The sequence below is a fragment of the Streptococcus timonensis genome (assembly GCF_047463455.1).
GTDB lineage: Bacteria > Bacillota > Bacilli > Lactobacillales > Streptococcaceae > Streptococcus > Streptococcus timonensis_B.
In genome coordinates this window covers 230,687-288,357 of the sequence record NZ_JASHDV010000002.1, presented here as the reverse complement: position 1 = coordinate 288,357, position 57,671 = coordinate 230,687, and the positions used below count along the sequence as shown (strand labels likewise).

Annotated in this window: 53 protein-coding genes, 1 other RNA gene and 1 riboswitch (2 of these 55 running past the window's edge); of the genes, 40 read left to right on the top strand and 14 right to left on the bottom strand. The window is 39.1% G+C overall.

What is annotated here, in order from left to right; translation table 11 throughout:
* Window positions 1–38, bottom strand: the 5' portion of a protein-coding gene (gatC, locus tag QM847_RS04590; protein ID WP_225750684.1) for an Asp-tRNA(Asn)/Glu-tRNA(Gln) amidotransferase subunit GatC. Its footprint begins 265 nt before the window's first position; the window shows 38 of its 303 coding nt (coding positions 1–38); it begins with the start codon at window positions 36–38; the stop codon falls past the left edge of the window.
* Between the two features lie 212 nt (window positions 39–250).
* On the opposite strand from gatC, the gene QM847_RS04585 reads away from it, so the two are divergent.
* From QM847_RS04585 to QM847_RS04575, 3 genes are all read left to right on the top strand, one after another.
* Window positions 251–937, top strand: coding sequence for a TIGR02206 family membrane protein (locus QM847_RS04585; protein WP_414354147.1), 687 nt, complete (start codon window positions 251–253; stop codon window positions 935–937).
* A gap of 24 nt (window positions 938–961) precedes the next feature.
* Complete coding sequence (locus tag QM847_RS04580; RefSeq protein WP_269797212.1) at window positions 962–1,654, top strand: TIGR02206 family membrane protein; 693 nt, start codon at window positions 962–964, stop codon at window positions 1,652–1,654.
* 209 nt (window positions 1,655–1,863) lie between these two features.
* Window positions 1,864–3,408 (top strand): peptide chain release factor 3, encoded by a 1,545-nt coding sequence (locus QM847_RS04575; protein ID WP_414354145.1) that lies wholly within the window; start codon window positions 1,864–1,866, stop codon window positions 3,406–3,408.
* A 469-nt stretch (window positions 3,409–3,877) separates the two neighbouring features.
* Here the strand turns inward: QM847_RS04575 and QM847_RS04570 are convergent, their stop codons facing one another.
* The 3 genes from QM847_RS04570 to trkA all read right to left on the bottom strand — a co-directional run bounded on the left by QM847_RS04570 (window position 3,878) and on the right by trkA (window position 7,484).
* On the bottom strand, window positions 3,878–4,570 hold the full coding sequence (locus QM847_RS04570; RefSeq protein WP_414354143.1) for a lysostaphin resistance A-like protein: 693 nt from the start codon (window positions 4,568–4,570) through the stop codon (window positions 3,878–3,880).
* Window positions 4,571–4,691: 121 nt separating this feature from the next.
* A complete protein-coding gene (locus QM847_RS04565) occupies window positions 4,692–6,131 on the bottom strand; it encodes a TrkH family potassium uptake protein (protein WP_414354141.1) in 1,440 nt (479 codons plus the stop codon).
* A gap of 3 nt (window positions 6,132–6,134) precedes the next feature.
* Window positions 6,135–7,484 carry a Trk system potassium transporter TrkA gene (trkA, locus tag QM847_RS04560; protein ID WP_414354140.1) on the bottom strand — a complete coding sequence of 450 codons (1,350 nt, stop codon included), beginning with the start codon at window positions 7,482–7,484 and terminating at the stop codon, window positions 6,135–6,137.
* Window positions 7,485–7,903: 419 nt separating this feature from the next.
* Here trkA and QM847_RS04555 point away from each other — a divergent pair, with 419 nt between their 5' ends.
* The 13 genes from QM847_RS04555 (at window position 7,904) to QM847_RS04495 (ending at window position 18,472) form a co-directional block, all read left to right on the top strand.
* Complete coding sequence (locus QM847_RS04555) at window positions 7,904–8,407, top strand: tRNA (cytidine(34)-2'-O)-methyltransferase (RefSeq protein ID WP_414354138.1); 504 nt, start codon at window positions 7,904–7,906, stop codon at window positions 8,405–8,407.
* Between the two features lie 54 nt (window positions 8,408–8,461).
* Window positions 8,462–8,696, top strand: a riboswitch (FMN riboswitch).
* 149 nt (window positions 8,697–8,845) lie between these two features.
* Window positions 8,846–9,409, top strand: a complete 564-nt coding sequence (locus QM847_RS04550; protein WP_006150358.1) for an ECF transporter S component — start codon at window positions 8,846–8,848, stop codon at window positions 9,407–9,409.
* On the top strand, window positions 9,399–10,049 hold the full coding sequence (locus QM847_RS04545; RefSeq protein ID WP_006150305.1) for a phosphatase PAP2 family protein: 651 nt from the start codon (window positions 9,399–9,401) through the stop codon (window positions 10,047–10,049). Before QM847_RS04550 ends, QM847_RS04545 begins: the two co-directional genes overlap by 11 nt.
* 27 nt (window positions 10,050–10,076) lie before the next feature.
* Complete coding sequence (locus tag QM847_RS04540; protein WP_269797206.1) at window positions 10,077–10,496, top strand: ParB N-terminal domain-containing protein; 420 nt, start codon at window positions 10,077–10,079, stop codon at window positions 10,494–10,496.
* The gene (locus QM847_RS04535; RefSeq protein ID WP_414354360.1) at window positions 10,471–10,956 is read left to right on the top strand and encodes a GNAT family N-acetyltransferase; all 486 of its coding nucleotides are present in this window, start codon (window positions 10,471–10,473) and stop codon (window positions 10,954–10,956) included. Before QM847_RS04540 ends, QM847_RS04535 begins: the two co-directional genes overlap by 26 nt.
* 233 nt (window positions 10,957–11,189) lie before the next feature.
* A complete protein-coding gene (gene rplK / locus QM847_RS04530) occupies window positions 11,190–11,615 on the top strand; it encodes a 50S ribosomal protein L11 (RefSeq protein ID WP_001085804.1) in 426 nt (141 codons plus the stop codon).
* Window positions 11,616–11,711: 96 nt separating this feature from the next.
* Window positions 11,712–12,401 (top strand): 50S ribosomal protein L1, encoded by a 690-nt coding sequence (rplA, locus tag QM847_RS04525; RefSeq protein WP_001085672.1) that lies wholly within the window; start codon window positions 11,712–11,714, stop codon window positions 12,399–12,401.
* Window positions 12,402–12,605: 204 nt separating this feature from the next.
* Entirely contained in the window at window positions 12,606–14,306 is a 1,701-nt protein-coding gene (locus QM847_RS04520; RefSeq protein ID WP_414354136.1) for an acetolactate synthase large subunit, read from the top strand.
* A complete protein-coding gene (gene ilvN, locus QM847_RS04515) occupies window positions 14,299–14,775 on the top strand; it encodes an acetolactate synthase small subunit (protein WP_075566463.1) in 477 nt (158 codons plus the stop codon). The genes QM847_RS04520 and ilvN overlap by 8 nt, the downstream gene beginning before the upstream one ends.
* A gap of 49 nt (window positions 14,776–14,824) precedes the next feature.
* Window positions 14,825–15,847, top strand: coding sequence for a ketol-acid reductoisomerase (gene ilvC / locus QM847_RS04510; protein WP_075566465.1), 1,023 nt, complete (start codon window positions 14,825–14,827; stop codon window positions 15,845–15,847).
* Window positions 15,848–15,921: 74 nt separating this feature from the next.
* Entirely contained in the window at window positions 15,922–17,172 is a 1,251-nt protein-coding gene (ilvA, locus tag QM847_RS04505; protein WP_269797204.1) for a threonine ammonia-lyase IlvA, read from the top strand.
* Window positions 17,173–17,254: 82 nt separating this feature from the next.
* A complete protein-coding gene (locus tag QM847_RS04500) occupies window positions 17,255–18,151 on the top strand; it encodes an SPFH domain-containing protein (RefSeq protein WP_269797203.1) in 897 nt (298 codons plus the stop codon).
* A gap of 105 nt (window positions 18,152–18,256) precedes the next feature.
* On the top strand, window positions 18,257–18,472 hold the full coding sequence (locus QM847_RS04495) for a hypothetical protein (RefSeq protein WP_002893653.1): 216 nt from the start codon (window positions 18,257–18,259) through the stop codon (window positions 18,470–18,472).
* Between the two features lie 86 nt (window positions 18,473–18,558).
* Here QM847_RS04495 and QM847_RS04490 read toward each other — a convergent pair whose 3' ends face one another.
* Both QM847_RS04490 and QM847_RS04485 read right to left on the bottom strand, forming a co-directional pair.
* Window positions 18,559–19,299, bottom strand: a complete 741-nt coding sequence (locus QM847_RS04490) for an amino acid ABC transporter ATP-binding protein (RefSeq protein WP_414354134.1) — start codon at window positions 19,297–19,299, stop codon at window positions 18,559–18,561.
* Complete coding sequence (locus tag QM847_RS04485) at window positions 19,299–20,864, bottom strand: ABC transporter substrate-binding protein/permease (protein WP_414354132.1); 1,566 nt, start codon at window positions 20,862–20,864, stop codon at window positions 19,299–19,301. Before QM847_RS04485 ends, QM847_RS04490 begins: the two co-directional genes overlap by 1 nt.
* Window positions 20,865–21,112: 248 nt before the next feature.
* Here QM847_RS04485 and QM847_RS04480 point away from each other — a divergent pair, with 248 nt between their 5' ends.
* Window positions 21,113–21,958: an undecaprenyl-diphosphate phosphatase gene (locus QM847_RS04480; protein ID WP_269797201.1), complete on the top strand. Its 846-nt coding sequence runs from the start codon at window positions 21,113–21,115 to the stop codon at window positions 21,956–21,958.
* A gap of 34 nt (window positions 21,959–21,992) precedes the next feature.
* Here the strand turns inward: QM847_RS04480 and dinB are convergent, their stop codons facing one another.
* The gene (gene dinB, locus QM847_RS04475; protein ID WP_414354130.1) at window positions 21,993–23,054 is read right to left on the bottom strand and encodes a DNA polymerase IV; all 1,062 of its coding nucleotides are present in this window, start codon (window positions 23,052–23,054) and stop codon (window positions 21,993–21,995) included.
* 232 nt (window positions 23,055–23,286) lie between these two features.
* On the opposite strand from dinB, the gene pflB reads away from it, so the two are divergent.
* The gene (pflB, locus tag QM847_RS04470; RefSeq protein ID WP_414354128.1) at window positions 23,287–25,602 is read left to right on the top strand and encodes a formate C-acetyltransferase; all 2,316 of its coding nucleotides are present in this window, start codon (window positions 23,287–23,289) and stop codon (window positions 25,600–25,602) included.
* Between the two features lie 406 nt (window positions 25,603–26,008).
* Window positions 26,009–28,111 (top strand): ATP-dependent Clp protease ATP-binding subunit, encoded by a 2,103-nt coding sequence (locus tag QM847_RS04465; RefSeq protein ID WP_414354127.1) that lies wholly within the window; start codon window positions 26,009–26,011, stop codon window positions 28,109–28,111.
* A 59-nt stretch (window positions 28,112–28,170) separates the two neighbouring features.
* On the opposite strand, the gene QM847_RS04460 is transcribed toward QM847_RS04465, so the two are convergent.
* A complete protein-coding gene (locus tag QM847_RS04460; RefSeq protein ID WP_004251981.1) occupies window positions 28,171–28,653 on the bottom strand; it encodes an S-ribosylhomocysteine lyase in 483 nt (160 codons plus the stop codon).
* A gap of 214 nt (window positions 28,654–28,867) precedes the next feature.
* Between QM847_RS04460 and QM847_RS04455 the strand changes: the two genes are divergently transcribed.
* Window positions 28,868–30,850, top strand: coding sequence for a peptide ABC transporter substrate-binding protein (locus QM847_RS04455; RefSeq protein ID WP_414354125.1), 1,983 nt, complete (start codon window positions 28,868–28,870; stop codon window positions 30,848–30,850).
* Between the two features lie 54 nt (window positions 30,851–30,904).
* On the opposite strand, the gene pbp1a is transcribed toward QM847_RS04455, so the two are convergent.
* Both pbp1a and recU read right to left on the bottom strand, forming a co-directional pair.
* The gene (gene pbp1a / locus QM847_RS04450; protein WP_414354123.1) at window positions 30,905–33,055 is read right to left on the bottom strand and encodes a penicillin-binding protein PBP1A; all 2,151 of its coding nucleotides are present in this window, start codon (window positions 33,053–33,055) and stop codon (window positions 30,905–30,907) included.
* The gene (recU, locus tag QM847_RS04445; protein ID WP_414354122.1) at window positions 33,052–33,648 is read right to left on the bottom strand and encodes a Holliday junction resolvase RecU; all 597 of its coding nucleotides are present in this window, start codon (window positions 33,646–33,648) and stop codon (window positions 33,052–33,054) included. The genes pbp1a and recU overlap by 4 nt, the downstream gene beginning before the upstream one ends.
* A 67-nt stretch (window positions 33,649–33,715) precedes the next feature.
* Between recU and QM847_RS04440 the strand changes: the two genes are divergently transcribed.
* From QM847_RS04440 to tig, 16 genes are all read left to right on the top strand, one after another.
* Entirely contained in the window at window positions 33,716–34,243 is a 528-nt protein-coding gene (locus QM847_RS04440; RefSeq protein ID WP_414354120.1) for a DUF1273 domain-containing protein, read from the top strand.
* Between the two features lie 69 nt (window positions 34,244–34,312).
* Complete coding sequence (gpsB, locus tag QM847_RS04435; protein WP_312847906.1) at window positions 34,313–34,642, top strand: cell division regulator GpsB; 330 nt, start codon at window positions 34,313–34,315, stop codon at window positions 34,640–34,642.
* A gap of 18 nt (window positions 34,643–34,660) precedes the next feature.
* Window positions 34,661–35,041, top strand: an RNA gene (gene rnpB, locus QM847_RS04430) — RNase P RNA component class B.
* An 82-nt stretch (window positions 35,042–35,123) separates the two neighbouring features.
* Window positions 35,124–36,293: a THUMP domain-containing class I SAM-dependent RNA methyltransferase gene (locus QM847_RS04425; RefSeq protein ID WP_414354119.1), complete on the top strand. Its 1,170-nt coding sequence runs from the start codon at window positions 35,124–35,126 to the stop codon at window positions 36,291–36,293.
* A 1-nt stretch (window position 36,294) separates the two neighbouring features.
* Window positions 36,295–37,707, top strand: coding sequence for a cell division site-positioning protein MapZ (gene mapZ / locus QM847_RS04420; protein WP_414354118.1), 1,413 nt, complete (start codon window positions 36,295–36,297; stop codon window positions 37,705–37,707).
* Between the two features lie 75 nt (window positions 37,708–37,782).
* On the top strand, window positions 37,783–39,207 hold the full coding sequence (gene gndA, locus QM847_RS04415; RefSeq protein ID WP_006151777.1) for an NADP-dependent phosphogluconate dehydrogenase: 1,425 nt from the start codon (window positions 37,783–37,785) through the stop codon (window positions 39,205–39,207).
* A gap of 12 nt (window positions 39,208–39,219) precedes the next feature.
* Window positions 39,220–39,909 (top strand): response regulator transcription factor, encoded by a 690-nt coding sequence (locus QM847_RS04410; RefSeq protein ID WP_414354117.1) that lies wholly within the window; start codon window positions 39,220–39,222, stop codon window positions 39,907–39,909.
* Between the two features lie 96 nt (window positions 39,910–40,005).
* Window positions 40,006–41,010, top strand: coding sequence for a choline-binding protein CbpF (gene cbpF / locus QM847_RS04405; RefSeq protein WP_414354116.1), 1,005 nt, complete (start codon window positions 40,006–40,008; stop codon window positions 41,008–41,010).
* A 122-nt stretch (window positions 41,011–41,132) separates the two neighbouring features.
* The gene (gene mvk, locus QM847_RS04400; protein WP_414354114.1) at window positions 41,133–42,011 is read left to right on the top strand and encodes a mevalonate kinase; all 879 of its coding nucleotides are present in this window, start codon (window positions 41,133–41,135) and stop codon (window positions 42,009–42,011) included.
* Window positions 41,993–42,946, top strand: a complete 954-nt coding sequence (gene mvaD / locus QM847_RS04395; protein ID WP_414354112.1) for a diphosphomevalonate decarboxylase — start codon at window positions 41,993–41,995, stop codon at window positions 42,944–42,946. Before mvk ends, mvaD begins: the two co-directional genes overlap by 19 nt.
* A complete protein-coding gene (locus QM847_RS04390) occupies window positions 42,933–43,946 on the top strand; it encodes a phosphomevalonate kinase (protein ID WP_414354110.1) in 1,014 nt (337 codons plus the stop codon). Before mvaD ends, QM847_RS04390 begins: the two co-directional genes overlap by 14 nt.
* Window positions 43,924–44,934 (top strand): type 2 isopentenyl-diphosphate Delta-isomerase, encoded by a 1,011-nt coding sequence (gene fni / locus QM847_RS04385; RefSeq protein WP_414354108.1) that lies wholly within the window; start codon window positions 43,924–43,926, stop codon window positions 44,932–44,934. The genes QM847_RS04390 and fni overlap by 23 nt, the downstream gene beginning before the upstream one ends.
* Before the next feature lie 76 nt (window positions 44,935–45,010).
* On the top strand, window positions 45,011–45,709 hold the full coding sequence (gene liaF / locus QM847_RS04380; RefSeq protein ID WP_414354106.1) for a cell wall-active antibiotics response protein LiaF: 699 nt from the start codon (window positions 45,011–45,013) through the stop codon (window positions 45,707–45,709).
* On the top strand, window positions 45,706–46,695 hold the full coding sequence (locus tag QM847_RS04375; RefSeq protein WP_414354104.1) for a sensor histidine kinase: 990 nt from the start codon (window positions 45,706–45,708) through the stop codon (window positions 46,693–46,695). Before liaF ends, QM847_RS04375 begins: the two co-directional genes overlap by 4 nt.
* Before the next feature lie 22 nt (window positions 46,696–46,717).
* Window positions 46,718–47,350, top strand: coding sequence for a response regulator (locus QM847_RS04370; RefSeq protein ID WP_414354103.1), 633 nt, complete (start codon window positions 46,718–46,720; stop codon window positions 47,348–47,350).
* Window positions 47,351–47,462: 112 nt separating this feature from the next.
* Complete coding sequence (gene tig / locus QM847_RS04365; protein ID WP_414354101.1) at window positions 47,463–48,746, top strand: trigger factor; 1,284 nt, start codon at window positions 47,463–47,465, stop codon at window positions 48,744–48,746.
* Window positions 48,747–48,794: 48 nt separating this feature from the next.
* On the opposite strand, the gene QM847_RS04360 is transcribed toward tig, so the two are convergent.
* Genes QM847_RS04360 through rnhC form a run of 3 tightly spaced genes read right to left on the bottom strand, consistent with a single transcriptional unit; the run spans window position 48,795 to window position 52,721 of the window.
* The gene (locus QM847_RS04360; RefSeq protein ID WP_414354100.1) at window positions 48,795–51,161 is read right to left on the bottom strand and encodes an ATP-dependent RecD-like DNA helicase; all 2,367 of its coding nucleotides are present in this window, start codon (window positions 51,159–51,161) and stop codon (window positions 48,795–48,797) included.
* A 60-nt stretch (window positions 51,162–51,221) separates the two neighbouring features.
* The gene (gene lepB / locus QM847_RS04355; protein WP_414354098.1) at window positions 51,222–51,836 is read right to left on the bottom strand and encodes a signal peptidase I; all 615 of its coding nucleotides are present in this window, start codon (window positions 51,834–51,836) and stop codon (window positions 51,222–51,224) included.
* Window positions 51,837–51,839: 3 nt separating this feature from the next.
* A complete protein-coding gene (rnhC, locus tag QM847_RS04350) occupies window positions 51,840–52,721 on the bottom strand; it encodes a ribonuclease HIII (protein WP_414354096.1) in 882 nt (293 codons plus the stop codon).
* Window positions 52,722–52,807: 86 nt separating this feature from the next.
* Between rnhC and zapA the strand changes: the two genes are divergently transcribed.
* The 4 genes from zapA (at window position 52,808) to QM847_RS04330 (ending at window position 57,204) form a co-directional block, all read left to right on the top strand.
* Window positions 52,808–53,110, top strand: a complete 303-nt coding sequence (gene zapA, locus QM847_RS04345) for a cell division protein ZapA (RefSeq protein ID WP_269797178.1) — start codon at window positions 52,808–52,810, stop codon at window positions 53,108–53,110.
* Window positions 53,107–53,655: a CvpA family protein gene (locus tag QM847_RS04340; protein ID WP_414354094.1), complete on the top strand. Its 549-nt coding sequence runs from the start codon at window positions 53,107–53,109 to the stop codon at window positions 53,653–53,655. The genes zapA and QM847_RS04340 overlap by 4 nt, the downstream gene beginning before the upstream one ends.
* A gap of 118 nt (window positions 53,656–53,773) precedes the next feature.
* Entirely contained in the window at window positions 53,774–56,110 is a 2,337-nt protein-coding gene (locus tag QM847_RS04335) for an endonuclease MutS2 (RefSeq protein WP_414354092.1), read from the top strand.
* A 197-nt stretch (window positions 56,111–56,307) separates the two neighbouring features.
* Entirely contained in the window at window positions 56,308–57,204 is an 897-nt protein-coding gene (locus QM847_RS04330; protein ID WP_414354091.1) for a TDT family transporter, read from the top strand.
* 74 nt (window positions 57,205–57,278) lie between these two features.
* On the opposite strand, the gene QM847_RS04325 is transcribed toward QM847_RS04330, so the two are convergent.
* Window positions 57,279–57,671: the 3' portion of a DUF3278 domain-containing protein gene (locus tag QM847_RS04325; RefSeq protein WP_320693739.1), read on the bottom strand. Its footprint extends 147 nt past the window's final position; 393 of the gene's 540 nt are visible here — the last part of the coding sequence; the start codon falls outside the window, past its right edge; it ends in the stop codon at window positions 57,279–57,281.

Genomic DNA, 57,671 nt, shown 5'->3' with positions numbered 1-57,671 from the left:
TTGGCAACGTGAGTTACCTCTTCTTGCGTAATTTTCATCGGATATCCTTTCGTGAAATGATGATTATTTATCTGTTCTATTTTACCATATTTTCCTATAAATAAGGCAAGAGAAGCTGAAAAGAAATAGAAATTGAAAAAAGGATTTTAATTCGATATAATGGTTGAAATCAGTAGAAAGAATAACAGTAGTTTCTAGTTGGTAAAAAGGATGTAGAATTAATCAAACTAGAACATGTTAAGGATGAAACATGACGCTTTGGGAGTTGCTTTTTACCAGTAAAAAAACAGTCCCTCCACACTTGGGAGCCTGGTACTTTTTATTACCTACGTCTTTAGTAGTTATAACCGTTTTATCGATTCGTTATACCTCTTCTAAGCGCTATCGAGATTTTTGGTATTGGGGACAATTGATCCAATTGCTGATTATCAACGCTTGGTATATTTCGGCGCGCCTGCCCCTGTCTGAGGCTCTCCCTTTTTACCATAGCCGCATGGCTATGTGGATTATTCTTTTTGCTCCAAATAAGACATTTTTTAAACAATATTTTGCCTTGTTGGGAGTCTTTGGTTCTATCATGGCTTTAGTTTATCCAGTTTTTTATCCTTTTCCCTTCCCCCATGTTTCCTCGGTGAACAATGTTTTCGGACACTGGGCCCTCTTGGCTAACTGCTTGATTTATCTTGTTAGATATTATCACGTTGAAAATAGGGATATTTGGAAGATTTGTCAGATGACCTTTGGTATCAATGCTATTATCTTTCTAGCTAATTTTTCAACAGGAGGGAATTATGGCTTTATGAGCAAGCCTCCTGTGATTGGGGATCATGGCGGTTTGCTTAACTATTTGATAGTGACCAGCTTGATGATAGGAGTTATCATCCTCATCAATCAACTTGTTAAATATAAACATACAATCAGGAAGACAAAAATCTGAAATTTGTTACCATAAGGAGATTTTATGAATCATTTTTTTACAACTGAATCGACTGCACCGCCTGCCATCTCTATCATCTGGTATGGGGTAATCATTTTGTTACTTGCCTTATCTATTTACGGTTCACTTGCTTATCACGAGAATTCAACATTTGTTAAACTCTTTAAAGGGATTCAAATAGTCCAGTTATTAGCTCTTTACACTTGGTATATTGGTTTTAGCATTCCGTTTTCAAACAGCCTACCTCTTTACCATTGTCGTTTGGCCATGTTTGCTGTTGTTTTTCTGCCAGATAAGTGGAAAATCAAGCAGTATTTTGCACTTTTGGGAGCTAGCGGGGCAGTATTTGCCTTGGGTTATCCAGTCTTTGATCCTTATGACTTTCCGCATATTACCAGCTTTTCATTCTTGATTGGACATTACGCTCTTTTGGTTAATTCTCTGGTTTATCTCATGAATCACTACGATAAGACCTTACTTAAAAAGTATCGAATTATCGCTTACACCTTTATTCTCAATCTATTTTTAGTAGGGGTCAACCAAGTAACGGGAGGGAATTATGGGCTTTTGAATGCGACACCTTTTATTCCTAACGCTCCTTTATGGATAAAGTATCTTATGGTTTCTATCATTCTATCTTCAGCTCTAGTACTCTTTGATATTTTGTTTAAGAAACGCTGGAAAAAGAAAATTGCTTTAGAAACAATTAAATTTTGAAGAGATTGTAACTAGCGATATAAAATAAATATTGAACAAAAGAATCTCAAAAGTAGGTCAACTATCTTGATCTGCTGTTTCTTTTATAAGCGATTGAAAAACTCTCTAAAATCCGATATAATGGAGTGTTGAAAGGAATCTTAGAGTCCAATGTAACAAAGAGTGATTAAAAGTCGAAATAATTAAAAAAGTAGAAAGAAAGAGAACTTATGACTATTCAAGAAGAAATTAAGAAACGCCGTACCTTTGCCATCATTTCTCACCCAGACGCGGGTAAGACTACTATTACTGAACAATTGCTCTACTTTGGGGGAGAAATTCGTGAGGCAGGTACCGTAAAAGGGAAGAAAACAGGGACTTTTGCCAAATCTGACTGGATGGACATTGAAAAACAACGTGGGATTTCGGTAACCTCATCTGTGATGCAGTTTGACTATGATGGTAAGCGCGTAAATATCCTAGACACTCCAGGGCACGAGGATTTCTCAGAAGATACCTATCGTACCTTGATGGCGGTGGATGCTGCGGTAATGGTAGTGGACTCTGCCAAGGGTATCGAGGCCCAAACCAAAAAATTATTTGAGGTTGTTAAACATCGTGGGATTCCAGTCTTTACCTTTATGAATAAGTTGGACCGAGATGGTCGTGAACCACTAGACCTTTTGCAAGAATTGGAAGAAGTCCTAGGTATTGCTAGCTACCCAATGAACTGGCCAATCGGGATGGGGAAAGCCTTTGAGGGGCTCTACGACCTCTATAACCAACGTTTGGAACTCTACAAAGGAGCTGAACGTTTTGCCAGCCTAGAAGATGGCGATAAACTCTTTGCTAGCAACCCATTCTACGAACAAGTGAAAGAGGATATCGAACTCTTGAATGAAGCAGGAAATGAATTCTCAGAAGAAGCCATTCTTGCAGGTGATTTGACACCAGTCTTCTTTGGCTCGGCCTTGACTAATTTTGGGGTGCAGACTTTCTTAGAAACCTTCCTCAAGTTTGCTCCAGAACCTCATGGGCACAAGAAAACAGACGGTGAACTTGTCGACCCTTATGATAAGGATTTCTCAGGTTTTGTCTTTAAAATCCAAGCCAACATGGACCCTCGTCACCGTGACCGTATCGCCTTTGTTCGAATCGTATCGGGTGAATTCGAGCGTGGTATGAGTGTTAATCTTCCTCGTACTGGTAAGAGTGCTAAACTATCAAATGTTACCCAGTTTATGGCAGAAAGTCGTGAGAATGTGACCAATGCCGTAGCAGGAGATATTATCGGGGTTTACGATACTGGTACTTATCAGGTGGGAGATACTTTGACAGTTGGCAAAAACAAATTTGAATTTGAACCACTGCCAACCTTTACCCCTGAAATCTTCATGAAGGTATCTGCTAAGAACGTCATGAAACAAAAATCCTTCCACAAGGGAATCGAGCAATTGGTACAAGAAGGAGCTATTCAGCTCTATACCAACTACCAAACAGGTGAATACATGTTAGGTGCCGTTGGTCAATTGCAGTTTGAAGTCTTCAAGCACCGGATGGAAAATGAGTACAATGCAGAAGTCGTTATGAGCCCAATGGGTAAAAAGACCGTTCGCTGGATTAAACCAGAGGATTTGGATGAGCGTATGTCTTCAAGTCGAAACATCTTGGCCAAAGACCGCTTTGACCAACCTGTCTTCCTTTTCGAAAATGACTTTGCCCTTCGCTGGTTTGCGGACAAGTATCCAGACGTGGAGTTGGAAGAAAAGATGTGATTCAGTAAGTCTACTTGATTGCAAAGCAATTTAAGTAGATTACGGCAAGTCCTATAAGACTTGCCTAACTGCCTCACTAACTTAGTTTTACAAATGGAATCCATTTGTAAAACTGAGTGTCGTAATCTAATAAACACTAAGCGCTAAGAGTGTTTACCTAAACGCTTCACTAAGTAAAACCCACGAATAGTATCGATTCGTGGGTTTTGCCGTCGTAACATAAAGGAAGCTAACTAGCTAACTGCCTTACTACCCCGTTTGGCAAAGATAATCGATTTGCCAAACTCCGTGTCGTAGTTCAGTAAATTTATGTAGTTGTGTAACAATCTAAGTAAATAACGCCAAGTTTCTATGGAACTTGGATAGGCGCTCCACTAGTAAAGTTTTACGTCGTAACAGATAGAAAACCCATGAATAGTAATATTCATGGGTTTTTAAGTAGTTGTTTTAAGTTTTTTCCTGTCCTAGTTTACATGCCGATATATCTCGATAATAATACTACTAGGGTAAGCAAAATAAAGCTGACACTGTTTAGGACCATATGAATGGCGATAGACATTTCTAAACGACGCGTTGTGTATGCGGTCCAAGTTAGGACAGCAGACATCCAACCGTAAATTATAAATGACGGGAAATTTGAAGGAACGTGAGCTAGGAGAAAGAGTAGCCACCCTAGTACATATCCCACTTTTTCATAGCCTTGGAAGAGCTTGGTTGGGATAATGCCACGACAGATAATCTCTTCACAAATCGGCGCAATTAAAACGACTAGAAAGAACATAGCAATAAGTGAGCTTTCAGAGAAGAGATTATTGAGAATTTGTTGGTTGGAAGTTGTTGTTTGATTAAGTAATTGTAACATGATGCCACCTATGAGATTTCCAACAAAGATAGCTAGGTAACTCAAGGCAATTCTAGGCAAATCGTTGATACTAAAGAGTTTTTTCTTAATCACTAAAAGCTCACTTTTATGAGCGCCATACAAAAAGATAGATAAAACAAGTATAGAAACAAGGCTAATAATGATTCCAGACCAGATGGAAGGAATCTCAGTTTGGGCTAGCAAACCTAGAAGTGCCATTGGGGTCTGTGAAAGAACGATGGCTACCAGTAAAATGCCAAACCATGCAAGTCGTTTGCGATAATCTTTAAAAAAATTCATTGAAGTTCCTCCTGAAAATTTATTTTATTATAACATATTTGCGGGAAGTATTCTATCTGATACCACAAAATGAATGTATAAAAATCCTCTCGAATTTGAGAGGATTTTAGTTTCATTCTTCTTATCGTTTAGACCAAGTTCTTCTCATGAAGAGCAGTAAGATAGGGTATATCTCAAGTCGCCCAGCAATCATAGCGAAAGAAAGCAAAATCTTTGAGAAAGGACTAAAGATTGAAAAACTTGCTGTTGTGCCAAGGATAGGGCCGATATTGTTAAAACAGCTAAATACCGCACTAGTGACAATCAACAGATTATTATTATCTAAGCTGATGATGAAAATCAAGCCGATTAGAATCATGACATAGATCACAAAATATTTGAGAACCTTGTGCTGGGTATCCTTGTCAATAACCGCTTGATTTACATGGAGAGTGAGGACACGGTGAGGTGATAAAGTTGATAACACCTGATTTTTAGCAATTTTTGCCATAATGAGTCCTCGAATAATCTTAAGACCACCAGCTGTTGAACCAGCAGAACCTCCAATAGCCATCAATAAGAGGAGGATAAATTGAGAGAAGAGTGGCCAATTAGTAGTATTTCCATAACCAAAACCAGTGGTAGTGATGATGTTTGAAACTTGAAAGAGAGCCATCTCAAAGCTATCTGCAAGGCTATGATAAAGATGGAGTGTGTTTAAAGTGATGAGACCGGTAGCAGTGATAACAATTAGGAAATATGCGCGTAGCTCTTCATCGAAAAAGAATTCCTTTACTCGACGTAGCATGAGATAGTAGTAGAGGTTGAAATTGACCCCAAATACTAAGACCCCAAAACTTGTGAGATAGGTAATTAAAGAACTTTGATAGTGAGCAATACCATCATTATAAACAGTGAAACCACCAGTACCAGCAGTCCCCATAGCAATAACGACGCTGTCATAGAGTGGCATTCCTGCCATGTAATAAAGAATGATAAAGAGGACAAAGAGAGCTAGATAAAGTACATATAAAATTTGTGCGGTGTTCTTAAGTTTTGAGACTACTTTTCCAAAAATAGGTCCAGGAACCTCAGCTTTCATGACCTCCATATGACTGTTCTGAGCGTTATCCATAATTGCTAAGGCAAAGACAAGTACCCCCATTCCTCCAATGAGGTGGGTAAAGCTTCTCCAGAATAATAGAGAGCGACTTAGGACAGACACATCGTTTAAAATTGTTGCTCCCGTTGTTGTAAATCCAGAGCTGATTTCAAAGAATGCGTCGATCAGGTTCGGAATTTGACCTGAAAATACAAAAGGTAAAGCACCAAAGAAGGACCAGAGAATCCAGCAGAGGGAAACGATTAAGACTCCCTCTTTTGCGTATATGTGTTTCTCTTTTGGTTTAATGATAAACCCTGCTCCACCCAGTACTGTTAGAATACCAATAGTAGAAAAAAGGGCGATAAAGACCTGGTCTGATTCTTGGTAGTATAGAGCAATAGCCACTGGAACTAGCAGCAAAACTGCTTCAATTAAGAGGAGTTTTGCGAGAAGAAAGCGAATCATACTTCTATTCATGGCTTACCTCTCTAACAGATCGTAGATCTTAGTGATGTTTGATAGTAAGGTAATGACAACCAATTTATCTCCCACTTCAAGAGTGTCTTCTCCCGTTGGGAAGATGGTTTTTCCATTTCGGATAATAGCAGCAATCAAGATATCTTTCTTAAATTTGAGATTTGATAAAGGCTTGCCTGTCATTTTATTTTCTTCTTTGATAAGAAGTTGTATAGTTTCTACCTGACCGTTAGCGAGGTGGTGGATAGCTTGAAGGTCAGAATATTGGGCATTGGCTCGCCCGTGGATAAAGTGCATGATTGTATCAACAGCAATCGTCTTCGGCGTGATGATACTTGAAAAATCTGGGGTATTAATAATTTCTAAAAGACTAGTTCTATTAACTTTAGTGATGTTTTTTTGAACTCCAATACTATCTAAGAACATTGAGGTAATGATATTCTCCTCATCGACCCCAGTTAGAGTAGCGACAGCATCATAGTGTTGAGCGCTTTCTTCTAAGAGAACATCCTTGGTAGTTCCGTCTCCTTGAACGATGTATAGTTTAGGGAAATTTTCACTAAAAAAGGCTGCTCTTTCAGGATTGACTTCGATAACTTTTGTTTCGATACGACTGTCTTTCAAGATTTTCAAGAGATAGTAAGCAATTTTTCCAGCACCTACGATTAGTAAGCTTTTAACAACTCTAGATTTGATGTAGTTATGGAAGAGCATCATGTCAATCCGATCCCCTGTAACAAAGATTCGATCCTTATCTTCGAGAATCATGTTACCACTAGGGATCATGAGTTTGTGATCACGTTCAATAGCACAAATAATGACATTGCCAAATTTTTTACGTAAATCAGCCATAGACATTTGGCAGATATTACTATCTTTTCGGACAATAAATTCCATTAGACTGACCAAGCCGCCAGCAAATCGTTCGACTGAAAGAGCATTAGGGAAGTCTATGATATTGGCAATAGCACGAGCTGCCAGTAATTCAGGATTAACAATCAAGGAGAATCCAAGAATATTCTTTTCTTTAAAATAAGGATTGGAATATTCAGGATTACGTACACGGACAATTGTTTCTTTTGCCCCCATTTTTTTAGCAAGAACAGCTGCAACCATATTGACTTCGTCGTACTGGGTCATGGCAATAAAAATATCACAATCTTGGACATTAGCCGCTTCTAGAATAGCAAAGTCAGCTCCGTTTCCTGCAAGTCCAATAATATCAAAACGTCTTGTCATGTAATTAAGGACTGTTTCATTTTGCTCAATTAAGACGACATCATGATCGTCTGCTACTAAAGAGCTACAGAGGGCAGAACCAACTTTTCCCCCTCCGACAAGGATAATTTTCATAGTTATTTAACCTACTTTTTCAATATGTTTCTATCATACTCTTTTTTATAAAAAAATGCACTTAAGAACCGCTATTTTTATCTATTCCGAGACATTTCCTAATCTTAAAAGTCAAATCATAAAAATCTTTATTTCCTATAAATTTTCATTGTTTTTCAAGATATGGTATTCTGAGATATAACGATTTTAATAATTGTTAGAGTGTTTACTGACTATGCAAATATGTTTGTGAAAAAAGTGAAAAATTCAAGACGTTTCTATTGACAATCAATCTGAAAGTGATATACTAAGAAAGTAGTTTCGCTGATTTACTTCAAACCTGTTGTGAGGTAAGTTAACGATGCCTTAACCACGCTGTTTGCTGAGCTTGACTCCGGGCAGTGTGGCTATTTTTTTGCAATGATAAAAGGAAGCAAATTATGACAAACCACATTGTATTATTTGAACCACAGATTCCACAAAATACAGGAAATATTGCGCGTACCTGTGCAGCAACAAATAGTCCTCTTCATATTATCAAGCCCATGGGTTTTCCTATCGATGATCGCAAAATGAAGCGTGCGGGTCTGGATTATTGGGATAAGCTTGAAATCTATTTTTATGATAGTTTGTCTGATTTTGTAAAGAAAATCGATGGGCAGCTTTACTTGATTTCCAAGTTTGCAGAAAAGGTTTATTCGGACGCTGATTTTACAACGGAAGGGGATCATTATTTCCTTTTTGGGAGGGAAGATAAAGGCTTGCCCGAGGAATTCATGCGAGAACATCCAGAAAAGGCACTTCGAATACCAATGAACGACGAACATGTTCGTAGTCTCAATGTTTCCAACACTGTCTGCATGATTGTCTACGAAGCTTTGCGTCAACAGAATTTTGCCGGTTTGGATTTGGTTCATACCTATGAGACTGACAAATTGAAATAATCATGAAAGCGAATACTTAACGCTTGCACTTGCAAGCATTTTTTGTTATGATAAAAGGGTCTTCAGGGCTGGGTGAGATTCCCGACCGGCGGTGACTTTTAGTCGGAAATGTTCTTTTCCTTTTATACTTTGTTGCCAAGCTTTGCCTAACCAAAAGTTATGCCTATAGCTTGTCGCCTAGTCTAAAAGAAAAATCTCCATTTCCATACTCTAAAAGAAGTCCGCGAGCGCAAGCTGATGTGGTGAGATTCCACAACCGACAGTATAGTCTGGATGGGAGAAGACGAAAGAATAATTTTATCTATTCTACTTAAGTGTATAGAAAGTTCTTTTGGTGTTCTTTGATACTAATAGATTATTTTTGATATAGTTGAGTGGTTAGATAGGGTGGGACTTTCCAACTTCTTCTGATTTTATAGAAAATTGGAGGAACCTGTTATGACAAACACACGTCGACTTTCGACCATTGCAATTTTATCAGCACTTTCATTTGTGTTGATGTACTTTGACTTTCCACTCTTGCCTGCGGCGTCCTTTTTAAGAGTTGAGTTCAGCATATTACCAGTTTTAGTAGGTTTGATTGTGCTTGATTTACCCGCAGCTTTTGTGATAATTTTACTTCGTTCCTTGCTTAAGTTGATTTTAAATAATCAAGGAGTCAGCACCTATATCGGTTTGCCGATGAATATTGTGGCTTTAGGAGTTTTTGTTCTTGCATTTGGTTTGATATGGAAAAAAGATCGAACACCAATTCGTTTCGCTTTAGCTTCCCTAGCTGGTACGATTGGTTTGACCTTGGCTATGCTAGTTCTTAACTATGTGTATGCAGTTCCCTTATATTCTAAATTTGCTAATTTTGATATTGAGAAAATTCTAGGACTAAGCAACTATCTGTTGACAATGGTTTTACCTTTTAACTTAATTGAAGGTGTTATCTTTGCACTAGCATTTTGGTTGATTTATGTCTTCTTAAAGGTAACTTTAAAACGTTATGAAAGATAAACAAACATATTTAACAAAGGGCTCTTTTGCCCTTTTACTATTTGTAATTCTGGGTTATGTCGTTAAGTTTTATCCAGAGCAACTGGTAACATTGGACTCCTCGGTTCAAACAGCTATTCGAGGTGATTTACCCGAGACCTTAACTTTGATTTTTCGTGGAATTACACGTCTGATTGATTTACCTATTGTCATTAGTTGGGCTATTATTTTGATTGCTATCTTTTACCTGAAAAAGTGGAAAACTGAGAGCCTATTGGTAGCTGGAAATCTTGGTCTGGCCGGTATTTTAATTGTGTCCTTAAAACACCTGTATCAACGTCCACGACCAGATATTTTACATTTAGTGGAGGAAAAGGGTTTTTCTTTCCCAAGTGGGCATTCACTGGCGGTGACTTTACTCATCGGTTCCTTGATCATTATCCTAGGTCAGAGAGTGAAAAACACTACTACAAAGCTAGCTTTGCAAGGACTATTAGGACTTTACCTAGTTAGTGTTCTTGTCTCTAGAGTTTATCTTGGTGTCCATTATCCATCAGATGTTCTGGCAAGCCTGAGTCTAGGTCTAGGAATCTTGTTTATTGAGTTTCCTTTTTACGACAAGCTGCGCTTTCAGTGGAGATTTACAGGTAAGCAGAAGTAGGTATCAAATTCTCTTGAGGAGAAAGAAATGGAAGTCAACATAAAGGATCTTCATCCGAGTCAACTTTACTTATCAGAGAAGAAGTTGCAAGATATTCAGATGCTTTATCAGTCGGTAGAAAAGCCAAGTATTAATCCAATCAGTGTTCTTGCATTTGGAAATCGTTTGCTAATTACAGACGGGCATCACAGAGCTTATCAGGCATTGTTGCTAGGTCAGGATACGATTTCTGCTGAGTTTGATAAAGATGGTGGTGATGAAATCTATCATCTTTATGCGCAAGCTTGTGAGGAAAGAAAGATTTACTCTATTTTAGATCTAAAAAATCGTATCTTACCTCAAGATGAGTATGAAGCAAAATGGTATAACTGGTGTGATGGTTTTAATCAAGCAGCGGAGCTAGTATTAGGAGTAGAAAATGATGACAAAAATCATTCAGATAGATGATTCCTTACGTCTAGTTCCCTATTTTTTAGCAGATCATCATGATGCAGCTTTGGGCTGGTATCAAGATGTGGATTTGGTAGAACTTGTAGACGGCATTAGAATACCCTATAGTTTGGAAAAATTAAATACCATGTATTCCTATTTAGAAAGTAACGGGAATTTGTTCTGGATTGAGTTTCGAGAAAAGGGGGAGTGGTTTCCAATTGGTGATGTCACCTTATCTCAGGAGAATCTTCCTATTGTGATTGGCAATCCAACTTATCAGCATCAAGGACTTGGACGCAAAGTTTTGAAGGCTTTGATTGATCTAGCTCGTCAAAGGGGATGGACAGAATTGAAAGTTCAAGAAATCTACACTTTTAATCCTATCTCTAGAAGATGTTTTGAATCTCTTGGATTTGTGGAAAGTAGAAGGACTGAAAGTGGGGTTGGCTTTCTCTTAAAACTGGACACTAACTAGGCTAAATTATTTTTAAAAATCGCTCAAAAATAGAGCGGTTTTTAAATTCATAGTTTGCAACACTTTTAAAATCGAAATGATAGGCAAATTCAGTTATAAAATTTCTCTAAAAATAGAATTTTTCTCTTGCATTTGGGATAGATTAGTGTATAATAGTAGGGTATGTGTAAAACATACTTGTGGGAGGTAAAAATCTTATCATTACCGCCAAAACCACAAAGGAGGATTTAAAAATGGCTAAAAAAGTCGAAAAACTTGTAAAATTGCAAATCCCTGCTGGTAAAGCTACACCAGCTCCACCGGTTGGACCTGCTCTTGGTCAAGCTGGTATCAACATCATGGGATTCACAAAAGAGTTCAACGCTCGTACAGCTGATCAAGCTGGTATGATCATTCCAGTTGTTATCTCAGTATACGAAGATAAATCATTTACTTTCATCACTAAGACACCACCAGCTGCTGTTCTTTTGAAAAAAGCTGCAGGTGTTGAAAAAGGATCAGGTACACCTAACAAAACAAAAGTTGCTTCAGTTACTCGTGCGCAAGTACAAGAAATTGCAGAAACTAAGATGCCAGATTTGAACGCTGCAAACCTTGAGTCTGCAATGCGTATGATCGAAGGTACTGCTCGTTCTATGGGATTCAACGTTGTTGACTAATCAATAACATCCCAAGATAACCCGCAAGACTTCATCATTTCGAGAAGTGACGTGGGAGATGAAAATCGATTGAACCACTTACAAGGAGAATAGAAAATGGCTAAAAAAAGCAAACAACTTCGTGCTGCTCTTGAGAAAATCGACAGCACAAAAGCATACAGCGTAGAAGAAGCTGTAGCTCTTGCAAAAGAAACTAACTTTGCAAAATTCGATGCAACTGTAGAAGTTGCTTACAACTTGAACATTGACGTAAAAAAAGCTGACCAACAAATCCGTGGAGCAATGGTATTGCCAAACGGTACTGGTAAAACAGCTCGCGTTCTTGTATTTGCACGTGGTGCAAAAGCTGAAGAAGCAAAAGCTGCTGGTGCAGACTTCGTTGGTGAAGACGACCTTGTTGCTAAAATCAACGACGGTTGGTTGGACTTCGACGTAGTTATCGCTACACCTGACATGATGGCTCTTGTTGGACGTCTTGGACGTGTCCTTGGACCACGTAACTTGATGCCAAACCCTAAAACTGGTACTGTAACAATGGACGTTGCTAAAGCAGTTGAAGAGTCTAAAGGTGGTAAAATCACTTACCGTGCAGACCGTGCAGGTATCGTACAAGCTATCATCGGTAAAGTTTCATTTGAAGCTGACAAGTTGGTTGAAAACTTCAAAGCATTCAACGAAACAATCCAAAAAGCTAAACCAGCTACTGCTAAAGGAACTTACGTAACAAGCTTGACAATCACAACTACTCAAGGTGTTGGTATCAAGGTTGACGTTAACTCACTTTAATAAGTATAAAATTTAAAACAAAAAGGTTGAAGGTAGATTTACCTCAACCTTTTTTGTCGTCATAATATAAAATTTTACTAATTTAATTTGATATTGAAAATCGTCTATATAGAAAATTCAGAAAATTGTTTCTTTTCTATTGAAAATTTTTGAAAAAATGGTATCATAGAAACAAGTCATTTTAAGAGAAGAGAAAGGGGAAGAATGGAGAAAATCACTTTAGAAACTCCTAAGACAGGATCGGATTTAGTTTTAGAAACACTTCGTGACTTAGGCGTTGATACAATTTTTGGTTATCCAGGCGGGGCAGTTTTACCTCTATATGATGCCATATATAATTTTAAAGGTATTCGTCATATTCTTGGCCGTCATGAACAAGGCTGTCTTCATGAAGCTGAAGGATATGCTAAATCAACAGGGAAGCTTGGTGTTGCGGTCGTCACAAGTGGACCAGGAGCAACTAATGCAATTACAGGTATTGCAGATGCTATGAGTGATAGCGTTCCACTCTTAGTTTTTACAGGTCAGGTAGCGCGTCCTGGTATTGGTAAGGATGCCTTCCAAGAAGCAGATATCGTTGGTATTACTATGCCAATCACCAAATATAACTATCAAGTACGTGAAACTGCAGATATTCCAAGAATTGTTGCGGAGGCTATTCATATTGCAACTACAGGTCGTCCAGGACCAGTTGTTATTGACCTTCCAAAAGATGTCTCAGCTTTGGAGACAGATTTTATCTATTCGCCTGAAGTCGTTCTTCCTAGTTACCAACCAACTCTTGAACCGAATGAGATGCAGATTAAAAAAATATTGAAGCACTTATCAAGAGCTAAAAAACCAGTTCTACTTGCTGGTGGTGGTATTAGTTATGCTGAAGCTTCTAAAGAATTAAATGAATTTGCAGAACGCTATCAAATTCCTGTTGTAACAACACTTTTGGGACAAGGAACTATTGCTACCAGTCACCCGCTGTTCTTAGGTATGGGTGGAATGCATGGTTCATTTGCAGCCAATATTGCAATGACCGAGGCTGATTTCATGATCAGTATTGGATGCCGTTTTGATGACCGTCTGACTGGTAATCCAAAAACTTTTGCAAAAAATGCTAAGGTTGCCCATATTGATATCGATGCAGCAGAGATTGGTAAGATAATTAGTGCGGATATACCAGTGGTTGGAGATGCAAAGAAAGCTTTAGAAATGCTCCTTGCAGAGCCTATTGTTCACAATGACACAACAAAATGGATTGATAAGGTAACCAAGGATAAAAACCGTGTTCGTTCTTATGATAAAAAAGAACGTGTCGTTCAACCGCAAGCAGTTATTGAACGAGTTGGGGAATTGACCAAAGGTGATGCCATCGTAGTTACAGACGTTGGGCAACACCAAATGTGGACAGCTCAGTATTATCCCTATCAAAATGAGCGTCAACTTGTAACTTCAGGTGGTTTAGGAACCATGGGATTTGGAGTACCAGCAGCTATTGGAGCAAAGATTGCAAATCCAGATAAGGAAGTAGTACTCTTTGTGGGAGATGGTGGTTTCCAGATGACCAACCAAGAGTTAGCTATTTTAAATATCTATAAAGTACCAATTAAAGTTATTATGCTTAATAACCACTCATTAGGTATGGTTCGTCAGTGGCAAGAATCTTTCTATGAAGGAAGAACTTCGGAGTCTGTATTTGATACACTTCCTGATTTCCAATTAATGGCTCAAGCATACGGTATAAAAAACTATAAGTTTGATAATCCAGAAACTCTTGAAAAGGATTTAGAGGTTATTCTAGAAGATGTACCGATGTTTATAGAGGTAGATATTTCCCGCAAGGAACACGTTCTTCCAATGGTTCCTGCTGGTAAGAGTAATCATGAGATGTTGGGGGTGAAGTTTAATGCGTAGAATGTTAACAGCTAGACTCCAAAACCGCTCAGGAGTACTCAACCGTTTCACAGGCGTGCTTTCGCGCCGTCAGGTAAATATTGAGAGTATTTCAGTCGGTGCGACTGAGGATCCAAATGTTTCAAGAATTACGATTATTATTGATGTAGCTTCTCATGATGAAGTGGAGCAAATCATTAAACAACTCAATCGTCAAATTGATGTGATTCGTGTTCGCGACATTACAGACCATCCTCATTTAGAGCGTGAAGTGATCTTAGTAAAGGTTTCGGCACCAGCAGAAAAACGGGCAGAGATTTTGGCAATTATTCAACCTTTCCGTGCGACAGTAGTTGATGTGGCGCCAAGCTCTATTACCATTCAAATGACTGGTAATGCTGAAAAGAGTGAAGCCTTGTTGCGAGTGATTCGACCATATGGAATTAGAAATATTGCTCGGACGGGTGCAACTGGATTTACTCGTGATTAACAATAAAGTCCTAAGTGACAATTAGAAAATATAGAAAAGAGAGAAAACAATGGCAGTACAAATGGAATATGAAAAAGATGTAAAAGTAGCAGCACTAGATGGCAAGAAAATCGCAGTTATTGGGTATGGCTCACAAGGTCATGCTCACGCTCAAAACTTGCGTGATACAGGTCACGATGTGATTATCGGTGTACGTCCAGGTAAGTCATTTGATAAGGCAAAAGAAGATGGATTTGACACATACACAGTAGCAGAGGCAACTAAATTGGCTGATGTCATCATGATCTTGGCTCCAGATGAAATTCAAGCAGACCTTTACGCAGAAGAAGTAGCTCCAAACTTGGAAGCTGGTAATGCACTTGGTTTTGCTCATGGATTCAACATCCACTTTGAATTCATCAAAGCTCCAGAAAGTGTTGACGTATTCATGTGTGCTCCTAAAGGGCCAGGTCACTTGGTACGTCGTACCTTCGAAGAAGGATTTGGTGTTCCAGCGCTTTATGCAGTATACCAAGACGCAACAGGAAATGCTAAAGATATCGCTATGGATTGGGCTAAGGGTGTTGGTTCAGCGCGCGTTGGGCTTCTTGAAACAAGCTTCAAAGAAGAAACTGAAGAAGATTTGTTTGGTGAACAAGCAGTTCTTTGTGGTGGTTTGACTGCCTTGATGGAAGCAGGATTTGAAGTCTTGACTGAAGCTGGTTACGCCCCTGAATTGGCTTACTTCGAAGTTCTTCACGAAATGAAACTCATCGTTGATTTAATCTACGAAGGTGGATTCAAGAAAATGCGTCAATCTATCTCAAACACTGCTGAGTATGGTGACTACGTTTCAGGTCCACGTGTGATCACTGACCAAGTCAAAGAAAATATGAAGGCTGTTCTTGCTGATATCCAAAATGGTAAATTTGCAAATGATTTCGTGAACGACTATAAAGCTGGTCGTCCAAAATTGACTGCCTACCGTGAACAAGCAGCTGACCTTGAGATTGAAAAAGTCGGTGTTGAATTGCGTAAAGCAATGCCATTCGTTGGAAAAAATGACGATGATGCCTTTAAAATCTATAACTAATATGTAAAGAAGAAGGCGAGTTGGGGGGACCGAGCTCGCTTTCACATTTTAGATCCTTTCAAGAAAGAGAAAATATGATAAGTGCAAAAGATGTGGTGAAAGCCCATAAAGTTTTGAATGGTGTGGTGGTTGAAACTCCACTAGAATATGATCATTATCTGTCGGAAAAATATGGTGCTAAAATTTATCTAAAAAAAGAAAATGCTCAACGAGTGCGTTCTTTTAAGATCCGTGGGGCCTACTATGCTATTTCTCAACTCAGTAAAGATGAGCGAGAGCGTGGAGTGGTCTGTGCATCAGCGGGAAATCATGCCCAAGGTGTTGCTTACACTTGTAAAGAAATGAAAATCCCAGCAACCATTTTTATGCCAATTACAACTCCACAACAAAAGATTGGACAGGTTCGATTCTTTGGGGGAGACTTCGTGACCATTAAATTGGTAGGAGATACCTTTGATGCTTCAGCTAAAGCAGCGCAGGAATTTACAATAGCAGAAAATCGTACCTTTATTGATCCTTTCGATGATGCTAATGTCCAAGCTGGTCAAGGTACTGTTGCCTATGAAATCTTAGAAGTTGCACACAAGGAATCTATTGTTTTCGATACTGTCCTAGTACCTGTTGGTGGAGGAGGATTAATTGCTGGAGTTTCTACCTATATAAAGGAAACAAATCCAGAGATAGATGTCATCGGTGTTGAAGCAAATGGCGCTCGTTCTATGAAAGCTGCTTTTGAAGCTGGTGGCCCTGTTAAGCTAAAAGATATTGATAAATTTGCTGATGGGATTGCAGTCCAAAAAGTTGGGGAATTGACCTATGAAGTGACACGTAAACATGTTGAAACCCTTATTGGTGTTGATGAAGGATTGATTTCTGAGACCTTAATTGACCTTTACTCTAAACAAGGAATTGTAGCAGAGCCGGCAGGAGCTACTAGCATTGCTGCCTTGGAAGTTTTATCCGACTACATCAAGGGTAAGACCATTTGTTGTATTATTTCGGGTGGGAATAATGATATCAACCGGATGCCCGAGATGGAAGAGCGTGCTTTGATTTACGATGGAATTAAACACTACTTTGTCGTCAATTTCCCACAACGTCCAGGAGCTCTTAGAGAATTTGTTAATGATATCTTAGGTCCTAACGATGATATTACTCGTTTTGAATATATCAAGAGAGCTAGCAAGGGTACAGGGCCGGTTTTAATCGGTATTGCCTTGTCAGATAAGCATGATTATGCCAGCTTGATTCGTCGTATGGAAAAATTTGATCCAGCTTATATTAATTTAAATGGTAATGAGACCCTATATAATATGCTTGTCTAATATACTATTAAATTTTTATCATAATATTTGCCTAACCTATTTACGAGTGCTATAATGTAAGTGAAGAAAGGGGGAGATTCCCATGGTTTTACAAGTAATACTTGTTCTAATTATTCTAATGCTGATTGTAGGAGCTATTTTGGTAAGCTCTGTTTATGTCGTTCGTCAACAGTCTGTTGCCATTATCGAGCGATTTGGTAAATATCAGAAGTTAAGTAATAGTGGTATTCACCTACGAGCTCCATTTGGCATTGACAAAATTGCTGCTCGTGTGCAGCTTCGCCTTTTACAGAGTGAGATCGTGGTTGAAACAAAGACCCAAGATAACGTTTTTGTGACCATGAATGTCGCAACTCAATACCGTGTAAATGAACTAAATGTTACAGATGCTTACTATAAATTAATGAGACCTGAAGCTCAGATTAAATCATATATTGAAGATGCATTACGCTCATCTGTTCCAAAGTTAACTTTGGATGAATTGTTTGAGAAAAAAGATGAAATTGCATTAGAAGTTCAAAAACAAGTAGCTGAAGAAATGTCAACGTATGGGTATATTATCGTTAAGACGCTCATTACCAAAGTAGAGCCGGATGCAGAAGTTAAGCAGTCTATGAACGAAATTAACGCTGCTCAACGTAAGAGAGTAGCAGCCCAAGAATTGGCTGAAGCAGATAAAATTAAGATTGTTACAGCGGCTGAAGCAGAGGCAGAAAAAGATCGCCTACATGGTGTAGGAATTGCAGAACAGCGTAAAGCAATTGTTGATGGACTTGCTGATTCTATTATTGAGCTAAAAGGAGCAAACGTAGAATTAACAGAAGAACAAATCATGTCAATCCTATTAACCAACCAGTACTTAGACACATTGAATAATTTCGCCGACAAACAAGGCAATAATACAATATTCTTGCCAGCAAATCCTAATGGAGTTGAAGATATAAGAACCCATATATTATCAGCTTTAAAAGCGAAATAATTAGGATTTTAACCTTTTATTTTATTGATGAAGGCCTTTTCATTGACAAACACTATTAAAACGTTTACAATAAAAAATTGTAAAGAATAAAATAGGAGAAGAAATATGGCTAAATCTAACTTCGAAAAAGTAGAATCAGTTGTCAGCTGGGTTCGTGATAAGAAAATTACAGGGTATCGTATCTCTAAGGAAACGAATGCGCGTGAGATGTCTATCATTGCTTTAGCTCAAGGACGTGCGAAAGTGAAAAATATTTCCTTTGAAACTGCCCTTGGATTAATTGATTTCTATGATAAAAACCATGAAAAATTTGAAGATTAGTCTTTGGATACAGGCGGATTCATAAAAAGAGTCTGCCTTTTCATTTCTATGGATAATAAAAAAAGCTGCTTCCTTGCAGCTTTTTCTTATCCAAGATAGCGTTGTAGAAACTCTCTTGTTCGCTCTTCTTTAGGATTCGTAAAGAGATCTTCAGGCTTTCCTTCTTCAGCAATAACACCCTTATCCATAAAGATGACACGATTTGAAACGTCGCGTGCGAACTCCATTTCGTGAGTTACAACGATCATGGTCAAGCCTTCTTGAGCTAAATCTTGCATGATTTTAAGAACTTCTCCAACCATTTCAGGGTCAAGAGCAGATGTCGGTTCATCAAAAAGGATGGCATCAGGATTCATAGAAAGTGCACGAGCAATAGCTACGCGTTGCTTTTGACCACCAGAAAGTTGTTTAGGTTTAGCTTGCCAGTAGCGCTCTCCCATACCAACTTTTTCAAGATTTTCTTTGGCGATCCTTTCAGCATCTGCGTGTTCACGTTTAAGAACAGTTGTTTGGGCAACGATTGTATTTTCTAGCACGTTTAGATTTTCAAAGAGGTTAAAGGATTGGAAAACCATACCTAGTTTTTCTCGATAATGAGTAAGGTTATAGCCTTTTTCAAGTACATTTTCACCGTGATAGAGGATTTCTCCCTCAGTCGGGGTTTCAAGTAAGTTAATCGAACGTAGGAATGTTGATTTTCCACTACCCGAACTTCCGATGATAGAAATAACCTCACCTTTGTGAATAGTAAGGGAAATATCTTTTAGGACCTCGTTTTGTCCATAGGACTTTTTAAGGTGTTTGATTTCAAGGATTGGCTGCTTCATTATTTCAAATCCTCCGTTTGCATTTGGTTAGCACCTGTAGTATAGGTATCCATATCCATGCGACGTTCGATAAAGCGCAAGATACGAGTTACTGTGAAGGTGAGGACAAAGTAAATTACTGCAATGATTGTAAATGTCTGGAAGTATTGGTATGTTTGAGTTGCTACTGTGTTTCCTGAGAAGTAAAGTTCCACAACAGAGATAACATTCAGTACGGAAGTATCCTTGATGTTAATAACAAACTCATTACCAGTTGCAGGTAAAATATTTCGAACGACTTGAGGTAGAACTACCTTGCGCATGGTTTGATTGTGGGTCATACCAAGAGCTGTCGCAGCTTCAAATTGTCCCTTATCAACTGCCAGGATACCACCACGAACGATTTCTGTCATGTAGGCACCAGTGTTGATAGATACGATAAAGATAGCAGCAAGGGTACGATCCAAGTTAATTCCGAATGCTTGGGCTGTTCCATAGTAAATAACCATAGATTGAACGATCATTGGAGTACCACGGAAAATTTCAATGTAGACGTTTAGCAACCAGCCAAGTACTTTCTGGAAGAATGCTACAGATTTTGTTTCTGATAGTGGGGCAGTACGGAACACACCAATACCAAGTCCGATGATTAGACCGACAATAGTACCGATGATTGAAATTAAGAGAGTGATGCCGGCTCCTCGTAAGAGTTGTTGCCAGTTCTCAGATAGAATTTTTGCAACTTGAGCAAAGAAACTGCTGCTGTTTTCTTCAGTAGTTGTAGCTTGAACAGGTTGCTCCTTAATCATTCGATCCATTAGTGCAACTTGTTCATCCTTAGAAATGGTTTCGATGCTAGCATTGATTTGGCCAATACGTTCGTCATCTTTGCGAAGACCGATTGCGATAGCTGTGTCTTCTTCTCCAGTTTCAAAACCTTTTTCTAACTGAACCATTTTGAACTTAGAGTTCGCAGCTTCTGCAGTTAAAGCTTCAGGACGTTCAGAAACGTAGGCATCGATGACACCAGCCTCAAGTGCTTGACGCATTTGAGCGAAATCTCCCATGGCCGTTTCTTTCTTAGCACCTGGAATTTGTGAAATTAAATCATAAAGATAAACGCCCTGTTGAGAAGTGATTTTAGCACCTTCAAAATCAGCTAAACTTGTAGCATTAGCGTAGCTTGAGTCTTTCTTCACCAAGAGAACAGGTTCACTTGTGTAGTAACTACTTGAGAAAGCAATTTCTTGTTTACGTTCAGCGGTTGGACTCATACCCGCGATAATCATATCGATTTTTCCAGAAGTTAGGGCTGGGACAAGACCTTCCCATTTTGTTTTCACAACCAGTGGTTCTTTCCCTAAATCTTTGGCTATTTTTTTAGCAATTTGCACGTCGTAACCATTAGCATATTGGTTAGTTCCGTCAATCTTGACAGCTCCATTGCTGTCATCGTCTTGTGTCCAGTTGAAGGGAGCGTATGCAGCTTCCATTCCGATCCGTAAATACTCATCTGCTTGGACAACATTTGTCAGACCTAGCATGAGAGCAAGACCTGCAATAATTGATAAGACTAGTTTCTTCATTTTTTCTCCTATTATTGTCTAAAAGTGACTCCCTCTATTGTATCTAAAAATGGCGAGATTTTCAATACAAGCAAGCCTTGATATATAAAATGATAGAATGTAAACAAATTGAGAGGGATTTAACAATGAAGAAGTTGGGATCCCGCAGAAGAGTTCTCTGGAGGTAGCGGTAGTGTAGAGCCTACTAAAAAACCTAACACAGAACTCAAAATTATGCTATAATAGAGAGCAGAAAAAAGGAGTAATCTATGTATTTTTTTGAAATTTTAAAATCAATCTTTTTTGGTATTGTTGAAGGAATTACGGAATGGTTGCCGATTTCAAGTACTGGTCACTTGATTTTAGCGGAAGAATTCGTCAAATATAAAGACCAAACTGAAGCTTTTAAGTCTTTGTTTAACGTAGTCATTCAACTTGGTGCCATCTTTGCAGTTGTGGTTATCTACTTTAATAAACTTAATCCTTTCAAACCAGGTAAAGAAAAAGCCGAAGTTCGTAGAACTTGGCAGTTATGGTCCAAAGTTTTTGTGGCGACTCTTCCTCTTCTCTTAGTCTTTAAGTTTGATGATTGGTTTGATACCTATTTCCATAACAAGGTTTCAGTAGCCATTATGTTGATTGTTTATGGGATAGCCTTTATCTTTCTTGAAAAACGTAACAAAGTGCAAGCAATTGAGCCAACAGTTACTGATTTAGATAAATTACCTTATAAAACAGCCCTCTATATTGGATTTTTCCAAGTTTTGTCCCTTTTACCAGGAACTAGTCGTTCTGGTGCCACAATCATTGGTGGTTTGTTAAATGGAACTAGTCGTTCAGTGGTAACTGAGTTTACTTTCTATTTGGGTATTCCAGTGATGTTTGGAGCCAGTGCTTTGAAGATTTTTAAATTCATCAAGGCAGGAGAAGTATTGAGCTTTGGTCAATTTTTCTTACTCCTAGTTGCTATGGCTGTGGCCTTTGTGGTTAGTATGGTAGCTATTCGTTTCTTGACAAGTTACGTCAAAAAGCATGATTTCACTATGTTTGGGAAATACCGTATCTTCCTAGGTAGTGTTTTATTACTTTATAGTTTTGTACGTCTATTTATATAAGAAGAAAACCTTGAAGGAGTAATCCTTCAAGGTTTTAAAATCCAGTTACTGTTACACCTAACAATCGGATAGCCTTGTCTTTTTCAACAAGAGATTCATAAAGTTGGATAGCAGTCTGTGCGATGTCGTCTGTGTTTTGTGTTACTTCTTTAAGGGTTCTTCTTTTTGTAATAGTGGAGAAATCAGCATATCTGATTTTAAGAATTATAATTTTACCAGATTTTTTATGTTTTTGAAGATTGAGAGCTACTTTATTAGATAGAAGAGTTAGCTCTTTTTTTATATCTTCCTCCAAACGAAGTAATTTTCCATAAGTTTTTTCTTTACCAATGGATTTGCGAATTCGATTGGGTTTGACAGCTGAATTGTGGATACCACGTGCCTTTCGATAAAGATCAAAGCCTAATCTGCCAAAGTGATCAATAAGAGTAGTTTCAGGAATTTTTTGGAGGTCAGCTCCTGTAAAAACATTCATACTATGAAGTTTTTCAACTGTTTTTCGACCAACACCGTGAAACTTGGCAACATCCATTTGTTTGAGGAAATCTTCTGCATGATCAGGAAGAATGACAGTTAAACCCTGTGGTTTTTGAAAATCACTAGCCATTTTAGCTAAAAATTTGTTATAAGAAACGCCGGCAGAAGCAGTGAGATGAAGTTCTTGCCAGATATCGTTTTGGATTAGACGAGCTATTTTGACAGCAGAGCGGATTCCTAATTTATTTTCTGTTACGTCAAGATAGGCTTCGTCAATGCTCATAGGTTCAATTAAATCAGTATAGCGTAGAAAGATTTCTCGAATTTGCTGCCCTACTTTAAGATATTTTTCATAATTTCCAGGAATAAAGATAGCTTGAGGGCAACGTTGGTAAGCTTCTTTTGAACTCATGGCTGAATGGATACCAAAAGCTCTTGCTTCGTAACTACAGGTTGCAACGACCCCGCGTCCACCTGTTTTTCTTGGATCACTACCGATGATAACTGGTTTTCCTTTTAATCTTGGATTATCTCTTATTTCAACTGCAGCAAAAAAAGCATCCATATCTATGTGGATAATCTTTCGAGATGTGTCATTTAAAAGTGGGAAAATAAGCATGACAACTCCTATAGTAAGCATTTTTCTTCATTCATTATACCTCTTTTTCTGAAAAAATGTAAAAGAGTGGTTTTCTTTTCAAAAATATAATACAGTTTATATAATAATAGGTGCTGTATTAGTAAAGAAACTTTAAAAAGTAGTACTTTTCTCTTGTTGAAAACGATTACCGTGTGGTATACTTAGCATATAAATGTAACAGATTCTTGTTACTAGAAAAAGAGGATATATCATGGTAGTTAAGACTGTCGTTGAAGCACAAGACATTTTTGAAAAAGCTTGGGAAGGCTTCAAAGGTGTTGATTGGAAAGAAAAAGTAAGTGTGTCTCGTTTCGTTCAAGCAAACTACACACCATATGATGGAGATGAAAGTTTCCTTGCTGGACCAACAGAACGTTCACTTCACATCAAAAAAATCGTAGAAGAAACTAAAGCACACTACGAAGAAACTCGTTTCCCAATGGATACTCGTCCAACTTCTATTGCTGATATTCCAGCTGGATTTATCGACAAAGAAAACGAATTGATCTTCGGTATCCAAAATGATGAACTCTTCAAATTGAACTTCATGCCAAAAGGTGGTATCCGTATGGCTGAAACTACTTTGAGAGAAAACGGTTATGAGCCAGATCCAGCTGTTCACGAAATTTTCACTAAATACGTTACAACAGTAAACGATGGTATCTTCCGTGCATATACTTCTAACATTCTTCGTGCTCGTCACGCCCACACTGTAACTGGTCTTCCAGACTCATACTCACGTGGACGTATCATTGGTGTGTACGCACGTCTTGCTCTTTATGGAGCTGACTTCTTGATGCAAGAAAAATTGAATGATTGGAATGCTATCAAAGAAATCGATGAAGAAACAATCCGTCTTCGTGAAGAAATCAACCTTCAATACAAAGCATTACAAGAAGTTGTTCGTTTAGGTGACCTTTACGGAGTTGACGTTCGTAAACCAGCGATGAACGTTAAAGAAGCTATCCAATGGGTAAACATTGCCTTCATGGCTGTCTGCCGTGTTATCAACGGTGCAGCTACATCTCTAGGTCGTGTGCCAATCGTCTTGGATATCTTTGCTGAACGTGACCTTGCTCGTGGTACATTTACTGAATCAGAAATCCAAGAATTTGTTGACGATTTCGTTATGAAGCTTCGTACAGTTAAATTCGGTCGTACAAAAGCTTATGACCAATTGTACTCAGGTGACCCAACCTTCATCACAACTTCTATGGCTGGTATGGGTAACGACGGTCGTCACCGTGTTACTAAGATGGACTACCGTTTCTTGAACACTTTGGACAATATCGGTAACTCTCCAGAGCCAAACTTGACAGTTCTTTGGACTGACCAATTGCCATATAGCTTCCGTCGCTACTGTATGCACATGAGCCACAAGCACTCTTCTATCCAATACGAAGGTGTAACAACAATGGCTAAAGATGGATACGGTGAAATGAGCTGTATCTCATGTTGTGTATCTCCACTTGACCCTGAAAACGAAGAACAACGTCACAATATCCAGTACTTCGGTGCTCGTGTTAACGTTCTTAAAGCTCTTCTTACTGGATTGAACGGTGGATATGACGATGTACATAAAGACTACAAAGTATTTGACATTGATCCTATTCTTGACGATGTTCTTGAATTCGAATCAGTTAAAGCTAACTTTGAAAAATCTCTTGACTGGTTGACTGACACTTACGTAGATGCTTTGAACATCATCCACTACATGACTGACAAGTACAACTACGAAGCTGTTCAAATGGCCTTCTTGCCAACTAAACAACGTGCTAACATGGGATTCGGTATCTGTGGATTCGCAAACACTGTTGACACATTGTCAGCTATCAAGTACGCTACAGTTAAACCAATCCGTGATGAAAATGGTTACATCTACGATTACGAAACAATCGGTGAATACCCACGTTGGGGTGAAGATGACCCACGTTCAAACGAATTGGCAGAATGGTTGATCGAAGCTTATACAACTCGTCTACGTAGCCACAAACTATACAAAGACGCTGAAGCTACAGTTTCACTTCTTACAATCACATCTAACGTTGCTTACTCTAAACAAACTGGTAACTCACCAGTCCACAAAGGTGTATTCCTCAACGAAGATGGTTCTGTGAACTTGTCTAAACTTGAATTCTTCTCACCAGGTGCTAACCCATCTAACAAAGCTAAAGGTGGATGGTTGCAAAACTTGAACTCACTTGCTAGCCTTGACTTTGGTTACGCAGCTGATGGTATCTCATTGACTACACAAGTATCACCACGTGCTCTTGGTAAGACTCATGATGAGCAAGTAGAAAACTTGGTAACAATCCTTGATGGTTACTTTGAAAACGGTGGACAACACGTTAACTTGAACGTTATGGACTTGAACGATGTTTACGAAAAGATTATGTCAGGTGAAGACGTAATCGTACGTATCTCAGGATACTGTGTAAATACTAAGTACCTTACTCCAGAACAAAAAACTGAATTGACACAACGTGTCTTCCACGAAGTTCTTTCTATGGATGATGCATTGAGCTAAGATTCATAAATAATAAATCAAAAACCAGTCACTTTGACTGGTTTTTTTGCTATAAAAAAATATTTGAAAAAAATTAGTCAAAATTGGTCAAATCTATTGACTATTACTGACTAAAGTGATAAACTATGAACATAAGGATAAGGAAAGTCCTTAGAAAACCTTGATTTTAAGATGATTGTATATGCTATCTTAAGATCAAAGTATGGGTAAAACCTAGAAAAGAGGTACAACCTATGGTTAACATTAGTATTTTTAGAAGTCCAATCGCAAAACCTGTATTGGATAAAGAAAAACCTGAAATTATACGTAGAGTAGCAAATAGCTAGTCTAAATTTTTTGAAACAAAGGTCAGAGAAAGTCAAATTGTTTTGACTAAGTAAATTTGAAAACAAACGAGGTATGAAATATGAATAACAACTTTAATAACTTTAACAACATGGATGATTTATTTAACCAATTGATGGGTGGTATGCGTGGATACAGTTCAGAAAATCGTCGTTACTTGATTAATGGCCGTGAAGTAACACCTGAAGAATTCGTTATTTACCGTCAAACCGGTCAACTTCCAAGCGAAGGAAGTGAACAAGCTCAATACGTTCAAGGTAAAGGTATGAAACAAGATGGGATTCTTGCAAAACTTGGACGTAACTTAACAGCAGAAGCACGTGAAGGTAAGTTAGATCCGGTTATTGGACGTAATAAGGAGATTCAAGAAACTTCTGAAATTCTTTCTCGTCGCACAAAGAATAATCCAGTTCTCGTCGGTGATGCTGGTGTTGGTAAAACTGCAGTAGTAGAAGGATTGGCCCAAGCTATCGTAAACGGTGACGTTCCTGCAGCTATCAAGAATAAAGAGATTATCTCGATTGATATTTCTGGACTTGAAGCTGGTACTCAATACCGTGGTAGCTTTGAAGAAAATATTCAAAACTTGGTAAACGAAGTCAAAGAAGCTGGAAATATTATCCTCTTCTTCGACGAAATTCACCAAATCCTTGGTGCTGGTAGCACAGGTGATGGTCAAGGGTCTAAAGGTCTTGCTGATATCTTGAAACCAGCTCTTTCACGTGGTGAATTGACAGTGATTGGTGCAACTACTCAAGATGAATACCGTAATACCATCTTGAAAAACGCAGCCCTTGCTCGTCGTTTCAACGAAGTGAAGGTTAATGCTCCATCTGCTGAAGATACTTTCAAGATTCTTCAAGGTATTCGAGATCTTTATCAACAACACCACAATGTTATTTTGCCAGATGAAGTCTTGAAAGCTGCCGTTGATTACTCTGTTCAATATATTCCACAACGTAGCTTGCCGGATAAGGCTATTGACCTTGTGGATGTGACAGCTGCTCACTTGGCAGCACAACATCCAGTGACAGATGTACATGCAGTTGAGCACGAAATTCAAGCGGAAAAAACTAAACAAGAAGAAGCTGCGGCTAAAGAAGATTACGAAGCAGCTCTAAATGCAAAAGTCCGTATTGAAGAGCTTGAAAAGCAAATTGCTAATCATACAGAAGATCACAAGGTTACAGCTACTGTAAATGATGTAGCTGAGTCTGTCGAACGGATGACTGGTATTCCAGTATCTCAAATGGGAGCTACGGACATCGAACGATTGAAAGATATGGGTCACCGTTTGCAAACGAAAGTTATTGGCCAAGACAAGGCTGTTGAAGCAGTAGCAAAAGCTATCCGTCGTAACCGTGCTGGTTTTGATGAAGGTAACCGTCCAATCGGTAGCTTCCTCTTTGTAGGACCTACTGGTGTTGGTAAAACTGAGTTGGCTAAACAATTGGCTCTTGATATGTTCGGTACTAAAGATGCCATTATCCGTTTGGACATGTCAGAATATAGCGACCGTACAGCCGTATCTAAATTGATTGGTACAACAGCTGGTTATGTTGGTTATGATGACAATAGCAATACTTTAACAGAACGTGTTCGCCGTAACCCATACTCAATCGTCCTTCTCGACGAAATTGAAAAGGCTGACCCTCAAGTTATCACCCTTCTCCTCCAAGTTTTGGATGATGGTCGTTTGACAGATGGTCAAGGTAACACTGTAAACTTCAAGAATACGGTGATTATCGCAACTTCAAACGCAGGCTTTGGTTACGAAGCTAACTTGACAGAAGATGCTGATAAACCAGAACTCATGGATCGATTGAAACCATACTTCCGTCCAGAATTCCTCAACCGTTTCAATGCTGTCATCGAATTCTCACACTTGAGCAAGGAAGACCTTTCTAAGATTGTTGACTTGATGTTAGCAGAAGTGAACAAAACTCTTGCGAAGAAAGATATCGACTTGACAGTGAGCGATGCTGCCAAAGAATACATGACTGAGGAAGGCTACGATGAGGTTATGGGTGTTCGTCCACTCCGTCGTGTGGTTGAACAACAAATCCGAGATAAAGTGACAGATTTCCACTTGGATAATCTTGATGCTAAACACCTAGAAGCTGACATGGAAGATGGTGTTTTGGTCATTCGTGAAAAAGCCTAAATCAAGATTTTGAAAATAAAAAAAGGAACCAGTTCAAAAGCTGGTTTCTTTTTTTATTATTAGATGACATGACGTTCAAAGGCATCGTCTGAGATTCCTTGTTGGAGAATCAATTTTGCCCATTCCTTAGCAGAAAAGAGGCTGTGATCCTTGTAGTTTCCGCAAGATTCAATGGTTGTTCCTGGGACATCTTCCCAAGTTGTTGTTTCAGCGATTTCCTTCAGCGAATCCTTGATGACAGCTGCGATTTCAGCGCTAGAATGACGTCCCCACATAATCATATGGAACCCTGTACGACAACCAAATGGGGAACAATCGATCATACCGTCGATGCGAGTACGGATTAGTTTAGCCAAGAGGTGCTCAATGGTATGAAGTCCAGCAGTAGGGATAGAGTCCTCATTTGGTTGAACCAAGCGGATATCAAAGTTAGAAATGATATCTCCTTTCGGTCCAGTCTCTTCTCCAATCAATCGGACATAAGGAGCTTTTACAATCGTATGGTCTAGTTCAAAACTTTCAACAATAACTTCTTTTGACATGGTATTTCCTTTCAACTTTCTTCTTTCATTATACCATAAAGACTTATTTTGATAAATGTTTCAAACATATTTATCGATAGATAAACTGATTATTGAGGATGCTTCAATGTATGATTTGTTAAAAAAGTTGTATTTTTTAAAAAATTCAGACAATTTTATTGACAGTTGTCATAAAAGAGATTATAATGTATAAAAAGTCAAAAAGGAGTTTATTATGAAATTTTCAAAAGTAATGGCCCTAGCAGGAGTGACTCTGTTAGCGTCAGGTGTTTTGGCAGCTTGTTCAGGTTCAGGCTCTAGTGCAAAAGGTGAGAAGACTTTTTCTTACGTTTATGAAACAGATCCAGACAGCCTCAACTATCTGACAACAGGTAAGGCTGCGGTTGCTAATATCACAAGTAATGTTGTTGACGGTTTGATGGAGAATGACCGTTACGGGAACTTCGTGCCATCTATGGCAGAAGACTGGTCAGTATCTCAAGATGGTTTGACTTACACTTATACAATCCGTAAAGATGCTAAGTGGTACACTTCTGAAGGTGAAGAGTATGCACCTGTGAAAGCTCAAGACTTTGTAACAGGTCTTAAATATGCAGCTGACAATAAGTCAGAAGCCCTTTATCTTGTTCAAGAATCCATTAAAGGTCTTGACGCTTATGTCAAAGGTGAAGTAAAAGACTTCTCAGAAGTTGGAATCAAGGCAATTGATGATCAGACGGTTCAATACACTTTGAATAAACCAGAAAGCTTCTGGAACTCTAAGACAACCATGGGTATTCTTGCACCAGTCAATGAAGAATTCCTTACTTCTAAAGGAAGTGACTTTGCCAAAGCAACTGATCCAAGCAGTATTCTTTACAACGGTCCTTTCTTGTTGAAATCATTGGTAGCAAAATCTTCAGTAGAATTTGAAAAGAATCCAAACTACTGGGATAAGGACAATGTTCATATTGATAAAGTAAAACTATCATTCTGGGATGGTCAAGATACAGGAAAACTTGCAGACACCTTTAAGGATGGCGGCTTCTCAATGGCTCGTCTCTTCCCAACAAGTGCAGGATATCCTGAACTTGAAAAAGAGTTTAAGGATAACATCGTTTATACACCACAAGATTCTGCTACTTTCTTGGTTGGGACAAATATCGACCGTCAGTCTTACAAATATACTTCTAAGACTACAGATGAGCAAAAGACATCAACTAAGAAGGCTCTTCTCAATAAAGATTTCCGTCAAGCGATTGCCTTTGGTTTTGATAGAAAAGCCTATGCATCACAAGTCAATGGAGAAAGCGGAGCAACAAAACTTCTTCGTAACTTGTTTGTACCGCCAGCTTTCGTACAAGCAGATGGTAAAAACTTTGGTGAGTTAGTCAAAGAAAAATTGGTCACTTATGGTGATGAATGGAAAGATGTCAACTTAGATGACGCCCAAGATGGATTATATAACCCAGAAAAAGCAAAAGCTGAATTAGCTAAAGCTAAGACAGCTCTCCAAGCAGACGGCGTTCAATTCCCAATTCATTTGGATATGCCAGTTGACCAAACTAATACTACAAAAGTTCAACGTGTTCAGTCATTGAAACAATCACTTGAAGCAACATTAGGAACTGACAATGTCGTTATTGATATTCAACAACTTCAAAAAGATGAAGTCTTAAATGTTACCTACTTTGCTGAAACAGCTGCTGGAGAAGATTGGGATCTCTCAGATAACGTTGGATGGTCTCCAGACTACATTGACCCATCTACTTACCTTGATATCATCAAACCATCTGTTGGTGAAAATACCAAGACTTATCTAGGATTTGATGCTGGTACAAACAACGCTGCTGCCAAACAAGTTGGTTTGGAAGATTACGAAAAGATGGTTGTTGAAGCTGGAAATGAAGACACAGATGTTTCAAAACGTTATGATAAATATGCTGCAGCCCAAGCTTGGTTGACAGATAGCGCCTTGATTATCCCAACAACTTCTCAAACTGGACGTCCAATGTTGTCTAAGATGGTACCATTCACCCTTCCATTTGCCTACTCAGGTAACAAGGGTATGAGTGAAGCCCTCTTGTACAAATACCTTGAACTTCAAGATAAACCAGTAACTGCTGATGAATATCAAAAAGCTCAAGATAAATGGAAGAAAGAAAAAGAAGAATCTAATAAAAAAGCGCAAGAAGATCTTGCTAACCATGTAAAATAAAAAAATGGAGTTAGTTATCTAACTCCATTTTTTTATATTCTAAAAGAATTTGGTTTATCGAGGATTTCTATTTATGTTCGGCTCGTTAGTATTTGCGTTGTTTGCGTTGTTTGCATTATTTGAATTATTTGAATTATTTGCATTGTTTGTTGTTTCTTGAGTCGTTTCTTGAGTTGTGTCTTCTGTAGAAACGACTGGGGCCTCAGTCACTATAGGTTGTTGGGTTGTTGGATTCGTCCAGTTATTGCGAGCGCCATTTTTAAAGACATATCCACCACTTCGATAAAGACCTTCAGGCATTGTCCAATCACCAGGGTGATCATTTTCAGCGAGATATTCCATCATTGAACGATAGATGCTACCAGCAACTCTAAATCCGTCACCAACAATTGGTGTCAATCGGTTGGAGTAACCAGTCCATACTGCCATTGAGTATTTACGTGTATAGCCGACAAACATTTCATCAGGAGCGACATATTGATCGGTTTTGATATGATTCTCAATTTCAGCATCAGTATAGTTTGATGTACCAGTTTTACCCGCTTGAGGTAACCAAGAAATGTAAGCACCAGTACCGGTTCCATAATATAGTACTGTTTTCATCATCTCGGTCATCATATAAGCTGTTGTTTCTTTCATAGCACGAGTTCCAGGAGCGGAGAATTCCTTAGAACTTCCGTCACTGAATACTACTTTGTTGATGTACATTGGCTTATAATAAGTACCACCATTCGCAAATGCGGCATAAGCTGCAGCCATTTTTTCACTGCTTGCTCCATACTGCTTACCTGTTTCAGTCGTATTACTTGAGATGGCGTTAACGTAAAGCATAGTTGGATAATCAATACCAAGACCATTTAAGAATGTTTTAGCTCTATCAAGGCCAACCTTATCCAGTGTTTCAACGGCTGGAACATTTCGAGATTGTTGAATAGCGTATTGGAGAGTAATGTTTCCATAGTAACTTCTATCCCAGTTGAGGACAGGATCATTAGTACCTGGGAAATTATAAGGAACATCCTTCAACATATAGGCAGTAGAATCGTAAATTCCATATTCAAGTGCTGGAGCATAGTCTGTGATTGGTTTCATTGTAGAACCCCAGTCACGATTGGTTTCAACTGCTTGGTTGAGACCAAATGATACGTTACTAGCTTGGTGGCGTGAGCCAAGCTGGGCAATAACTTTCCCATTAGTAACATCTACAATAGTAGAAGCAGCTTGGAAATCATCATCAGGATATTGAACATATTCATCAGTATTATAAATATCCCATAGTTTCTTCTGAACATCTTGGTCGACGTTTGTATAGATATCCATACCTGTAGTTAAGAGGTTATAGCCAGTTTCTTGTTCAACTTGGTCAATGACTTCTTTAAGGTAATTATCTAAGTATTGAGGATAGGTGTTGCTTCCTTTAAGACTTTGTAAACCATCAGTGATAGGTGTATTGATTGCTGTCTCGTATTGCTCTGATGTGAGATAACCCTGGCGTTGCATTTCTGACAATACAAGATCTCGGCGTTGTTGCGCTTCTTCAGGGTGCGAATACGGGTCATACTGGTTCGGTGCTTGAGGCATTCCAGCAAGAAGAGCTAATTGAGGGATGGACAAGTCTTTTAAGTCTTTGCCGTAGTAATTTTGAGCAGCGGTCTGCATCCCATAGTTACCGTTTGACATATAGACTTTATTTATGTAGTAAGTTAGAATTTCTTGCTTGGTTGCAGTTCTTTCCAATTGGATAGCTAGCCAAGCTTCTTGCGCCTTACGTGCAATAGTTTGATCAGCAGTTGAAGTTGAGAAATAGGTTAATTTAATCAACTGTTGAGTCAAGGTTGAACCACCTTGAAGACCATTGCTGCGAAGATTTCTTAAGAAGGCTCCGAAAATACGGATGCTGTCAATTCCTCTGTGGTTGAAGAAACGATGGTCTTCTATAGACACAATCGCATTGACCAAATCTGTAGGGATTTCATTGCTTTGAGCATTTACTCGACGTTCAGCACCTAAGTCAGCTACAAGTTCATTTTTATTGTCATAAATTTTACTTGAAGTTGTTGCAACTAGCTTGGTTTCGGAAAGTTCAGGAGCTTGCACTGCGTAAAAGAGAAAGATACTTCCGCCGATTAGTACTATTGTGAGAAAGATTGTTAAAAATCCAATCCCTAAGTACTTAGCTATGCGCAGGAAAAATTGTTTGTTCATATTGTTTTACCACCTAGTAAATGTTGTTTGACGATATCGAGATAGGGAATTTGAGGAAAAGCATGCTGTTCAATCACATACCCGTGCTCTCGTATATAATCAAGCGGCATTGATTTTTTCCCATTATCCTGCTGATAAAAGTGTATGAGATCAATCGCCGGTAATAAATACGTTTCTTGATAAGAAGAAAAATGAAGTAAGACAAAGCAAATTCCTTTTTGTTTAAGAACTTGTTCCATATGTTGGATTTGATGAGCGTGGAAGTTCTTCATAGGGAGGGCAGTTTTTTGCCTCGTTTCTTTAGCTTCAAAATCGATGTAAAATCCTTCATAAACTCCTGAGTAGTCAGTTGTAGATGCTTGTCTAAAGTAAGCTTCAACAATTTTTGCTCGACTTCTCTGGGGGTAATCAACACGAACAATTTGGATGGGCGTTGGTTTTTTGTGAATTACGGCCACTCCATGGGTTAAGTAATAGTCGTTCGTTGAGTTAATCATCTTTTCAAAACTCATACCCCGATTCGCGAAATTTTTGGTCTGTGATGGGGTTAATTGTTTTTTATTTGATGAAATTTTATGTGGATAGTTGACCATAGTTCTCCTTATTGGTACAATAACATCACTCTATTATACCATAAAAGTATTCGGAAAGGATTAAAAAATGCATACAGCCTTGATAATTGGCTATTCTGCCTTTGATTTAGGAATATTTAATGATAAGGATATTCGATTAAAAATTATCAAAAAAGCTATACGAAATGATTTGGAAAAGCTTGCTGAGGAAGGTCTAAGATGGCTGGTCTTCACTGGAAGTTTAGGCTTTGAATATTGGGTCTTAGAGGTAGCTAAGGAAATGAAAGAGGATTATGGATTTCAGCTTGCGACAATCTTTGATTTTGAAACACATGGTACAAATTGGAACGAAGCTAATCAGATCAAACTTACTGCATTTAAACAAGTAGATTTTGTCAAATATGCCTATCCTAAGTATGAACATAAGGGACAACTTCGGGATTATCAATTATTTTTGTTAGAAAATACGGACGGTGCCTACCTTTTTTATGATGAAGAAAACGAAACGAAGCTTAAGTTTTTTTACGAATTGATGAACAAGAAAGACAGATATGTTACAAAAAAATTAACATTTGACGTATTAAACGAAATAGCTGAAAATTTTTCCGAAAAATGAGCCTTTGACCTTGCTTTTTGATTGCTTTTTTTTATATAATAATACTAGTAACTGAGAATGGAGAGAGACATGTCGAGTATTGTTTTTACAGCAAAAGATATTTTTGAACAGGATTTTGGAAGAGAAGTAAGAGGCTATAGCAAGGTAGAGGTTGATGAGTTTTTAGATGATGTTATTAAAGACTATGAAACTTATGCTGCTTTGGTCAAGTCTTTACGTTTAGAAATTGCTGAACTAAAAGAAGAATTGTTGAAAAAAAATCAAGTGGCGCCAACGCAATCAGATTCTCTTGAATTGGGTAGCACTACTTCAATGACAAACTTTGATATCTTAAAACGCTTGAATCGTCTTGAAAAAGAGGTCTTCGGTAAACAAATAGTGGATAATTCAGAAGCTTAAGAATCATCCAGTTGTGCAATTTTTGGATAATCGCGTGGAGAAACTATTTTTCCATGAGGAAAGTCCATGCTAGCACAGGCTGTGATGCCTGTAGTGTTTGTGCTAGGCGAAACAATAAGCCTAGGGACGAGAAATCGTTACGGCGAGTGAATAGACTAAGTTTTCGAATATGTTTTAGTAGCTCTGAAAGTGCCACAGTGACGAAGTCTTCTTGGAAACAGGAAGAGTGGAACGCGGTAAACCCCTCAAGCTAGCAACCCAAATTTTGGTCGGGGCATGGAGTACGCGGAAACGAACGTAGTACTCTGACTGCTATCTGTAGATACAGCTAGTGGTAGACAGATGATTATCGAAGGAAATGATCCTAGTCATTTCTGGAACAAAACATGGCTTATAGAAAATTGCATATAGGTTGGGGCTGAGAAATGTTTCTCAACCTCATTTTTTAAAGTGAACAAGAGAAAGGTCTTTAAAGACTGACATGAAACAAACATTTTTTTTAGTCGCGACTGCAGCAGCAGGCTTAGAAGCTGTTGTGGGTCGTGAAGTACGAGAACTAGGCTATGATTGCCAAGTTGAAAATGGTCGAGTTCGCTTTGAAGGAGATGTAAAGGCAATTATTGAAACCAATTTGTGGCTGAGAGCTGCAGATAGAATTAAGATAATTGTTGGAACATTTCCGGCGAAAACCTTTGAAGAGCTCTTCCAAGGAGTTTTTGCACTCGACTGGGAAAACTATCTTCCACTAGGGGCGCGTTTTCCAATTTCAAAAGCAAAATGTGTCAAGTCAAAACTTCATAATGAACCCAGTGTACAAGCTATTTCTAAAAAAGCAGTTGTGAAGAAGTTGCAAAAACATTACGCTCGTCCAGAAGGTGTTCCATTGATGGAGAATGGTCCAGAGTTTAAAATCGAGGTTTCAATTCTTAAAGATGTAGCGACGGTCATGATTGATACAACAGGCTCTAGTCTTTTCAAACGTGGCTACCGTACGGAAAAAGGTGGGGCTCCAATCAAAGAGAACATGGCAGCGGCGATTTTACAATTATCAAATTGGTACTCTGATAAACCACTGATTGATCCAACCTGTGGTTCAGGTACTTTCTGTATTGAAGCAGCTATGATTGCTCGTAATATGGCGCCAGGCTTACGCCGTTCCTTTGCTTTCGAAGAATGGAATTGGGTTAGTGATCGTTTGATTCAGGAGATTCGTACGGAAGCTAGCAAGAAGATTAATCATGAGATTGAGCTAGACATCATGGGCTGTGATATCGATGGCCGCATGGTGGAAATTGCTAAGGCAAATGCTCAGGCTGCGGGGGTTTCTAAGGATATCCACTTTAAGCAGATGCGCGTGCAGGATTTGCGAACAGATAAGATTAATGGAGTTATTATTTCGAATCCACCATATGGGGAACGCTTATCAGATGATGAAGGAGTAACAAAGCTCTATGCAGAGATGGGAGAGGTATTTGCTCCACTCAAAACTTGGAGTAAATTTATCCTGACCAGTGATGAAGCTTTTGAAAGTAAATATGGTAGTCAGGCAGATAAAAAACGGAAACTATATAACGGTACTCTTAAGGTTGATTTGTATCAATATTTTGGGCAACGCGTAAAAAGACAAGACGTAGCAGCAGAAAGGGATTAAAATGAGTAAGAAAAAACATCATCACCATAAAAATGTAAATCGTGAATCACAACTCGATTTTGAAGAGGCAAAAGATTTAACAGTTGGTCAAGTTATTCGTAAAAAAGAAGAGGTAGAAGCTGGCGTAACTCCAGATGATACTATTCTCGATAAATATATCAAACAGCATCGTGATGAAATTGAAGCTGATAAATTTGAAAATTTGCAAGCTAAGCAAGAGGAAACTACTCAAAGTTTGGATGATTTGATTCAAGAAGTCCGAGAAAATATTAAGGATGAGGAAACAGACAAGGTTTCAGAGGAAGATTTAACTGAAACAACTGAAATTCCTGTAGTTGAATCTGCTCCTGCAGTTGAAGAACTAGAAAATCCAGCTTTTGAAGATGATTCTGAAACAGTTGCAGTAGCAACAAATCCTGAACCTGTGCTTTCAGAGGAGAATGAAGAAGCTGTACTTTTGTCTCGTTCTGCCCAAAGTAGCGAGAAGCCAAAAAGTAAAAAGAAATGGGTGATTTTGAGTATTCTTGCCTGTCTATTCTTGCTCATTCTCGGAAGTGGCTACTATATCTACAAACAAATCGCACGCTCATCTCAGGAGATTCAATCTCAATCTGCAGAAACTGGATTGGTAAGCAACCAAGCTGTTTTAGATCAATTCAACACTCTATACGATACTTTCTATACTGACGAAAATAAAACTGCTTTAAAAAATAGCCAATTTAGCCAATTAAGTCAGCTGAAAGATCTCTTAGGGAAACTTGAAGGAGCAAGAGAATATTCTCTTGTAAAATCAAAATATGACAGCCTTGAAACTCAAATTAAAGCAATTAAAGATATAAATGCTCAGTTTGAAACACCAGTTATTACAGATGGAGTTTTGGACACAAATGCAAAAGTTAAATCTGATGCTAAATTCACTGAAGTCAAAACTGGAAATACAGAAATTGACAAACTGTTAGACAAAGCTATTAGTTTAGGTAAGAGTCAACAAGCAAGTACAGAAACTACAACAGTTAGCGAAGCAAGTACAGCAAGTCAAACTGAATCAACTCCATCTACAGAAGCACGTGAAACAGCTTCTAGCAATAATGCTGCTAATAGTGGATTGTCAAGCGAAGGTGTGAACTTGCAGAGAAGTGTGAGTCGTGTTCCATTCAACCAGTCGGCCATTAGTGATAGTGGTAATCCAGCTTGGGAGTTTAACGATGGTGTCCTTGAACAAATCCTTGCTACTTCACGAGCACGTGGCTATATTACTGGAAATCAATATATCCTAGAACGTGTTAATATTGTTAATGGTAATGGCTATTACAACCTATACAGACCTGACGGCACCTATCTCTTTACTCTTAACTGTAAAACAGGGTACTTTGTAGGAAATGGTTCTGGTCACGCTAACGACCTTGACTACTAGGAGACTAGTTATCAAATTCTTTCTTTTAGAATTGAAACATGATAAAATAAATAAATCAAACAATAGGAGAGTCACATGACAAAAGCAAACTTTGGTGTTGTTGGTATGGCCGTAATGGGTCGTAACCTTGCCCTTAATATTGAATCTCGTGGATATACAGTTGCTATCTATAACCGTAGTAAAGAAAAAACAGAAGATGTTGTTGCTTGCCATCCTGAAAAGAACTTTGTGCCAAGCTATGATATCGAAAGCTTCGTAAACTCAATTGAAAAACCACGTCGTATCATGCTCATGGTTCAAGCAGGACCTGGTACAGACGCAACCATCCAAGCCCTTCTTCCACACTTGGATAAAGGTGATATCTTGATTGACGGAGGAAACACGTTCTACAAAGATACTATCCGTCGTAATGAAGAATTGGCGAACTCTGGTATTAACTTTATCGGTACTGGTGTCTCTGGTGGTGAAAAAGGTGCCCTTGAAGGTCCTTCTATCATGCCTGGTGGGCAAAAAGAAGCTTATGAATTGGTAGCAGATGTTCTTGAAGAAATCTCTGCAAAAGCACCAGAAGATGGGAAACCATGTGTGACATACATCGGTCCTGATGGAGCTGGTCATTACGTGAAAATGGTCCACAACGGTATCGAGTACGGTGATATGCAATTGATCGCAGAAAGCTATGATCTCATGCAACACTTGCTTGGCCTTTCAGCTCAAGATATGGCTGAAATCTTTACTGAGTGGAACAAGGGCGAATTGGACAGCTACTTGATTGAAATCACTGCTGATATTCTTGGCCGTAAAGATGATGAAGGTCAAGACGGTCCAATTGTAGACTATATCTTAGATGCTGCAGGAAATAAGGGAACTGGTAAATGGACTAGCCAATCAGCGCTTGACCTTGGTGTACCATTGTCACTCATTACTGAGTCCGTATTTGCTCGTTACATCTCTACTTACAAAGAAGAGCGTGTACACGCTAGCAAGGTGCTTCCAAAACCAGCTGCTTTCAAATTTGAAGGAGACAAGGCTGAGTTGATCGAAAAGATCCGCCAAGCCCTTTACTTCTCAAAAATCATCTCTTACGCACAAGGTTTTGCGCAATTGCGTGTAGCTTCTAAAGAAAATAACTGGAACTTGCCATTTGCAGATATCGCATCTATCTGGCGCGATGGATGTATCATCCGTTCTCGTTTCTTGCAAAAGATTACAGATGCTTACAACCGTGATGCAGATCTTGCTAACCTTCTTTTGGATGAGTACTTCTTGGATGTAACTGCGAAATACCAACAATCTGTTCGTGATATCGTAGCTCTTGCTGTTCAAGCAGGTGTACCAGTACCTACTTTCTCAGCAGCCATCACTTACTTTGATAGCTACCGTTCAGCTGACCTTCCAGCAAACTTGATTCAAGCGCAACGTGACTACTTTGGTGCTCACACATACCAACGTAAAGATAAAGAAGGTACTTTCCACTATTCTTGGTACGACGAAAAATAAGTAGGCCAAACTATGGGGAAACGGATTTTATTACTTGAAAAAGAAAAAAGTCTAGCTCATTTTTTAAGTTTAGAACTCCAAAAAGAGCATTACCGAGTTGATTTGGCAGAAAAAGGGCAAAAAGCTCTTTCCATGGCTCTTCAAACAGATTATGATTTGATTTTATTAAATGTTAATCTGGGAGATATGACAGCGCAGGAATTTGCAGACAAATTAAGTCTAACAAAGCCCGCATCTGTCATCATGGTTCTAGATCACGTAGAAGAATTGCAGGATGTGCTAGAAGTTGTTCAGCGGTTTGCAGTTTCATACATCTATAAACCAGTAATTATAGAAAATTTGGTAGAGCGAATTTCAGCTATTTTCCGTGGCCGTGATTTTATCGACCAACATTGTGGTCAAATGAAGATACCAACCAGCTATCGTAATCTTAGGATAGATGTTGCCAATCATACAGTTTATCGTGGAGATGAGTTGATTGCTCTCACACGTCGAGAATACGATCTTCTAGCTACGCTTATGGGAAGTAAAAAAGTATTGACTCGTGAGCAATTACTGGAAAGTGTCTGGAAGTATGAAAGTGCTACAGAAACCAATATTGTAGATGTTTATATCCGATATCTACGTAGTAAAATTGATGTGGAAGGCCAAAAAAGCTATATCAAAACAGTTCGTGGTGTAGGTTATACCATGCAGGAATAGAAAAACAGTTGCAGGAATGCAACTGTTTTTTTGGGGATTCTATATATATTGACATATAGTTTGGTCTTTGCTACAATCATTTTGGAGGATAAAAGAATGAAATTTTTGAAAAAAATAATGCAAGTTGGACTAGCAGTTTTTTTCTTTAGTCTATTAGCAACTAGTACAGTATTAGCAGATGACACTGATTCGGAAGGCTGGCAATTTGTCCAAGAGAATGGTAGAACCTACTACAAGAAGGGTGACATCAAAGAAACGACTTGGCGAGTGATTGATGGCAAGTACTATTATTTTGATCATGTATCGGGAGAGATGGTTGTCGGCTGGCAATATATCCCGTTTCCATCTAAAGGAAGTACCATTGGTCCCTATCCTAATGATATGAGGTTGGAATTTATGCCAATGCCAAGATGGTACTACTTTAATCAAGATGGGGTACTACAAGAATTTGTTGGTAAGCAAGTTTTAGAGGCAAAAACTGCTTCAAATACCAACAAACATCATGGGGAACAATATGATAGCCCAGCAGAGAAACGAGTCTATTATTTTGAAGATCATCGTAGTTATCACACTTTAAAAACTGGTTGGGTTTATGACGAGGGGCACTGGTATTATTTACTGAAGGCCGGTGGCTTTGATGCTCGTATCGACAGTTTAACGGTTGGGGAGCTAGTGCGTGGTTGGACAAATGATAACTCAACTTGGTACTATCTAGATCCAACAACTGCTACAATGCAAACTGGTTGGCAATATCTTGGTAGAAAATGGTACTACCTTCGTTCATCAGGAGCTATGGCAACTGGCTGGTACCAAGAAGGTTCCACTTGGTATTATCTTGATGCTGAAAATGGGGATATGAAGACAGGTTGGGCTTCTATCAATGGCGATTGGTACTATCTTCGTTCATCAGGAGCTATGGTGACAGGTTGGCTTCAAGATGGCTCAACTTGGTATTATCTCAATGCAAGCAATGGCGATATGAAGACAGGCTGGTTCCAAGTTAATGGTAAATGGTACTATGCCTATAGTTCAGGTACCCTAGCTGTGAATACTACAGTAGGAGGCTACTACGTCAACTATAATGGCGAGTGGGTCCAGTAATGAAAACAAGCGATTGTGAAGGAAACAATCGCTTTTTTTGTGAAAATATAATAAAATAGAAAGGAATAAAGTTCTAAAATTTTATCTAGAAAAAGACGCTTTTCGTCTGTTAGAAGGATTAAATGACAAAAGAAGTTGGTGTCGGTCAGGCACATAGTAAAATTATTTTAATAGGAGAGCATGCAGTGGTTTATGGTTACCCGGCCATCTCTTTGCCTCTTTTAGAGGTTGAAGTGACTTGTCGGGTGATTCAAGCAGCGACACCATGGCGTCTGTTTGAAGAGGACACCTTGTCCATGGCTGTTTATGCCTCCCTTGAGTATCTAAATATACAGGATGCTTGCATTCGTTGTCAAATTGACTCGGCTATTCCAGAAAAACGGGGGATGGGATCTTCAGCAGCCATAAGTATTGCGGCCATTCGAGCGGTATTTGATTATTACCAGACAGAACTTCCGCATGATGTTTTAGAAATTTTGGTCAATCGGGCGGAGATGATTGCCCATATGAATCCTAGTGGATTGGATGCTAAGACTTGCCTAAGTGACCAGCCTATTCGTTTTATCAAAAATGTAGGTTTTGAAGAATTAGCCATGGATTTGTCAGCTTATCTGATCATTGCAGATACAGGAGTCTATGGACACACTCGTGAAGCTATCCAAGTTGTAGAGAGCAAGGGTAAGGAAGCTTTACCTTTCTTGTATGCACTTGGAGAGTTGACCCAGCAAGCAGAAGAAGCAATAAAGGCAAAAGATGCCGTGAAGCTGGGAGAGATTTTAACAAAAGCACATGGAAATCTAAAAGAAATAGGAGTTAGTAGCCTTGAAGCGGATGCCTTGGTTGAAACTGCTCTCGAACATGGAGCTTTAGGTGCCAAGATGAGTGGTGGTGGTTTAGGAGGCTGCATTATCGCCTTGGTTGCTAATGTAAACCGAGCGCAAGAACTAGCAGAAAGATTAGAAGAGAAAGGAGCTGTTCAGACATGGATCGAAAGCCTGTAACAGTACGTTCCTATGCCAATATTGCCATTATCAAATATTGGGGAAAGAAAGCAGAAAAAGAGATGGTTCCTGCAACTAGCAGTATCTCTCTAACCTTAGAAAATATGTATACGGAGACGACACTTTCTCCTTTACCAGCAGATGCAAAGGCGGATGCCTTTTACATCAATGGTCAGTTACAAAATGAAGCTGAACATAAAAAGATGAGTAAAATTATTGATCGCTACCGTCCTGAAGGAGCAGGTTTTGTTCGTATCGATACCAAGAACAATATGCCAACAGCGGCAGGTCTTTCTTCAAGTTCCAGTGGTTTGTCTGCCCTGGTAAAAGCTTGCAATGCCTATTTCCAATTAGGACTAAATCGTAAAGATTTGGCTTTGGAAGCTAAGTTTGCATCGGGCTCTTCATCTCGTAGTTTTTATGGTCCCTTAGCAGCTTGGGATAAGGATAGTGGAGAAATCTATCCTGTCGAGACTGAATTGAAACTCGCTATGATTATGTTGGTCTTGGAAGATCAAAAAAAACCAATCTCTAGTCGAGATGGGATGAAACTCTGTGTGGAAACTTCGACGACTTTTGAAGAGTGGATTCGTCAATCTGAACAAGACTACGAGGACATGTTGGTCTATCTCAAGGAAAACGACTTTAAAAAAGTTGGGGAATTAACAGAGAAGAATGCTCTAGCTATGCATGCGACGACAAAGACCGCAACTCCATCCTTCTCATATCTGACAGATGCTAGTTATGAGGCTATGGATTTCGTTCGTCAGCTACGTAAACAAGGTGAATCTTGCTACTTTACCATGGATGCGGGCCCTAATGTCAAGGTTCTTTGCTTGGAAGAGGACTTGGAACATCTATCAGAACTCTTAGGTCAGCGCTATCGCTTAATCGTTTCAAAGACAAAGGACTTGGGCCAAGATGACGATTGTTAAAACTTGTGGGAAGCTCTATTGGGCTGGGGAGTATGCCATTTTAGAACCAGGACAGTTGGCGCTAATAAAGGCTATTCCCATCTATATGACGGCTGAGATTAAAGCGTCTGATGATTATCGACTCTACTCAGATATGTTTACATATAGTGTAGACATGCGACCGGATTCTTCTTATGCTTTGATTCAAGAAACAGTTGCCTTGGTGGAGGAGTATCTAACTGCCCAAGGAGGTGACTTGCGTCCTTTTTCCATAGACATTCGTGGGAAAATGGAGCGTGAAGGCAAGAAGTTTGGACTGGGTTCTAGTGGTAGCGTCGTTGTCTTGGTCATCAAGGCTATGCTCGCTTTCTATGAAAGACCAGCTGAAAGAGACCTCTTATTTAAACTGGCTAGTGCTGTACTTCTTAAACGTGGGGACAATGGTTCTATGGGAGATATTGCCTGTATCGCTTCAGAAGACCTAGTCCTCTATCAGTCGTTTAATCGAGAAACAGTAGCACAATGGTTAGACAAAGAAGACTTGCCAACTGTATTAGCACGTGACTGGGGCCTTTCTATTAGGAGTGTTGAACCGGCCTTGAAATTTGATTTTCTGGTGGGTTGGACCAAGGAAGTGGCTGTCTCTAGTCACATGGTCAAGCAAATCAAGAATAATATGAACACTAGCTTTTTAAAGGCTTCGAAAGAAACTGTGAGCTCTTTGGTAAAGACTTTGGAGGCAGGTCAAGAAGAAACCATTATTGACTTGCTAGAACAAGCCAGCCAACTTTTAGAAGGCTTGAGTTCAGATATTTACACACCTTCGCTCAGACAATTAAAAGATGCCAGTCGAGACTTGAAAGCTGTCGCTAAAAGTAGTGGAGCTGGTGGTGGAGACTGTGGGATAGCCCTCAGTTTTGACCAAGATTCGACTACATTACTGAAAAAACGATGGGCTGATCTAGGGATTGAGCTCTTATATCAAGAAAGGATAGGAGATGACGATAAATCGGAAGGATGAGCATATCCGCTATGCCCTTGAACAAAAAAGTTCTTATAATAGTTTTGATGAGGTGGAGTTAATCCACTCCTCACTACCCTTATATGACTTAGATGAGATTGATCTTTCGACAGAATTTGCAGGGCGCAAATGGGAGTTTCCTTTTTATATTAACGCCATGACAGGTGGGAGTGATCGGGGCAGAGAAATCAATCAAAAATTGGCTCAGGTGGCTGAGGCCTGTGGAATTTTATTTGTGACAGGTTCCTACAGTGCGGCACTTAAGGATCCATCGGATGACTCTTTCTCTGTCAAGTCAAATCACCCAGACCTCCTCTTTGGAACCAATATTGGCTTAGACAAGCCTGTTGAATTGGGGATACAAACGGTAAAAGAGATGAATCCTCTTCTCTTGCAAGTTCATGTGAATGTTATGCAGGAATTGCTCATGCCAGAAGGTGAGCGTCAATTTAGATTGTGGCAAAGCAATCTGAAAGATTATGCTGATCAAATCTCTGTTCCCCTTGTTTTAAAAGAGGTCGGCTTTGGCATGGATGTGAAGACCATTGCTAAGGCATACGAGATAGGCATACGTACGGTTGATTTGTCTGGCCGTGGAGGAACTAGCTTTGCCTATATCGAAAATCGTCGTAGTGGTCAACGGGACTACCTCAATGATTGGGGGCAATCAACCATGCAAGCCCTTCTAAATGCCCAAGACTGGAAAGATAGGATGGAGCTTTTGGTTAGTGGAGGAGTGCGCAATCCACTAGACATTATCAAGTGTTTAGTATTTGGAGCAAAGGCGGTTGGTCTATCACGTACCATGTTAGAGCTGGTTGAGAATTACTCAGTAGATGTCGTTATCGCTATTGTTGAAGGTTGGAAGGAAGACCTACGCTTGATTATGTGTGCCCTTAATTGTAAAAGAATTGAGGATTTACAAGAGGTCGACTATCTCTTATATGGAAAATTAAAAGAAGCAAAAGATCAAATGAAAAAGGCGTAATCAACGCCTTTTTTCCATCTTCAGACTGATGTGACTTTTGGGATTTGTGATAAAATAAAATGGAGAGGATGGATACATGAGAAAATTTCAAATTTTTCTATTTATTGAAGCTTGTTTGCTGACAGGAGCTCTGATTATGATGCTATCAGAGCATTTTTCCCGTTTCCTACTTATTTTACTCTTGTTCTTACTTCTGATTCGATACTATACTGGCAGACAAGGCAATAATTTCTTTTTGGTAGCCGTAACCATCCTATTTTTCTTTATAATTATGCTTAATCCCTTTGTCATTATGGCTATCTTTGTAGCCTTGCTATACAGCCTGTTCCTGCTTTACCCTATGATGAATCAGGAAAGAGAAGAAACCAATCTGGTCTTTGAAGATGTTGTGACGGTGAAGAGGGAGAAAAATCGCTGGTTTGGAAATCTCCACCATTTTTCAAGTTACCAGACTTGTCGCTTTGATGATATCAATCTTTTTCGTCTTATGGGGAAGGATACCATTCATCTAGAGCACGTGATATTGAGCAATCATGATAATGTCATCATCTTGAGAAAACTGGTCGGTACGACTAGAATTATCGTACCAGTGGATGTAGAAGTTAGCCTCAGTGTCAATTCTCTGTACGGAGATTTAACCTTCTTTGACCAGCCTAAACGTGCTTTACGTAATGAGCAATTTCATCAAGAAACCAGAGATTATCTCAAGAGTCCCAAGAGTGTGAAGATTCTTTTGACAACCATGGTTGGAGATGTTGAGGTGGTGAGAGGATGAAAAAGCAACCCTATATTTTAATTGGACTCACCTCATTTCTCTTTGTTGCCTTTCTATTTCGAAGCATTTTTAAGGTCTTAGATTTGGAGTGGACTTCTCTCTTCCAAGATTTAGAAAGGACAGAAAAAGTCTTATTTCTAGCTTTGATGTTTAGTCTTGCCCTTGCTTTCTTATTGATCCTATTTTGGACAATGGTTGATGAAATTTCAAGAAGAAGAATCCAAACAAATCTTAAACGTCTGCTAGCTGGTAAAGATATTAAAAGCCTTGGAGATGCTGATTTAGACGCAAGTTTTAGAAACTTATCAGGTAAGCTCGGTTTATTGACAGAAGCCATCCAAAAAGCAGACAATCAGGTTTTAGTCAAAGAAGAAGAGATAATTGAAAAGGAGCGCAAGCGAATCGCGCGTGACTTGCATGATACGGTCAGTCAAGAAATTTTTGCTGCCCATATGATTTTATCAGGACTCAGTCAACAAGCTGCAAGATTAGATAGAGAGAAGATGCAAACTCAGCTTCAGAGTGTGACTGCTATTTTAGAAACAGCTCAAAGAGATTTGCGTATTCTACTCTTACATTTGCGACCGATAGAACTGGAACAAAAGAGTCTGGTTGAGGGGATTCAGTTGCTTCTTAAAGAATTGGAAGAAAAAAGTGAACTCAAAGTCAGCTTTAAATATGAGGTAGATGAATTACCTAAAAAGATTGAGGAACATATCTTTCGTATTGTACAAGAATTGATCAGTAATACCCTTCGCCATGCTCAAGCTTCCTGTCTAGATGTTTACCTTTATCAAACTGAAACTGAATTGCAGTTGAAGGTGGCAGACAATGGTCGTGGTTTTCAGCTAGATGATGGTGACGAACTGAGCTATGGTCTGCTAAATATCAAAGAACGAGTGGAAGATATGGCAGGGAGTATACAACTATTAACAGCGCCGAAGCAGGGTTTGGCAGTGGATATTCGCATACCCTTGCTTGATTGACTAACTAACAAAAGGAAATAAAATGAAACTATTATTAGTAGATGACCACCAAATGGTGCGTCTTGGATTAAAAAGTTATTTTGAACTACAAGATGATGTAGAGGTTGTTGGAGAAGCAACTAATGGAGTCGAAGGGATTTCCATGGCTTTGGCTCTTCGCCCAGATGTGATTGTTATGGATATTGTCATGCCTGAAATGAATGGAATTGACGCAACTCTAGCTATTCTCAAAGAATGGCCGGAGGCTAAAATCCTGATTGTGTCTTCTTATCTAGACAATGAAAAAATCATGCCAGTATTGAATGCTGGGGCCAGAGGTTATATGCTCAAGACGTCAAGTGCTGATGAATTGTTTCATGCTGTTCAAAAGGTGGTAGCTGGAGAGCTAGCTATCGAACAAGAGGTGAGTAAGAAAGTAGAATACCACCGCAATCATATGGAACTTCACGAAGAATTAACTGCGCGAGAACGCGATGTCCTTCAACTGATTGCTAAGGGCTATGAAAATCAGCGCATTGCAGATGAGCTCTTTATCTCCCTTAAGACAGTCAAGACCCATGTCTCCAATATCCTAGCCAAACTTGAGGTCAGTGATCGTACCCAGGCAGCAGTTTATGCTTTTCAACATCATTTAGTGGGTTCTGATGAATTTTAGGGGACATAGGATGTAACTGAAGCATGGACGAAAAGCGCATCCATTACTTGAAAAAGTTCGCTACTATATGGTATAATGGACTGTATTAAAAATTTTAAGGAGAAATGACAGAATGTCTGTATCATTTGAAAACAAAGAAACAAACCGTGGTGTCTTGACTTTCACTATCTCTCAAGACCAAATCAAACCAGAATTGGACCGTGTATTTAACTCAGTAAAGAAAACTCTTAACGTTCCAGGTTTCCGTAAAGGTCACCTTCCACGTCCTATCTTCGACCAAAAATTTGGTGAAGAAGCACTTTACCAAGATGCAATGAACGCTCTTTTACCAGACGCTTATGAAGCAGCTGTTAAAGAAGCTGGACTTGAAGTAGTTGCTCAACCAAAAATTGACGTAACTTCTATGGAAAAAGGTCAAGATTGGGTTATCACTGCTGAAGTTGTTACAAAACCTGAAGTAAAATTGGGTGAATACAAAAACCTTGAAGTATCAGTTGATGTAGATAAAGAAGTAACTGACGCTGATGTTGAAGAGCGCATCGAACGTGAACGCAACAACTTGGCTGAATTGGTTATCAAAGAAGGTGCTGCTGAAGATGGCGACACTGTTGTTATCGACTTCGTTGGTTCTATCGATGGATTAGAATTCCCTGGTGGTAAAGGTGAAAACTTCTCTCTTGGACTTGGTTCAGGTCAATTCATTCCTGGATTCGAAGACCAATTGGTAGGTCACTCAGCTGGTGAAACTGTTGATGTAATTGTAACATTCCCAGAAGACTACCAAGCAGAAGAACTTGCAGGTAAAGAAGCTAAATTCGTAACAACTATCCACGAAGTTAAAGCGAAAGAAGTTCCAGCTCTTGACGATGAACTTGCAAAAGATATCGATGAAGAAGTTGAAACTCTTGCTGAATTGAAAGAAAAATATCGTAAAGAATTGGCAGTTGCTAAAGAAGAAGCATACAAAGATGCTGTAGAAGGTGCTGCAATCGATAAAGCTGTTGAAAATGCTGAAATCGTAGAACTTCCAGAAGAAATGATTCACGAAGAAGTTCACCGTTCAGTAAACGAATTCCTTGGAAACTTGCAACGTCAAGGTATCAACCCTGACATGTACTTCCAAATCACTGGAACTACTCAAGAAGACCTTCACAAACAATACGAAGCAGAAGCTGAGTCACGCACTAAGACTAACCTTGTTATCGAAGCAGTTGCGAAAGCTGAAGGATTTGACGCTACTGAAGAAGAAATCCAAAAAGAAATCGAGCAATTGGCTGCAGATTATAACATGGAAGTTGCCCAAGTACAAAGCTTGCTTTCAGCAGATATGTTGAAACACGATATCACAATCAAAAAAGCTGTTGAATTGATCACAAGCACTGCAACAGTAAAATAATTTTATAAAGTAAAAAGCCTACCGAAACCGGTGGGCTTTTCTTGTATGTTATTTTCCGAAAAACTCTTGAAGGTCATCCTGGCTAATTCCAATCATGGCTGGAATGCTTGTCCAGTTATCTTCGGTTAGGATGTAAGATTGATGGGGGTTAATCTGATTTCTTGTTTCAAAAATAGGCTCATTTACTTCTTCAGAGGTTTCAGTTAGTTCAATGAAACGTTCTATTAGATAGGTTTTGCGAGAAGTTCCCATGTGTTGGGTAGCATAGTCAAAGGCCTGTAATTCTCCTAATAAAATTAGCTTACTTTTGGCACGGGTGATGGCGGTGTAGATAAGATTACGCTCTAACATACGCTTGCTGGCACTGGTAATGGGAAGGATAACGACGGGAAACTCACTTCCCTGCGACTTATGGATACTCATGGCGTAGGCTAGGCGAATCTTGTACCATTCATTTCGAGGATAAGAAACCTCATTGCCATCAAAATCAATGACAATCTCATCTTGTTTGGACTCGGTGTATTTGGCAGGAATGAGATCCGCAATGTAGCCTAAATCTCCATTAAAAACATTGACTTCTGCATCATTGACTAAATGAATAACCTTATCTCCCGTACGATAATTCCATTGAGTAGCTTCAAAACTAATCTGTCCCTTTTGAAGAGGATTGAGGAGTTCTTGCATGAGTTGATTAATCGCATCGATTCCTGCTGTTCCTCGGTACATAGGTGCTAGAACTTGGATATCACGAGCGGGTATACCACTTCTGAGAGCTGCGTCTAGGATTTTTTCAATGGTCGCTGGGATATGATTACTAGCGATTTCAAAGTAGGAACGGTCTGCTTTTTTCTGCGTAAAATCTGCAGGTAAGATTCCTTGACGAATCTGGCTAGCAAGAGTGATAATGGTTGATTCTTCGCTCTGGCGGTAAATTTTTTCTAATCGTGTTTGCGGTAAACTTGGAATTTGGAGTAAGTCAGCTAGGACTTGCCCAGGACTGACAGAAGGCAACTGATCACTATCTCCAACGATGAGAATTTTACTAGTAGAGGAGATATTTGAGAAGAGTTGATTGGCTAGCCAAGTATCTACCATAGAGAACTCGTCTACGATAATAAAGTCAGCATCTAGATAATCTTCCAGGTGACTTGTATCATCATCACCGGTCATACCCAGGTGTCGGTGAATCGTAGCACTAGGCAAACCAGTTAACTCGTTCATTCGACGAGCTGCTCTACCAGTTGGTGCAGCTAGAAGAATTGGAAGACTACTCTTTTTTTTCAGGTCCAGTCCTTCTAAAAGTGCATAAACTGCGATGATACCATTGATAACAGTAGTTTTTCCTGTTCCAGGACCACCTGTTAGGATAAAGACCTTGTTTTGGATTGCATCACAGATGGCCTGTTTTTGAATAGTATCGTACTGAATGCCAAGTTCTTTTTCGACAGTTGAAATATATTTTTGAATACTCTCTTTGTTCTCGTCTTTGTCCTCTTTTCTTTCAAGGATTCTCATTAGATGCTTGTGGATGCCTTCTTCTGCATAGAAGAGACTATTGTCAAAAATTTTAGTGTCTACCTGCTGAACTTTGTCCTCTTCGATTAGATGTGACAATTCGAGGGCAACTTGATTAGGATCTAGTTCCACTGGTCGAGAGGATTCTAGAAGGTTTATGGTTTGTTCTAGTAAGTCCCTTGCTTCAACATAGGTATCGCCACTTTCCATACATGAATTCAAAAGTCTATGAATGATTCCAGCACGAAAACGTTCCGGAGATTTGCTTTCAATACCAAGTTCTTCCGCTAGTTGGTCGGCAATGGTAAAGCCCAATCCTTTGATATCCTCTACTAGCTGATAGGGATAATTTTCAACGACATTTAAGGTCTCTTCCTTGTATTCATCTAGAATTTGAATAGCTAATTTATTAGGGATACCATAATTAGCTAATTTAGCCAGGACCATTTCTGTCCCGTAGTTGAGACGGAGTGTAGAAATAAAGGCTTCTCGATTTTTAGCAGATAATCCAGAAATTGATTGGAGTTTTTCAGGATGCTCTAAAATTTTGTCGATAGTATTTTCACCATACATATCCACAATTTTTTGCGCCGTTTTAAGACCAATACCTTTAAAGTGGCTGCTTGAAAAATACTTAACCAAACCTTTGCTAGTCGGCTTTGCCCTCTCGTAGCGAGTGATTTGTAACTGTTGACCATATTTTGAGTGTTGGACAATTTGTCCCCAAAAAGTGTATTCCTCACCCTCAATAACGTCAGCCATGGTACCAGTTACGATGATTTCAAAATCATCAAAGTCTTCAGCATTGGTATCTTCAATCTCTATGAGTAGGATGCGATAAAAATTACTAATATTTTCAAAGATAATGCGCTCAATAGTGCCTGTAAAATATACTTCCATAGAAATCCTCAATAGAATAAGAAGAGGCTGAGATTGGTATGTCTCGGCCTCTTAGTGTTTTTAGAATGTTCCGATACGGTCTACTGGCCAGAAACGGAATTTAGCTTCCCCAACAATGTCTTTTGCTTTAAAGGTTCCAACATGACGACTGTCATTGGATACAAGACGATTATCCCCAAGCAAAAGATATTCTCCTTCTGGAATAGTAAAGGTAAAACTAGTGTTAAAATTAGCATCTAGAGTGAAGGCTTGAGATTTTTCAGCAATACTTCTAAAATACTCTCCTTTTTTACCATCCCAATTACTACCTGTATAGGTAGATTGAAGCTTATCCTCTTTAAAGCGTTTGAGGTATTCTGCTAGATAAGGCTCTTCTGTTTCTTTATCGTTGATGTAGAGCTTATCATTTTCATAGCGAATTTTGTCTCCTGGTAAGCCGATAACACGTTTGACAATATCCTTATTTTCGGCATCTTCGTGTGCAACCACAATATCATAGCGATCTACTGGAAGATGTTTAACAACAAATAGAATCTCGTTGTCAGCTAAAGTTGGGTCCATTGAGTGTCCTTCAACTCGAACATTACTCCAAAGAAAGACTCGACTAAGACCAATAAGTGCGAGAATGAGGAAAAAACCTCCCCACTCTTTTAAAAATGATTTAAAGAATTTCATGATTTACCTTTCTAGCAGTTTTCTAGCTTTTTCAGTATTTTTAAAATGAAGTTTGGCACAAAAGTTAAGACCTTCTATACCATAGGCTTGTAAAATTTGACTAGCTACCTTATCAGAAGCTGCTCCAGCACCACTTGGAAGTTGATAGCCAAGCTCCTGACTAAGATTTTCTAAGTTTTCAAGAAAAAGATCACGCGCAATGATAGAACTGACAGCTACAGCCAAGTATTTTCCCTCAGCTTTCTCCTCCAAGGTTACTGGGTTTGAGAAGTGATTAGCCTCATTTTTCAGATATTTATCATAGTTCTGTGGGCTGGTAAAGGCGTCGATAACAATTTTCTCAGGCTCAACACCCTTTTGAAGAAGGAGAAAAATCGCTTGATTGTGTAAGGCAACCTTTACAGAAACAGCATTGTAGCGTTCGCCAATGACTTCATTATATTTACTCGGAGAAAGCAGTAGTGCTTGATGTTGGATTTTTTCCTTAAGAAGTGGAGTAATCTGACGAATCTTTTGGTCAGTTAGTGTTTTAGAATCTCCAACCCCGAGTTTTCGTAAAAAGTCATGCTGATCTGGTCTTACAAAAGATGCCACTACAGCTAATCCTCCAAAGTAGGAACCATTTCCAACCTCATCTGTCCCAATTAAAGGGCAATCTTGGCCACTAATTTCTTGATTGGTTTGGTAACCAAAAAAGCTGGCATAATTTTCAGCAGATTCTCCTTGAAAGAGAACCTTTCCAGAAGTATAGACAGATATACTAGCCTCGGGAAGCTTAAAGAAGTAACGTATATAAGGGTTTTTACTAGGAATCAGAGAACTTTGATAGTGTGTTACAAAATTCTGAATTTCCTCTTCACTTGGTGTTAGTGTTATACTTGCCATAGTCTCTATTGTACCATAAAAGCAGGAGAATTGGTAAAAACTGACAAACTAAGTGAAATTTGGTATAATATCGTGAGGTGAATTTTATGGCAAATATAAATCGATATAAATTTACATTTGGTAAAAAGACATTAACTCTAACGACAGAGCATGATAACCTCTTTATGGAGGAAGTAGCAAAGGTTGCTACAGAAAAATATGAAGCAATTAAAGAGCAAATGCCTGGAGCTGATGATGAGACTCTAGCTATTTTATTAGCAATCAATTGTTTATCAACACAGTTGAGTCGTGAGATTGAATTTGATGATAAGGAGCAGCAATTAGAAGCACTTAGATATCAAGTTGTTGCGGCTAAACAAGAACAAAGTAAGATTGAGGATCCCTTATGATTTCGTTTCTTCTCTTATTAATTCTTGCTTGGAGTTTTTATATCGGCTATCGCAGAGGCTTGGTCCTACAAGTTTATTATCTTGTGGCAACGATTGTCTCAGCTTATTTTGCTGGCAATTTTTACCAGTCTCTAGGGGAAAAATTTCACTTGTTAATTCCCTATGCTAATCCTAAGGAAGGAACTGGTACTTTCTTCTTCCCATCGGATCAGCTCTTTCAATTGGACAAAGTCTTTTATGCAGGTATCGGTTATTTGCTAGCTTTTGCGGTTTTCTATAGTATCGGTCGTTTACTTGGTCTCTTTGTAAATCTAATACCAACAGAAAAGATTGATGGCAAATACTTCCGTATTGGTGCAGGAGTTCTATCGGTTGGAGTGACCTTGTTTGTACTCCAGATGATATTGACCATTCTTGCAACAGTTCCTTTGGAAGTCGTTCAAAATTCACTCGAAAAAAGTTTAGTAGCTAAACATATGATTCAAAGTATTCCAATTACTACTGACTTTATTAAACAAATCTGGGTAACCAAATTAATCGGATAAAAAGGGCGGGAAATTTTCCTAGCCTTTTGTTTACAATTCCATGAGCTTAATAGTCACTGTAATGAGAAAATCCAACTCTTGCTGACCGTTCTATTTGCTCGTCTATTAAGGAAAGAACATGAATACAAAAATACTAGAAACACTAGAATTTAACAAGGTCAAGGCTCTATTTGAACCTCATATTTTGACGGAACAAGGACTAGAGCAGTTAAAAGAGCTAGTCCCGACAGATAAAGCTGATAAAATTAGACAGGCCTTTGCAGAGATGAAGGAGATGCAGGAGCTCTTTGTTGAGCATCCTCATTTTAGCATTCTGACTACAAAAGCAATTGCCTCAACTTGCAAGCGTTTGGAGATGGGAGCAGACCTCAACATCGAGGAATTTCTTCTGCTCAAACGCGTCCTCTTAGCTAGTCGTGAATTAAAAAGTTTTTATGAAAATCTTGAAAATGTACGCTTAGACCACCTGGCAAGTTGGTTTGAGAAACTTCATGATTTCCCACATTTACAGGGCAATCTCCAAGCTATCAATGAAGCAGGCTTTATCGAGAATTTTGCCAGTGAAGAATTAGCACGGATTCGCCGTAAAATCCATGATAGCGAGAGCCAAGTTCGTGATGTCTTACAAGACCTCCTCAAACAAAAGACGCAAATGTTGACAGAAGGTATCATCGCTAGTCGAAATGGAAGACAAGTTCTTCCTGTCAAAAACACCTATCGCAACAAGATTTCTGGTGTCGTTCATGATATTTCTGCCAGTGGTAATACTGTCTATATCGAACCGCGTGAAGTGGTCAAGCTGAGTGAGGAAATTGCTAGTCTTCGTGCAGATGAACGCTATGAGATGATGCGTATCCTCCAAGAACTCTCTGAACGAGTAAGACCTCACGCAGCTGAAATTGCAAATGATGCATGGATTATTGGGCATTTAGACTTGATTCGGGCTAAGGTCCGCTTTATCCAGGAGACAGGAGCAGTGGTTCCACAAGTCTCTGAAGGACAGGAGATTCAACTCCTTCATGTTCGTCATCCTCTTGTGAAAAATGCTGTTGCTAATGATGTGCACTTTGGTAAGGATCTAACAGCCATCGTTATCACGGGTCCCAATACGGGTGGTAAGACCATTATGCTCAAAACCTTAGGGTTGACGCAATTGATGGCCCAGTCAGGTTTGCCGATTTTGGCCGATAAGGGCAGTCGTGTGGGAATTTTTGAGGAGATCTTTGCGGATATCGGAGATGAACAATCCATTGAGCAAAGCCTGTCAACCTTCTCTAGTCACATGACCAATATTGTTGATATTCTTGGTAAGGTCAATCAAAACTCGCTCTTGCTACTTGATGAGCTTGGAGCAGGTACAGATCCCCAAGAAGGGGCTGCTCTTGCCATGTCTATCCTAGAAGACTTGCGTTTGCGTCAGGTCAAGACTATGGCGACCACTCACTATCCTGAACTCAAGGCCTATGGCATTGAGACAGCCTATGTTCAAAATGCCAGCATGGAGTTTGATACAGCTAGCTTGCGTCCAACTTATCGTTTCATGCAAGGGGTTCCTGGTCGAAGCAATGCCTTTGAGATTGCTAAACGTCTAGGATTGTCAGATGTTATCGTAGGTGACGCTAGCAAGCAGATTAATCAAGACAATGATGTCAATCGCATTATAGAGCAGTTGGAAGAGCAGACACTTGAAAGCCGCAAACGTCTTGAGAATATTCGCCAAGTCGAGCAAGAAAACCTCAAGATGAATCGTGCTCTTAAAAAACTCTACAATGAGCTAAATCGTGAGAAGGAAACAGAACTCAATAAGGCGCGTGAACAAGCTGCTGAGATTGTTGAATTAGCTCTGACTGAAAGTGATGATATTCTTAAAAACCTTCACAGCAAATCTCAACTAAAACCACATGAGATTATCGAAGCCAAGGCCATGCTCAAGAAGTTAGCACCAGAAAAAGTTGATCTTTCCAAAAATAAGGTCCTCCAAAAAGCCAAGAAAAAACGAGCTCCAAAAGTTGGAGATGATATCATCGTTTTAAGCTATGGTCAACGAGGTACCTTGACCAATCAACTCAAGGATGGACGTTGGGAAGCCCAAGTTGGTTTGATCAAGATGACCCTTGAGGAAAGAGAGTTTGACTTGGTTCAGGCTCAGCAAGAAGCACCAGTCAAGAAAAAACAAGTTAACGTGGTCAAGCGTGCTGCTGGTAAAGCACCACAGGCTCGACTGGACCTCAGAGGCAAGCGCTATGAGGAAGCTATGGAAGCATTGGATGCCTTTATCGACCAAGCTCTACTCAACAACATGGCTCAAGTAGACATCATCCATGGTATCGGTACAGGAGTCATTCGTGAAGGAGTAACCAAATATCTCCAAAGAAACAAGCAAGTTAAGAGCTTTGGCTATGCGCCACAAAATGCAGGTGGTTCTGGAGCGACTATCGTTACCTTTAAAGGTTAACCAAGCTATAGAATGAAATGTCAAAAGAGTACCTATCAAGTGATAAGTACTTTTTTTGATGAATCAATTTCAATCATTATTCTTAGTGACTATTTTAAAAGTGGGCAATCGTTTTATAGCAAAAAATTTGATGAAGGCTTGTCTAGCTGAGGTTTATTTATGCTATACTGATAGTAACGTCATTTTTGGAGGTTGGTATGAAAAAACTCCCCTTAGCCTTTTCAGGTTGCTTATTGGGATTGGCTGGAGCAGGAAATCTCATCTTGGATATTTTTCCGCTTTTATCACACATCTTTAGTTTGTCAGGCTTGATTTTATGGTTTTATTTTTTGGTGAGCCACCTCAATAACTGGCATGAAAGTAAGCAAGAATTAAAGAAAGCCCCTGTTTTGTCAGGAATGGCAACCTTTCCCATGGCAGGAATGATTTTATCAACGTATTTATTACGAATCTTACCCCCGAACATGAGCATTGTTGCACAGATTCTCTGGTGGTTTGCTTTTCTTCTAGATGTTTACCTCATCTTATACTTTACAAAGAACTATGTCTTGGTTAAACAAAGGGCCAGTGCAACACCAACTTGGACGGTTCTTTATGTAGGTATAGCAGTAGCGAGCTTGACCTACCCAGTGGTGGGTATTATAGGGATTGCCTATGGAGCTTGGATTTTTGGTTTTATCTTAACCCTTATCCTTTATCCTCTTATTTATCAAGATTTGAAAAGAAATCCATTACCACTAGCTTTACTAGGGCAAGAAGGGATCTATTGTGCTCCATTTTCTCTCCTTTTAGCAGCACTAGTTCGGATAGGAGGTCCAGACCTTCCTAGCTGGATTTTGCTGGTCATGGTCCTTGCATCACAGACTTTCTTTTTCTTTGTCCTTAGTCGCTTGCCAAGAATTTTAAAACAGGGCTTCCAACCAGCCTTTTCAGCCCTAACTTTCCCAACTATCATCACGGCAACTTCCTTGAAAATGGCCCAGGGTATCCTACAGTTTCAAGTTCTTAACCTCCTCGTTTGGTTAGAAACTATCATTTGTTTAACAATCCTCATCTACGTATTAGTAGAATATGTGAGATATTTAAGAAAATAAAAGACCCCCTAGCACGGAGAAGTGTTAGGGGTTGTTCTATCTTGAACGTGTAAATCAATTAGATCAGCTTTCTCCTACTGTTCTTCATGTTCGGATAAAAAACAATAAGTCATAGTCCCAAAGATGGCTCCAATACTAAGACCAAAGACCAGTAAGGGGATCATTATCTCTGTTTGGATGATTTTTTCCAAGAATGTTGAAAGGGGTACCTGCTGAACGAAGAGTTTATGAAAGAGTAGCAGGGCAAATAAGCCAATCTCAATAATTATAAATACCAACCAACTACGAACTTTTATTTGGTGTTTGCTGTAAGTTTTGTAGATGATTTCTGATTTATCATCCTTTTCAAGATTCAGCTCTTTGACAGCTCTTTGGGCTTTTATACTCATGAACAAAATGAGTCCAAAATAGATGTAGGGCATAACCGATTGAACAATTTCTATAAAGCGTCCAAACAAAATATAGAA

Bases quoted from the DNA above. Each gene is read 5' to 3' on its own strand.
- QM847_RS04585 (WP_414354147.1), top strand. From the start codon at position 251: ATGACGCTTTGGGAGTTGCTTTTTACCAGTAAAAAAACAGTCCCTCCA.
- QM847_RS04580 (WP_269797212.1), top strand. From the start codon at position 962: ATGAATCATTTTTTTACAACTGAATCGACTGCACCGCCTGCCATCTCT.
- QM847_RS04575 (WP_414354145.1), top strand. From the start codon at position 1,864: ATGACTATTCAAGAAGAAATTAAGAAACGCCGTACCTTTGCCATCATT.
- QM847_RS04570 (WP_414354143.1), bottom strand. From the start codon at position 4,570: ATGAATTTTTTTAAAGATTATCGCAAACGACTTGCATGGTTTGGCATT.
- QM847_RS04565 (WP_414354141.1), bottom strand. From the start codon at position 6,131: ATGAATAGAAGTATGATTCGCTTTCTTCTCGCAAAACTCCTCTTAATT.
- trkA (WP_414354140.1), bottom strand. From the start codon at position 7,484: ATGAAAATTATCCTTGTCGGAGGGGGAAAAGTTGGTTCTGCCCTCTGT.
- QM847_RS04555 (WP_414354138.1), top strand. From the start codon at position 7,904: ATGACAAACCACATTGTATTATTTGAACCACAGATTCCACAAAATACA.
- QM847_RS04550 (WP_006150358.1), top strand. From the start codon at position 8,846: ATGACAAACACACGTCGACTTTCGACCATTGCAATTTTATCAGCACTT.
- QM847_RS04545 (WP_006150305.1), top strand. From the start codon at position 9,399: ATGAAAGATAAACAAACATATTTAACAAAGGGCTCTTTTGCCCTTTTA.
- QM847_RS04540 (WP_269797206.1), top strand. From the start codon at position 10,077: ATGGAAGTCAACATAAAGGATCTTCATCCGAGTCAACTTTACTTATCA.
- QM847_RS04535 (WP_414354360.1), top strand. From the start codon at position 10,471: ATGACAAAAATCATTCAGATAGATGATTCCTTACGTCTAGTTCCCTAT.
- rplK (WP_001085804.1), top strand. From the start codon at position 11,190: ATGGCTAAAAAAGTCGAAAAACTTGTAAAATTGCAAATCCCTGCTGGT.
- rplA (WP_001085672.1), top strand. From the start codon at position 11,712: ATGGCTAAAAAAAGCAAACAACTTCGTGCTGCTCTTGAGAAAATCGAC.
- QM847_RS04520 (WP_414354136.1), top strand. From the start codon at position 12,606: ATGGAGAAAATCACTTTAGAAACTCCTAAGACAGGATCGGATTTAGTT.
- ilvN (WP_075566463.1), top strand. From the start codon at position 14,299: ATGCGTAGAATGTTAACAGCTAGACTCCAAAACCGCTCAGGAGTACTC.
- ilvC (WP_075566465.1), top strand. From the start codon at position 14,825: ATGGCAGTACAAATGGAATATGAAAAAGATGTAAAAGTAGCAGCACTA.
- ilvA (WP_269797204.1), top strand. From the start codon at position 15,922: ATGATAAGTGCAAAAGATGTGGTGAAAGCCCATAAAGTTTTGAATGGT.
- QM847_RS04500 (WP_269797203.1), top strand. From the start codon at position 17,255: ATGGTTTTACAAGTAATACTTGTTCTAATTATTCTAATGCTGATTGTA.
- QM847_RS04495 (WP_002893653.1), top strand. From the start codon at position 18,257: ATGGCTAAATCTAACTTCGAAAAAGTAGAATCAGTTGTCAGCTGGGTT.
- QM847_RS04490 (WP_414354134.1), bottom strand. From the start codon at position 19,299: ATGAAGCAGCCAATCCTTGAAATCAAACACCTTAAAAAGTCCTATGGA.
- QM847_RS04485 (WP_414354132.1), bottom strand. From the start codon at position 20,864: ATGAAGAAACTAGTCTTATCAATTATTGCAGGTCTTGCTCTCATGCTA.
- QM847_RS04480 (WP_269797201.1), top strand. From the start codon at position 21,113: ATGTATTTTTTTGAAATTTTAAAATCAATCTTTTTTGGTATTGTTGAA.
- dinB (WP_414354130.1), bottom strand. From the start codon at position 23,054: ATGCTTATTTTCCCACTTTTAAATGACACATCTCGAAAGATTATCCAC.
- pflB (WP_414354128.1), top strand. From the start codon at position 23,287: ATGGTAGTTAAGACTGTCGTTGAAGCACAAGACATTTTTGAAAAAGCT.
- QM847_RS04465 (WP_414354127.1), top strand. From the start codon at position 26,009: ATGAATAACAACTTTAATAACTTTAACAACATGGATGATTTATTTAAC.
- QM847_RS04460 (WP_004251981.1), bottom strand. From the start codon at position 28,653: ATGTCAAAAGAAGTTATTGTTGAAAGTTTTGAACTAGACCATACGATT.
- QM847_RS04455 (WP_414354125.1), top strand. From the start codon at position 28,868: ATGAAATTTTCAAAAGTAATGGCCCTAGCAGGAGTGACTCTGTTAGCG.
- pbp1a (WP_414354123.1), bottom strand. From the start codon at position 33,055: ATGAACAAACAATTTTTCCTGCGCATAGCTAAGTACTTAGGGATTGGA.
- recU (WP_414354122.1), bottom strand. From the start codon at position 33,648: ATGGTCAACTATCCACATAAAATTTCATCAAATAAAAAACAATTAACC.
- QM847_RS04440 (WP_414354120.1), top strand. From the start codon at position 33,716: ATGCATACAGCCTTGATAATTGGCTATTCTGCCTTTGATTTAGGAATA.
- gpsB (WP_312847906.1), top strand. From the start codon at position 34,313: ATGTCGAGTATTGTTTTTACAGCAAAAGATATTTTTGAACAGGATTTT.
- QM847_RS04425 (WP_414354119.1), top strand. From the start codon at position 35,124: ATGAAACAAACATTTTTTTTAGTCGCGACTGCAGCAGCAGGCTTAGAA.
- mapZ (WP_414354118.1), top strand. From the start codon at position 36,295: ATGAGTAAGAAAAAACATCATCACCATAAAAATGTAAATCGTGAATCA.
- gndA (WP_006151777.1), top strand. From the start codon at position 37,783: ATGACAAAAGCAAACTTTGGTGTTGTTGGTATGGCCGTAATGGGTCGT.
- QM847_RS04410 (WP_414354117.1), top strand. From the start codon at position 39,220: ATGGGGAAACGGATTTTATTACTTGAAAAAGAAAAAAGTCTAGCTCAT.
- cbpF (WP_414354116.1), top strand. From the start codon at position 40,006: ATGAAATTTTTGAAAAAAATAATGCAAGTTGGACTAGCAGTTTTTTTC.
- mvk (WP_414354114.1), top strand. From the start codon at position 41,133: ATGACAAAAGAAGTTGGTGTCGGTCAGGCACATAGTAAAATTATTTTA.
- mvaD (WP_414354112.1), top strand. From the start codon at position 41,993: ATGGATCGAAAGCCTGTAACAGTACGTTCCTATGCCAATATTGCCATT.
- QM847_RS04390 (WP_414354110.1), top strand. From the start codon at position 42,933: ATGACGATTGTTAAAACTTGTGGGAAGCTCTATTGGGCTGGGGAGTAT.
- fni (WP_414354108.1), top strand. From the start codon at position 43,924: ATGACGATAAATCGGAAGGATGAGCATATCCGCTATGCCCTTGAACAA.
- liaF (WP_414354106.1), top strand. From the start codon at position 45,011: ATGAGAAAATTTCAAATTTTTCTATTTATTGAAGCTTGTTTGCTGACA.
- QM847_RS04375 (WP_414354104.1), top strand. From the start codon at position 45,706: ATGAAAAAGCAACCCTATATTTTAATTGGACTCACCTCATTTCTCTTT.
- QM847_RS04370 (WP_414354103.1), top strand. From the start codon at position 46,718: ATGAAACTATTATTAGTAGATGACCACCAAATGGTGCGTCTTGGATTA.
- tig (WP_414354101.1), top strand. From the start codon at position 47,463: ATGTCTGTATCATTTGAAAACAAAGAAACAAACCGTGGTGTCTTGACT.
- QM847_RS04360 (WP_414354100.1), bottom strand. From the start codon at position 51,161: ATGGAAGTATATTTTACAGGCACTATTGAGCGCATTATCTTTGAAAAT.
- lepB (WP_414354098.1), bottom strand. From the start codon at position 51,836: ATGAAATTCTTTAAATCATTTTTAAAAGAGTGGGGAGGTTTTTTCCTC.
- rnhC (WP_414354096.1), bottom strand. From the start codon at position 52,721: ATGGCAAGTATAACACTAACACCAAGTGAAGAGGAAATTCAGAATTTT.
- zapA (WP_269797178.1), top strand. From the start codon at position 52,808: ATGGCAAATATAAATCGATATAAATTTACATTTGGTAAAAAGACATTA.
- QM847_RS04340 (WP_414354094.1), top strand. From the start codon at position 53,107: ATGATTTCGTTTCTTCTCTTATTAATTCTTGCTTGGAGTTTTTATATC.
- QM847_RS04335 (WP_414354092.1), top strand. From the start codon at position 53,774: ATGAATACAAAAATACTAGAAACACTAGAATTTAACAAGGTCAAGGCT.
- QM847_RS04330 (WP_414354091.1), top strand. From the start codon at position 56,308: ATGAAAAAACTCCCCTTAGCCTTTTCAGGTTGCTTATTGGGATTGGCT.